The following is a 57142-nucleotide window of genomic DNA, read 5'->3' as shown; positions in this document are numbered from 1 at the left end:
CGATTGTTGCCCAGGCACAACGCACCGGTCAAGGAATCGCGGTAGAAGACCTGTCGGGAATCCGGGACCGGGTACGGCTCGCACGCAGACAACGGCAACAATTGCACTCCTGGGCCTACGCGCAACTGCGCGACCAGATCACCTATAAGGCGCACGCCGCAGGAGTGCCGGTGCAGGTGATCAACCCTCGCAATACCAGTAAGACGTGCCACCTCTGCGGGCACTGCGACACCGCGAACAGGCACAGTCAAGCACTGTTCCGGTGCCGCGGCTGCGGTTGGACCGGCCACGCCGACCATAACGCCGCCGCCAACATTGCCGCACTCGGGCACAACAACTACCGGGCCGCCCAATCAACCGTGCCTAAAGCAGCCACCCCTCTCACAGCCAGTGAGAACGTGAGCAGCAAACCCGCGTCCTTCAGGACAGGGTAGTTGATGATGCACCCGAAGTGGCTCTGCCGGTGCCGAATGCGATGGGTGAATGCCGCAACTTCAGTGTCGCGAATATGATGCCTGCCACATCTGGCCCGGGTTTCCCGACGTGACGGCGCTGAGTCGCCCCGGACAGGCGAACAGTGCCCAGCGTCGCGAAGACTGCTGGGCACTGCTCTCGCGATCGGTGTCGACCGAGGTGAGTGTCGGTACGGCTACCGTGTTCGGTACGTCGACGAAAAGGGTGGCCGCGCCAGCCGGAGCAATTCCAGCGCCAGCAGCGAACCTCGGGGGCCCAATTCGTCCTGATAGCGGCGGATCACGTCGGTCTCCCCGCCGAGCGCGACCATCGGTGCACCGGACTCGACCCGGGTACGAGCCGCGAGCTGTGCGAGAACGAGGCGGCGATGGACCGCGTCCAGGATCTCCGCGTCGAGGCGGGCGATCTCGGCGTGAACGCGATTCAGATCCGTGCCGTCGGAGACTGCGCCTGTGGCGTCTTCGCTGACTGCCCCGAAATCACTGTCCGTCATCGTTGCTCCTCGACTGGGTGACCGTGTACGACCATCGTCGGACGGGAGCGGCCGCAGCGACAGACACCCTGGGGTGAGGAATGGCGACCCCTGTCCGGCCCGGCCGACCGGGCGGGTGCCGCGAACCGACTGCGCGCTACCGCAGTGCGATGAACCGCTGCAGTTTCCCGCTCGCCTGATGGCGCTGCAGGTGGTCGACGACCTCGATCCGGACCTGCGGATCGGACAATCCTTGCCGGCGCAACGCCCCGGCGACAGCCGACGTCAGCCGGGCGACGTCGGGGTCGCCGACCGCGAAGATGTCCGCACCGTCGACGGTCTGCCTGACCTGGTACTCGGAGACACGCGGATCTGCGCCGAGGACGTAACGAAACGTGCTCGCGGGCACCGTCTTCGTCCCGTATCGGAAATCGTCGTCGCGCCGCCCGCCGATGTCGGCGACGCGCACGAAGGCACTTCCGCACGGGCAGGTGCCGGGGAGCAACGTGACCTGATCGCCGAGGTCGTAGCGGATGAAGGGAAACGTCCGGTTGGCCAGGCCCGTGGCGAGTGTTCGCGCGGCCGGCGCATCGGCGGCGACCGGGGTGCCACTGTCGTCGACGCGTTCGAGCACGACCTCGTCCTCGCACACGTGCAGTCCCTCGCCGTGTCCGCAACCCACTGCCTGCACGCCGATCTCGGTCGACCCCCACAGGTTGTGGATCGGCACCGACCAGGCTTCGCCGATGGCCTGCCGATCCTCATCCAGCAGTGGCTCGGAGTTGGTGCTCACCCGGACGGGGTGAACCTGCAGACCGCCGGCCAAGGATGCTCGGGCGAGCCGTCCGATCACCGACGCATATCCGACCAGGTGCGTGGGGCGAGCCGCGGCCACGGCGGCGACGATTTCGTCGAACGGTGCGCCTGCCGGGATCACAACGGTCTCCATCCCCGGTGCGGTCGGCACATCGAACAAGGGGGTGCTCGCGTGCGGAGGGACACCGGCCGCGAGCACGGCGAGGCGCGAAGGAGACTGCACGGGCGCCCGCCGTTCCTCCCGCGCCTGCATCCGCCAGGCCAGGCACGCGGCCGACACGGAGAACTGCCAATCCCAGACATACACGCCGCGGACACCACTCGACCCACCCGAGCTGAAGATCTGTGCGTCGCCCGGGGTGTACGAAAACCATTGCTGCTCGGCCAGAATTCGTTCGGCACGCTCGCGATCGAGGTCACGAGTGGTGACGATCGCATCCCACTTGTCCTGCGCGTCCTGCTTGGTCATCATCGGCAGCGACGCCAGGTCGGCGACCGTGGCCGTCGACGGATCGAGACCACGAAGCCGCCGGGCGTGAAACGGCGACCGCTCACGGGCGTGCGAGAGCAGGGCCCGCAGCCGTGAGGTCCGGTAGCGCTCGATCTGTTCTCGCGGCCAGTCCAGGCGTCCCGTGTGGTCCTCGAGGGCCGCCTGAACCGCATTCAGCTGGCCGGCGCGCACACGCGCGTACGCCGTGTGCCCCATGTCGTCCGGAGCATCTCCGGGTACCGATCGGGACATGACGCCCTCCGCATCAGGGTGGTCCGGCGCATCACTGTCGTCCGTGCAAATTCGAGTCTTGCACAGCGGGGTGTCGACCGTCAGTGTGTGCGAATCTTCCGCAGAAGACGCTTCAGCGTTCGGGCGTCCCGCCACCCGAACGACGTGCGGTCCGTGGCACGCCGTTGGAGCATGTCCACGATCCGCGCGGGAACGGCGACTCGGTGCCGCACCGCACTGTCCACGACCTCGAGGACCGCGCGGTGTGGCCGGTCGTCCTCGAGCGCAAACCCCGCATCGTGCACAGCCTCGGGGGGCAGTGCCGGCCGCAACGCGGCGACCACCTCGTATGCGAACGCGTGGAAATCCTCCCGGCCGGAGGCGTTGGTGAACGTGACGGTGGCGATCGACCCGAGAAGTTCGCTCTCGCGGGCCAGGCGGGGGAGTTGTCGCTGCCAGTCGGGCGCGGCCGTGATTCCGGCTCCGGCGATCACGCCGACCGCACCGAGTGCGCGAACGTGTTCGAGCCACCCGTGCGGAGGCACGACGACACCATCGAAGAGAACGTCCGTGTCGTCCTCGATCAACAGGGTGCGTCCGTCGGCCGAGCGCAACGACAGCACGGCCGACGTCAGGTCGTCGACGCCGTCGAAGACAGGGCTGGGGTCCCGCCACCCGCGCCCAGCCAGGTTCTGCAACAACGTATGCCGCGATCCGCGCTGGACGTCGTAGTCCAGCGCCACCATCGGTGTACCCCGTCGGTCCGCTGCGGGCGCGTGGTAGATGGCGACTGCGGCGACTGCTGATTCCCCCATGGATCGTTACGATGCCACAGAAAAAGTCCGACTGGAAGGTTTTGTTCGCGCTTTCGGCGCGCCGTTGCCCTATCCCGCGTCCACTCGTGCGACCGCCCCGGTCGTGATTGCGGTGCGTCGGCGGCTTTGGAAACCTCGGAGTATGGGAGGTTTCATCGCGCAGCACGCGGCCGCTGTCACCAGCCTGGCCTTCGTGGTTGCCGGCCTCGCAGTCCTCGTGGGTCGCCGGCGCGACGCGCCGTCCATCACCTACGGCCTGCTCATCGTCGCGGTCGGTGTCGGGTCGCTCGTTCAGCACGGACCCGACCCTCCGTGGCAGGGATACGCGCACGACATCCCGATCGCGACGTTGCTCGCGTACATCGCCGTCGACGCCGCGTCCGATCGGTTCGGCCGTCGGCTGTCGCCGGTGTGGTGGCTCGTTGTTTCGCTCCTGATGATCCCCACCGTGGCTGCCGGCCCGACGGCGTCGACGATCGTGCAGGCACTCCTCGCCGCGGCCGCGGTGGGACTCTGCCTCGAACGCGCCCGCGTTCGACCGGAATTACGGCGCACGACGATCGTCGCGGCAGTGCTTGTCGCGTCCGGTGCGCTGCTCGGCGCCGTCGGCGACCGGACGTCGATCTGCAGGCCGGGTACCCTCCTGCCGGGCCACGCGCTGTGGCACGTGCTCGCCGCCGCCGGATTGTGGCGGCTCGCACCCACGATCGGTTCGTCGGCCGATACGACGGTGAGACGGCGCAGGTCATGACGCTCGGCGCCCGGAGCGAACGACTACGCAGGGTCCGCGACACCGTGGGAGACGGTGCGGTTGACCGACACGACCCGCCACCCTCCCGCCCATTCGATCTCGCAGACCGCGCCGTTGACGATGCGCGGCACCACTGTGTCGGACAGGTCACCGAGTACCGCGCGGATGAGCGCCCCGTGCGTGATCACTACGACTCGGCCGTCCGGGGAAGGCGCCGTCCGGCCACCGATGCTCGGCGTCCTCGCGGGTCAGCCCTTCGACGGCGCAGTAACTTCCTTCGGCGAGGGGTTAGACCGGATCAGCAGGTCGGGGTGTGCAGGGGAATCGGCAGTGCGCTGACTTCGTGCCCGGAGCAGCGGACTATCGAGTACCTCGGGGCGTCGAACCCGGTGACGGTGGCGGCTGGCGTCCCAGTGTCCTGCACGTCGAGCAGTCGTGTGCACAGAGCGGCGAGGTCGGTGTCCGTGAATCCCTGGGCACGAAGGTAGTTCGTCACGGTTCCATGCCGGGAACGGACGTGGGTGAGGGCACCGGCGAGTACCGACGGCGGCGAATCCAGGTGCAAGTCGAGGGCGGGGGCGTGCTCGGCCGAGTCGAGTGCCAGCTCCGTCGACAGGCGCCGCACCGCTTCCTCGCGGTGGGGCCGCACCAGCGTTCCGGATCGAGCGTAGTCGTCGACGATCACGGCGTCCGGCACACCCACCGCCGCGAGCGCCAGAGCGACGAGCAACCCGGTGCGGTCCTTACCGGCGGTGCAGTGCACCAGGACCGGGGCCGGGGAGCAGGCGAGCGCGCGCAGCGCTTCCACGAGTGCGCCGCCACGCACGCCCGCAAGGTGTGGGTGTTCGGACCGGAGTAGCTGACGGCGAGACACACGTCCCGGTCGGTGAGCAGTCGCGCCGAGAACTGCTGCCCCAGGATGTCGAGCGGCGCCTCCACGCTGCGACCCGCGGTGGTGAACCGCAAGGCGGCATCCTGGATCGGTGGGGACGAGAAGCCGTTGCCCACCAGCAGGATCCGCCGGGTCCGCACGATCAGGTCCACGACGGCGGCGAACCCGGCGGGATCGATGGTCGCGCGAGTCGCGGTGAGCGCCTCCGCGGCGGCCCCGAACGTCGTGTCTACCGGGGTGGCCGCCGCCCCCTCGGGATCCGTTGTCACACGGGCCAGTTCGAGCCGAAGGTGCTGGAGTCCGCGGAATCCCAGTCGCTGGCACGCCCGCACCACCGTCGCCGGGGACGTACCCGACGCCGCCGCCAGTTCCGCCGGCGACAACTCCACCACCGCCGCGGGCTCGGCGAGCACGGCCCGCGCGACTCGCTGCTCCCGGGGCCCAGAGTGGCCAGGCCGGCGCGTAACCGCGCCAGGGTGGTGCTCGAGCGCCACGGATCGGCTGAGGAATGCGACATGTCGGCACTGAACTGTTCGTCCCCGCGCCGGTGGGCTCCGGCGGTGTCGGGATCGTCAGGGTAGCCAGTCCACCGCCACCGTCGAGGACGGGAGCGTCCGTTCACTGCACCGTCATCCAGCATTCGCATACCTGTTCAACAGATGTCGGAATTGTCACGACATGGACTCGAACCGGTATCGAAACCTCAGAACTGCACAATTTTCACTCGCGTTTCTCAATAGTCGAACATCCGTACCTTGTTCATGCCGTGTGAATTTCGGGAGGAGGCCACGTTCGGGGGCCCGCCGCTGCAAATCTGCCGACGCGGGTTCGTGATCCCGACACCTTCGAGGCGCGGGACGAGGCACCGAAAGGATGGCCGGCAATCGACGTGTCGTCGCCGGCATGCCGCGTCCGCAAGCGCGGAGAGGATTGAGCCAGCATGACCACTCGCAACATGGAGAAACGCACGTTCGGCTGGATCGCCCTGATCGGCGCGGCCGCCACCATTCTACTGGGGCTGGGCGCGGGAACCGCGTTCGGCGCGCCGCACGACTGGGAAGAAGTCGCGGAGTGCGAAAGCGGCGGCGACTGGACCACCGACACCGGAAACGGGTTCTACGGCGGATTGCAGTTCACACCGGAAACCTGGAAATCACACGGCGGAACAGGAGTGCCCTCGGAAGCCAGTCAGGCCGAGCAGATCCGGGTCGCCGAGAACGTTTTGAAAACCCAAGGCCCCGGCGCGTGGCCGGTGTGCGGCCAGTATCTGAAGAAGGGTGGCACAGCGCCCGTCGAGGTACCTCCCGTCACCAAGGCGCCCGCACCGGCAATCGAGACTCCCGACCCCGTGGAGACGCCGGATGTCGTGGAGACGCCGGGCGCAATGGAGACGCCGGACGCAGTGGACACCCCTGATGCCGTCGAAACCCCTGATGCCGTCGAAACCCCCGATCTCGCGGAGACTCCCGACGCTGTCGAGACGCCCGCACCGGTCGAAGCGCCTGCGACAGCCGAGGATCCCGCGACGGTGAAGGCGGCCGCCCAGGAGGCCCTGGACAGAGCCCGCGCACTCGCCGCGCAGAACGGGTCGAGCGAGGTGTTCGAGGAGAGGGCCGCAGCACCGCGGTAACGTCCGACGCTTCTTGTGCGAACTAACCACACAGAACTGCCGCGTCGTCGCCTACGAAGGAGCTCTCGTGCAGAAGAAGTCCGCCCGGCGTGCCGCAGCACTGGCCGGGATACTGGCCGCACCTCTCGTCCTCGGAGCCACCGTCGGCGCCGGTACCGCGAGTGCCGAACCGTGGCACGTCGGACCCGTCTACCGTGCCGAGACGTCCGGCGAAGGCGCGGAGTACTTCTGCGGGAAGGCTGCGGCGCTCGAACAGACGTCCGGGGTCGTAATCGTGCCGTGCACGTTCGACTCGGCCACCGCCGTCTGGTACCGCGTCGTCTTCAACCCGGCCAATTGGGGCTTCGACTTCTGAGCCGGACCGGACGGGTCGGGCGCCGCACCTGACGAAGCGGTGCCCGAACCCCTTCGCTGCACTCCGCTTCGTCGAGTGTGCCGCCTCCCGGTGAAGCGCAGACTCCTCGGTATGGCCGAGGAAAGAACAGCATGACTGTCGAGACAGCCCAGCACAGCGAGATCGACCTCGCGATGTCGCGAAGTTGGCTCCTGGTTCCTGCGGTCGGGAGCGAGGTCTTCGCCGCGGCGGCGGACTCCGGCGCCGATGCGCTGATCCTCGACCTCGAGGACGGCTTGCCGTTCGCCGCGAAGGATGAGGGTCGTGCCTTCGCCGCCGCATGGCTCGAGCGTAATCCGGGTTGGGTGCGGATCAACGACGCAACCACCCCGCACTGGCGGCGCGACCTCGACGCGATCCGGGGCCTGCCCGGGCTGCGCGGGCTGATGCTGTCGAAAACCGAAGCACCCGCACAGGTCCGGGACAGCGCCGCGGAGATCCCCGGTGTCCCGCTGGTCGCCCTCATCGAATCGGCGGAGGCCGTCCTCGCCGTGGACGACATCGCTCGCACCGCTCCCGTCACCCGACTCGCGTTCGGAATCGGCGACTACTGCCGCGACACCGGCGCCGGACGAACCCCGATGGCGTTGGCATACGCCCGGTCCCGGCTCGTCAACGCCAGCCGGGCAGCCCGGATCGCCGCTCCGATCGACGGTCCGACGCTGGCGCAGAGCGCCGAGATCGTCCGCGACGACACTCGACTTGCCCGCGAGATGGGGATGACCGGAAAACTGACGCTCGCGAACGAGCAGGTACCCGTGATCAACACCGCGATGGCGCCGGACTCGGACGACATCTCCTGGGCCGAGTCGACGATCGAGCGACTGGGCCCGGACGGTAGCCGTGTCACGCACGGCGGGCATCCGCCGCAACTCGCCCGTGCCCACGACATCCTCCGTCGCGCGCACCACTTCGCAGCGCGGGCCTAGCTAGGACGGGTCGGCGCTCCCTCGGTCGGCCTGCCGGGTCGCGCGGTACGCGGTGAACACGCCGGCCGTCGCGATGACGCCGAGACCGAGGAACAGCAGTTGCGCCGAGGTGAGGGTCGAGGGCGCGCCGAGATTGACCAGCACACCGGCGACCGCGGACCCGACGGCCATGGCGATCAACTCGACCGTGTTGAGCCCGGCCGCCGCCTTGGCGCCCTCGTGCGCGTCGTCGGTGCTCTGCATGGCGGCGACCATCAGGTGCGGGAAGGCGAGTCCGATGCCGGCGCCCGCGGCGGCCAGCGTGACCGCCCACAGAATCACCACGGCGAGCCCGGCGTCGTCGCGCCAGAGGGCCGCCGTGAGGAGCAGGCCCGCGGCGAGGACCAGCGGTCCGGTGATCATGGCCACCGTCTTCGTGCGCCGCCGGGAGATGTCGGAACTGAAGATCATGGTCACCGACCATCCGACCGACATCATGGCGCCGAGGAATCCCGCGGCGAACGGCGCCAGTCCGGCGAGCCGTTGACCGAACAGCGGTGTGAAGGCCTCGGACACGGTTCCGGACGCGAGGACCGCGATGGTGAGGTAGATCCACTTCAGGGACGACGCCCCGCTGTACGTCGACTTCGGCAGCACGCGGCGCGGTGATCGCCGCTCCCAGGCCAGGAACGCAGCGACGAACACGACTCCGACTGCGATCAGGATCAGCATGTGGGTGCGGTTGCCGAGGATGCCGGCCACACTGATCGCGATCGTCGCCAGGGTGAGCAGCGCGAGCGACGTGGCGGGGACGGGTTCGCCGCCCCGCACACGCTCGGTGCGCGGCAACGCGCGGGGCGCGATCACTGCGATGACCGCGGCGACCACCGCCAGCGCGACGAACGCGAGTCGCCAATGGCCGAGTTGGGCGAACAGGCCGCCGATCGCCGGTCCGGCGAGAGTTCCCACGCCCCACATCGCCGACACCAATGCGGTCGCGCGGGCCCACAGACGTTCGGGCAGCGCCTCGCGCAGTACGGCGTAACTCAGGCCGGCGAGCAGGCCCCCGCCGATCCCCTGCACTGCACGTCCGACGAGGAGCACCTCCATCGACGGACCGATCGCGCAGATCATCGTGCCCGCGAAGAACGGCGCCAGCGCGAACAGATACGCACCGAGCGCCCCGCGGTGTGCGAGGAGGCGGCTCACGGTCATCGACGAGATCACCGACGCCACCATGAAGACGGTCGCGCTCCACGCGTACAGCGATTCGCGCCCGAGCTCGCCGATGGCGGTGGGCAGCAGACTCGTGGTCAGGAAGATGTTGACGGCGTGCAGTCCGACGCCGCCGGCGAGGACAGCGGAGGTCGAGCGATACCGGGGTCCGAGCAATTCGGACCAGCCGGCCTGTGACGGGGCGGTCGTTGTCATGCACTCCACGCTAAAAGCTCGAGTGGACTCGAGGTCAAGGGGACGATGCATTGTCTTTGGACCGAAGGACTGAACGATCACGTGTTTCAGAGGTATTCGTGGCGGTGTCCGCATTCGAGGCCGTCGGGGGCCGATCGTGAGCACCGATTCATGCAGTGGAAGACCCGGTACCGCTTGCCCGGAGGCAGCGACGCGAATCCGGCGTGGGCGTCCTTGATCTCGTATCCGATCGGACCGTGGCAGGACGAACAGGTCTTGGTCGCGTCGGTTCCGCTCTCCATTCACCCATCGTAGGGCGATTCACGGGCGGGCACGGAGAAATTCACGTCCCACCGCGAGGTCCGGCATCATCGTCCCGACCATACCCGGGAAAATGGGAAAGTCCACCGGAGTCGCAGTCGTGAGATCCCAAGAAGCGCAGTAAAGCTCACGAACTTGCTTGTTCCCTGCGGGTGGCTATGGTGCACGCGGGCATCAACGCCAATTACCGGAGGACTGAAATGTGAATGCAGCTACCGATCGTCAATGGGCGGTTCGTGACGCTGTTCTGCGTTGGCTTCTCGCGAAGGCTACCGAAGGCTATCGAAGTCCGATTCTGGACGCGGACGCCATCGGTGAGACCGTCGGCTGGGCGCCGTCGCCCTTGACCCGGGACGAAGTGGCCGACGCGTCGAATCATCTCTACAAGGAAGGGTATGTAACGGGCGTGCCGGTGATGGGTATCGGGATTCCGCGCCCGATGCTGACGGTCGCCGGGCGGCGGGTCGCCGAGGGCGGAAGGTCGCTGCGCCCAGTCGATTGCCGTCACGATGTCGAGGGCGGGCACTCGGTCCTCGAAAGCGGCCTCGTGCATTAGTCACAGGTGAGTGGCACGGTGTGCGTCAGTACACCGTGCCACTCACGTGCGGGATGGCACACTGCGGGTGTGGAGCTTTCGCAGACCCTCGAATGGCGCGGCAGGTCGGTGGCATGGGACAAGTTCGGGAACGGCCCCGCCGTAGTGATGTGCCACGGGACGCCGTGGTCTTCGCAGCTGTGGTGGCCGTTCGCACGCGCATTCGCCGCCGAGTTCTCGGTCTACCTGTGGGACATGCCCGGGTACGGGCAGTCGTCGAAGGACGCTGCCCACGACGTCGATCTCGGCATCCAGGGTGAACTGCTCACCGACCTCCTGCGGCATTGGAACCTCGAGGCACCCCACGTCGTCGCGCACGACTACGGGGGTGCCGTCGCACTCCGCGCCCATCTCCTGCACGGCGCGCGGTACACCTCGCTGGCCCTGATCGACGTGGTGGCACTGCGGCCGTGGGGATCCGACTACTTCCGGCTCGTCGCGGACAACGCCGACGTCTTCGCCGCGCAACCGGCCTCCGTGCACCGTGGTGCTCTCGAGGCGTACATCGCGGGTGCGTCCCACCGCGGCCTGACCCCCGCTCAGATGGCCGTGCTGACCACGCCGTGGCTGTCGGAGGAGGGTCAGGTCGCGTTCTACCGGCAGATCGCCCAGGCCGACGAGCGGTACACCGACGAGATCCAGGACCGGTACGCGTCGATCGAGGTTCCCGTCGCGGTCGTGTCGGGGAGGGACGACGCCTGGATCCCCGTAGACCGGGCCGAGGAACTGGCGCGCCTCATCCCCGGTGCGACACTCGAGGTGATCGACGGCGCCGGGCACCTGATCCAGTTCGACGCTCCCGTCGAACTGGCGGTGTCGCTGCAGAGATGGCTCACGGCGCGGTCACACCCTCGATGACAGCCGCAGTCGTGTCGGCGATCGCCTGGTTGTTTCCCTGCGCGTCTTCCTGATTCGTGAGGCTGTCGGTGAGGACGGCGAGAACGATGGGGGAGCCGTCCGGACCCCAGGCGACGCCGGCGTCGTTGGCGGTCCCGAACCCGCCGCCACCGGTCTTGTCGGCGGCGGTCCATCCGGGCGGAAGACCGGCGCGCATCCGCTTGTCCGAAGTCTTGCTCGCCCGCATCCACTCGAGAAGCTGATCGCGGCTTGCCGCGTCGAGGGCGTCGTCGAGGAGCAGCGCCCGGAAACCCCGGGCGAGGCCGGTCGGTGTCGTCGTGTCCCGGGGATCGCCGCGGAAAGCGGTGTTGAGTTCGGTCTCCCACCGGTCCAGTCGCGTGCTCTCGTCGCCGAGGTCGCGGGCGAGGGCGGTGACCGCCTGCGGACCGCCGATCTCGCGGAGCAGATAGTTTCCGGCGGTGTTGTCGCTCTGCGTCAGCGCCGCTTCGGCGATCTGCCCCAACGTCATCGGGGTGCCCACTGCAGCGGCGGTGACCGGCGAGTTCTCGACGAGATCGCCGGGTTCGATCACCACCGTCTTGTCGAGGGCGGTCGACCCGTCCTCGATCTTGCGCAGGACCGCGGCGGACGCGTAGGCCTTGAACGTCGAGCACATCGCGAATCGTTCGTCGCCCCGGTGGCTGTAGACCGCGCCGGTCGCGGGATCGACGGCCGTCACCCCGATCCGCGTGGCGTACTGCGCTTCCAGTGCCTCGATTTTCGCGTCGAGGGACTGCTGATCCGGTAACGCAGCCACCTCCGACGTCGTGGGCAGGGTTTGCTCCGCGGTGGCCGTGCACGCCCCGACCAGCAACGGCAGAGCCAGTGCGAGTGCAACGGCGCCGCGACGACCGGTGCACCTGGGCTTCGGGTGATGTCGATGTATCAGCATGGACCCAATGTGGGGGTGCCCCCGCCCATAGCGCAAAGACGAATCCGCCGTCGCGGCGAGTCGGGTGCGCTATTGCCCCAGGTCGGCAGGACGTTTTGTGTGTGCGAAGTGACGGGCTCGCCCGAAGCGGGTGATCGGAACTGGTTCAATGGGCGCCATGGATCTGCTGCGCCATCTGAGTTTCTTTGTCGCCGTTGCGGAAGAGGGGCACTTCGGCAATGCCGCGTCGCGACTCGGCATGACGCAGCCGCCGCTGTCACAGGGGGTGCGTCGGCTCGAGCAGAGACTCGGCACGGAGTTGATTCAGCGCAGTGCCCGCGGCGTCGGACTCACCGACGCCGGACGCCAATTGCTCCCGCGTGCGAGGCTTCTCGTGGACGACGCGACCCGATTCGAGGACGAGGCGCACCGCATCGCGGGTGGTCGCGACGCGGTGGTGCGGTGGGGTGTCCCGCACTCGGTGGCCGACGCCGTGGTGGTGCGCTGTGTTCGTGCGTTGCGAGACGTCGACGCCACGCATCCCACCCGGGTGGTGACGACCACGGCGTCCACCACCGAACTCGTGGACGCAGTCCGCGCAGGCAGTCTCGACGTCGCCGTGGTCGAGCATCCGGCCCTACTGACTGGTCTCGACATCGGCCCGGTCGTCAAGCTCCGGCGGTGGGTGGTGGTGCCTGACGACCACCCGGTGGCAGCCGCGAAGAAGGCGCAGGTCCGGATGCTGCGCGGGCTGATGCTGGCCACCGGTCCGCGCTCGGACAATCCGCCTGCCCACGACCTGTTCATCGACCTGTGGCGGGTGCGGGGTCTGGACCCGGACATCGTGATCGCGTCGGGGCAGCGGGAACTCCTCACGCGCGTGTCCGCCGGCGGGCATTTCGGAGTGACGGCGTCGCCGCCCACGGTGATGCCCGGTGTGGCGTGGATCGATCTGCTGCGCGACGACCTCTCGCTGCGCGTGCGCATCGTCTGGCGCTCCGGGGCAGATGTCGCATCGTCTGCCGCCGCCCTCGACCGAGTGCTGATCAGGGCCGATCGATGACATCGGCGGAGAAGCGGATCCGTGACGTCTTCGCCGACGCCGGGTGCACCGGATGGTTGCACGCCCGCCGCGTCGGTACCCCGGTCGGCGATGCCGGCGACATCGCAGTCGGCGCGGACGACGTCGTCGTGCTCGCGTCCGTCTACAAACTTCCGCTGCTCGTGGCCCTGTGCCGCGCTTTCGAATCCGGGGAGTTGTCGCCGACCGCGACCGTCCGGGTCAATCCGGCCGACTGCACTCCTGGACCGACGGGAGTGTCGACGTTCCGCGACCCGGTGGTGCTGAGCTGGCGGGATCTGGCGTTGTCGATGATGACCGTGTCCGACAACGCGGCCGCCGACCTGGTTCTCGGGCGGGTGGGACTCGAGAGCGTCGAGCGGTCACTGTCGGACCTGGGCCTGACGAGCACGCGCATCATCGGCGGCACCGCGGATGCGCACCGCAGTTTGGTGATCGACGCCCATGCGCACACCACCGCCGAAGCATTCGCGGCGCTTGCGGACAACGACGAGGCGTGGACGGTGTCCGCCTACGACCCGTCGTACGCGAGCGCGACGACGCCGCGGGAGATGACGTCGCTTCTCGACGCGATCTGGACCGGACGGGCGGTGCCCGGCGCGCAGGGCGAGTTCGTCCGGCAGGTGATGTCCGCGCAGATCTGGCAGCACCGTATCCGTTCCGGGTTTCCGCACTCCGGGGTGGACGTCGCCGGGAAGACCGGGACCATCGGCGCCATCCGCAACGAGGTGGCCGTCGTGACGTTTCCCGGTGAGATTCCGGTCGCGGTCGCCGTCTTCACCCGCGCCGCGCGGACGGACCCGGTGCTGCCGGTGGTCGATGCCGCGATCGGGCACGTCGCCCGGATCGCGGTGACCGAACTCCGCTCCGGCCGCGTCGCCTGATCGGTGTGAAAACACTTTCGATCGGGAACAGCAAGGACATGGCACTGAGAATCGTCGTTCCCGAGGACCTGATCATGGATGGCCAGTGCGCGTTTCCCGTGGTCGGAGATGTCGCGGAGTACGCGCTGAGGTTCTACCCGCGCGGAGATACCGATACCGGTCCGGGCGACTTGCCGGACTTCGGATCGGACGTGACGGGAGAGATCGAGAATCTCGACGACAGGCCGGTGCGTTCGATGTTGTTTCGTGGCGCCGGGTTCACCGCATTCGTGAAATCGGCCGACGAGCTGCGCGGTCCGGTCCACCTCCGTGGTTACTTCGAGGCGGATTTCGCCGCGCTGCTCCCCGAGTCCGCACGAGTGACGGGATCAATCCGGCGCCGGCAGTTGATCACGCACACGCGTCACGCCGATCCCGACGGGCGGTACCGCTCCGCAGGCACCTACACGCTGAGCGAGGTTCCCGACGGAAAGGCCGGCCTCCGCACGGGTCTGGTTCCCGCGCCGCCACCTGTGTCGGGGCCGTTCGCGGGAACGGGCTGGGTCGAGATGGTGGCGCCGCGGGACGGTCCCTGGATCCGGGAGAGCGGAATCCTGGTGGAGCTCGATCCACTCAACCCGGATAGCGCCGGGGCGTGAAGACCCTCGTCCCGTGTTCGTTCTCGACGACGGTCGTCATGGAGGAGCCCACAATGAGCAGGCACCGCATGTCGATCTCGGCCGGGTCGAGGTCGGCGAGCCGCACGACCCGCACCGACTCCTGCGCGCCGGCCACGTCGCGGCCGATGATCACCGGGGTGTCGGGGGAGCGGTGCTCGAGAACGAGGTCACGCATCGCGGCGACTTGCCAGGTCCGTGACTTCGACGCCGGGTTGTAGACGGCGAAGGCCATGTCGGCGCTCGCGACCGCCGAGATACGCTGCGCCACAACGTCCCACGGCTTGAGTCGATCGGACAGGGACAGCACGGCGTAGTCGTGGCCGAGGGGTGCGCCGACCCGGCTCGCCACGGCGTTCGCGGCAGTCATGCCGGGCAGCACGCGGACGGGGACGCCCCGCCACTGTTCCTCGGCGGCCACTTCCAGCACCGCGGCGGCCATCGCGAACACACCCGGGTCGCCCGAGGACACGACGGCGACGCGGGCCCCGTTCTTGGCGAGGTCGAGCGCCATCGCGGCCCGTTCGGCCTCGACCCGGTTGTCGCTGGAGTGACGGCGCTGTCCCGGACGTTCGGGGACCCGGTCGATGTACGGCCCGTATCCGACGAGGTCGGTGGCCAGCGACAGTTCGTGCTGCACTTCCGGGGTGGTCCAGGCCTGATCGCCGGGGCCGAGCCCGACGACGACGAGTTCGCCCTGCGGAGGCGCATCGTCGCGGCGGGCGTTCGACGGGCTGGGCACGATGGCGATCGAGAAGTAGGGGACGTCGCTGTCCGACACGTCGTCCGCGTGGTCGATCTTCTGCCGTGTCGTGCTGGCCCGCTCGACGTACCACGTCTCGTCGATGCGACCGGAGTCCTTCAACGCCTGCCGCACCGCCGGGTAGGTGCGTCCGAGTTTCAGGATGGCGGCGGCGTCGGTCTCCCGCAGGCGCCGCGTCAGCTCGCCGCGCGGCAGGGTGCCGGGCAGGACGGTGAGGATTTCCTCGCCCTCGACGAGCGGCATCGCCAGCGCGGCCGAGGCGGCGCTGATCGACGTCACCCCGGGAATCACCTCCGCCTCGAAGCGCTGCGCCAGCCGCTTGTGCATGTGCATGTACGAGCTGTAGAAGAGCGGGTCGCCCGCCGCGAGGAGCGCCACCGTACGGCCGGCGTCGAGGTGCGCGGCGAGCCGCTGCGACGCTTCCTCGTAGAACTCGTCCATCGCCCCCTGGTATCCGCCCGGGTGGTCGACGGTCTCGGTGGTGACCGGGTAGACGAGGTGCTCCTCGATCTGGCCCTCACGCAGGTACGGCGCCGCGACCGCGCGGGAGATGCTCTTGCCGTGCCTGGCGCTGTGGAACGCCACTACGTCGGCCTCGGCGATGACCCGCGCAGCCTTGACCGTCACCAGTTCCGGGTCGCCCGGTCCGATGCCGACGCCCCACAGCTTGCCGGTCGACTGCTCGTTGGAACTCATTCGACTTCGCTCGCAATCGCATTCAGCGCCGCAGCCGTGATGGCACTGCCACCGCGGCGGCCGCGGACCACCAGATAGTCGAGTCCGCTCGGGTGCTCGATCAACGCTTCCTTCGACTCCGCCGCGCCGATGAACCCGACCGGGCCGCCCACGATCGCGGCGGGCCGGGGTGCACCGGATTCGATCATGTCCAACAGGTAGAACAGGGCGGTCGGGGCGTTGCCGATCGCGACGACGGCCCCCTCCAGTTTGCTGCCCCACAATTCGAGCGCGGCCGCCGAGCGGGTGTTCCCGATCTGCTCCGCCAGCACCGGAACCCGGGGGTCGCGCAGGGTGCAGATCACCTCGTTGTCCGCCGGGAGACGCTTGCGGGTCACGCCGGCGGCGACCATCTGCGCGTCGCACAGGATCGGGGCGCCGTCCGCCAGCGCCGCGCGGGCGGCCTTCACGACGCCGGGGGTGAACGCGACGTCGTCCACGAGATCGACCTGACCGCTCGCGTGGATCATGCGGACCACGGCCTGTGAGACGTCCTCGGGAAAGGCACTGAGATCCGCCTCGGCGCGGATCGTGGCGAAGGACTGGCGGTAGATCTCCGCGCCGTCTCGGATGTACTCGATCATCCGCTCACGATAGAGGCTCCGGGTTCACCGCTCCTCCACCCGGTAACCCGTCTTGGTGGCGACGACGTCGGCGACCTCGCCCTTGGGGCGGCCGCAGCACCGCTCGCAGCCCGACCAGTGCTGTCGGCCCTCCACCGGGAGTTCGCCGCTCGCGACGGCGTCCCGCGCATCGGTCCGCACATCGGCTAGCGCCTTCTCGCACCCGGGTTGCCCGGTGCAGGCGCTGACCTTCAGCCACGGCGAGTTCTCGTCGAAGATCAGGCCTATCGGGGCGAGGACCCGGACCACCTGCTCGGCGGACCACTCGTCCAGATCGCACAGCAGCACCGTTTTCCACGGCGTGACGACTACCGGCTTCTCGACCGCGGCGAGGAATTCCGCCAGCCGGGCGTCGAGGACCCCGAATGCGAGACCGCCGCCGAGGGTCACGTTGCCGTCCGGCTGGTCGAGCCACCCGATCGGCGGCCGGTGCTCGTCGAACCCGCCAAGCGGGTCGGCGGTCGGTGCCAGCGTCAGTGCCGACAGCGTCCGTTCGACCCCGTCGGCGATCTCGGACAGCCGCCAGTGCCGTTCGCGCAGCTCCAGGAAGACGCGGGCGGCATCGACGAGCATCGACACCGCGTCCGCTGTCGGGATCCGGACGCCGCTGTCGCGACCGGCGAGGATCAGCGCGACCTCCGACCCACCGACAGCGTGGACCCCGAAATCGCCGCCGAGCGCCGAGACGTCGCCCCGGCCGTCGTCGAGGGTGAACAGGGTGCGGCCGGGCAGGTCCGCCAACGTGGGGTCGGCGCACAACGTCCGGTCCAGTACACCGATCAGATCGCGCAGGTCCGTCAGACCCCCGATCCGGCCGGTCAGCGGCGAGACGAGAATGTTCCGGACCCGCTCGTGCGTTTCCGAGGGCAGCAGGCCCGCGTCGGCGAGGCGCCCGGCGAACTCCAGCGGATCGCGGACCGCCCGCAGTTGTGCATTGCCGCGGGACGTCAATTCGATCTCGCCGTTGCCGAGGTCGCGCGCCGATTCCGCGAGTGTCTGCAGCTGGGCGGAGGTCAGCACACCGCCGGGGAGGCGCACCCGGGCGAGCGCACCGTCGGCCGCCTGATGGACCTGCAGCGCGCCGGGGCATGCATCGGGGCGGGAGCGGTAGTCGACCATGGTCCCAGGTTACGTCCGGCCCCGGGTAGCATCACCAGCACTTGCGACAGCAGGAGAGGAAGCCGGTGCGAATCCGGTGCGGTCGCGCCACTGTGAGCTCGCCGAAACCGGTGGGCGAGCCAGACCCTCGCCTGCCGTCCTCCGACCTCCGGTTCCGCACAGAACCACCGCCACGGGGCGCGACACCCCCAGGAAGGCTCCACACGTGATCCTGCTGCTCTCCACCTCCGACACCGACCTGCTCAGCGCACGCGCCAGCGGGGCGGACTACCGCTGGGCCAACCCGGCACGGCTGCTGGTCGAGGAGGATCTGCCGGGACTGCTCGACGGCGCCGACCTGGTCGTGGTGCGCATCCTCGGCGGCAAGCGGGCATGGGAAGAGGGACTCGACGCGGTCCTGGCCAGCGGACTGCCCGTGGTGGTCCTCGGCGGCGAGCACGCCCCGGACGCCGAGTTGATGGAGTGCTCGACGGTCGCGGCCGGTGTCTCGGCGGAGGCGCACAACTATCTCGCCGAGGGCGGCGCCGACAACCTCGCCCAACTGCACCACTTCCTGTCGGACACCGTGCTGCTGACCGGTCACGGTTTCGAGGCGCCGGTCCACCTGCCGAGCTGGGGTGTCGCGCCGTTCGCCCCCGACGCCGACGCGGACCGCCCCACGATCGCCGTTCTCTACTACCGCGCCCAGCACCTGGCCGGGAACACCCGCTACATCGAGGCCCTGTGCGAGGCCGTCGACGCGGCGGGCGGCACTCCGCTGCCGATCTTCTGCGCGTCGCTGCGCACCGCCGAACCGGAGTTGCTGACGACGCTGCGCCGAGCGGACGCGATGGTGGTCACCGTGCTCGCCGCCGGCGGCACCAAGCCGGCGGGCGCGTCGGCCGGCGGCGACGACGAGGCATGGGACGTCGCCGCGCTGGCCGCGCTGGACGTGCCGATCCTGCAGGGGCTCTGCCTGACCAGCAGCCGGGAGTCGTGGGAGTCCAACGACGACGGACTGTCCCCCCTCGACGTGGCCACCCAGGTCGCGGTCCCCGAGTTCGACGGCCGACTGATCACGGTGCCGTTCTCGTTCAAGGAGATCGACGCCGACGGCCTGTCCACCTACGTTCCCGACGCCGAGCGCGCCTCCCGGGTGGCGGGCATCGCCGTCCGGCACGCCCGGCTCCGGCACATCCCCGCACCCGAACGCCGGATCGCCCTGATGCTGTCGGCGTACCCGACGAAGCACGCCCGCATCGGCAACGCCGTCGGTCTCGACACCCCGGCCAGCGCGATCAGGTTGCTCACCGAGATGCGGGCCGCCGGCTACGACCTGGGCCCCGCGGACGGGCCGGACTCCGTGCCCGGCCTCGCGGCCCAGGACGGCGATGCGCTGATCCATGCCCTCATCGCCGCAGGCGGCCAGGACCCGGACTGGCTGACCGCGGAGCAGCTGGAGGGGAACCCGATCCGGATCTCCGCCGCCCGCTACCGCGAGTGGTTCTCGGCGCTGCCCGCGGAACTGCGCGAGGGCGTCGAGGAACACTGGGGACCCGCGCCCGGCGAACTGTACGTCGACCGATCGCAGGATCCCGCCGGCGAAATCGTCATCGCCGCAATGCAGTTCGGAAACCTCGTCCTGATGGTGCAGCCGCCCCGCGGATTCGGGGAGAAGCCGGTCGCGATCTACCACGACCCGGACCTGCCGCCGAGCCACCACTACCTCGCCGCGTACCGGTGGATCGCGGCGGACGCCGCGGCCGGCGGTTTCGGCGCCGACGCCGTCGTCCATCTCGGCAAGCACGGAAACCTCGAGTGGCTGCCCGGCAAGACACTCGGCATGTCCGCCTCGTGCGGCACCGACGCCGCGCTCGGCGACCTGCCCCTGATCTACCCGTTCCTCGTCAACGACCCGGGGGAGGGCACGCAGGCCAAGCGCCGCGCCCACGCGACCCTCGTCGATCACCTGATCCCGCCGATGGCCCGCGCCGAGAGTTACGGCGACATCTCGCGGCTCGAGCAACTCCTCGACGAGCACTCGAACATCTCCGCACTCGACCCGTCGAAGCTGCCCGCCATTCGCCAGCAGATCTGGACGCTGATGCGTGCCGCCAAGATGGACCACGACCTCGGACTCGAGGAACGTCCCGACGAGGACGTGTTCGACGACATGCTGCTGCACGTCGACGGCTGGCTGTGCGAGATCAAGGACGTCCAGATCCGGGACGGGCTCCACGTGCTCGGTGCGGCGCCCCGAGACGACGCCGAGGTCGAACTGGTGCTCGCCATGCTGCGCGCCCGGCAGATGTGGGGCGGCGAGCAGAACGTCCCCGGACTCCGTGAGGCTCTCGGCCTCAGCGAGGACGGCGACGAATCCCGCACCCGTGTGGACGAGATCGAGCAGCAGGCGCACGGGCTGGTGCAGGGCATGCACAACGCCGACTGGAACCCGGACGCCGCCGACACCCTCACCGACGACGCCACGGTCGCGAAGATCCTGCGGTTCGCGGCCACCGAGGTGGTGCCCCGGCTGCGGGAGACGGACAACGAGATCGCCCAGGTGTTGCACGCGCTCGACGGCGGTTTCATCGCCGCCGGGCCGAGCGGGTCGCCGCTGCGTGGGCTGATCAACGTGCTCCCGACGGGCCGGAACTTCTACTCCGTCGACCCGAAGGCCGTGCCGTCGCGGCTCGCCTGGGAGACCGGTCAGGCGATGGCCGAATCGTTGCTGGACCGCTACAAGTCCGATCACGGCGAATGGCCGCGGTCGGTGGGGCTGTCCGTGTGGGGCACGTCCGCGATGCGCACGTCCGGCGACGACATCGCCGAGGTGTTCGCGCTCCTCGGCGTGCGCCCGGTGTGGGACGAGGCGAGCCGGCGCGTGGTGAACCTCGAGGTGATCGACCTCGAGGAACTGGGCCGTCCGCGCATCGACGTCACCGTCCGGATCAGCGGCTTCTTCCGAGACGCGTTCCCGCACGTCCTGGCGTTGCTCGACGACGCCGTCCGGCTCGTCGCCGCACTGGACGAACCGGCCGAGAGCAACTTCGTGCGCGCCCATGCGCAGGCGGATCTCGCCGAGCACGGCGACGAACGTCGCGCGACCACCCGCATCTTCGGGTCCAAGCCGGGCACCTACGGGGCCGGACTGCTCCAGCTGATCGACTCCAAGAGTTGGCGCGGCGACGCCGACCTCGCCGACGTGTACACCACGTGGGGTGGGTTCGCGTACGGCCGCGGACTCGACGGCGCACCCGCCGCCGACGACATGCGGACGGCGTACCGGCGAATCACTGTGGCGGCCAAGAACACCGACACCCGCGAACACGACATCGCGGACGCCGACGACTACTTCCAGTACCACGGCGGGATGGTCGCGACCGTGCGGGCGCTCACCGGGAAGTCCCCCGAGGCGTACATCGGCGACAGCACCCGGCCCGAGTCGGTGCGCACCCGGACCCTGTCGGAGGAGACGTCCCGCGTCTTCCGGGCCCGGGTCGTGAACCCGCGGTGGCTCGAGGCGATGCGCCGCCACGGCTACAAAGGCGCGTTCGAGATGGCGGCGACCGTCGACTACCTGTTCGGATACGACGCCACCACCAACGTCGTCGCCGACTGGATGTACGAGAAACTCGCCGAGTCGTACGTGCTGGACGAGCAGAACCGCAAGTTCATGGAACAGTCCAACCCGTGGGCCCTGCACGGCATCGCCGAACGACTCCTGGAGGCGGCCGAGCGGGACATGTGGGAGCACCCCGAGCAGCAGACCCTCGACGGCCTGCGGCAGGTGTACCTCGAAACCGAAGGCGAACTCGAAGGGGACTGACCGGCATCGGGGCTAGCATGGGCCGGGTGACCACAGAATTCGATCGGGTGTCGTCCGCGAAGTATGTCCTGCTCACCACGTTTCGGAAAGACGGCACCCCGGTGGCGACGCCACTATGGGCCGCCGCCGACGGTGACCGTCTGCTGATGTGGACGGTCACCGACTCCTACAAGGTCAAACGCATCCGCCGCAATCCGGAGGTGACGGTGGCCGCGTGCGATGCGCGCGGCAAGCCGAAGGGCCCCGAGGTACCGGCCCGCGCCGTCATCCTCGACGCCGCGGACACCGATCACACCCGGGACGTGATCGCCCGCAAGTACGGCATCCTCGGCTGGCTCACGATGAAAGGCAGCCTCCTGCGCCGAGGAAAGACCGGCACCATAGGACTCGCCGTCACGGCCGACGACCGGTAGCCCTTGTGTGGTCCGATGCGTCTCCCGGTGGGGCTCGGGCGCATACGATCTGGTGATGTCGCAGACGCTTCCCGCAGATGTTCGCCGCGGACAGCTCATCGAGGCGGGGCTGGCGATCGCCGCTCACCAGGGTGTCGCCGCGCTGACCATCCGCCGCCTGGCCGACGCGGCCGGTGTGTCGCTCGGGGTGGCGCACTACCACTTCGAGGACAAGGAAGAACTCCTGACCGAGATGGGGGAGAACCTGATCCTGCAGGTCAGCGAGTCGATGCGGGCGGCATTCGGCCGGCTGACGGGGGCCGTTGAACTGCCGGGCATTCCCGGTCTTCGGGAACTCCTCTCTGCCGGGATCGGCGGCCTGTGGCCGGTCATCGAGGCCACCCCCGACCACCAGTTGCTGACCTACGAGATCACCGCGAGGGCCCTGCGGCGCCGCGGCGCCGGCCACGACTCCGCCGGGGCGGTCGCGAGCCACCAGTACCGCACCATGGATGCCGAAGCTATCGCGTTCCTCGATCTGTGCGCTCACCGGGCCGGTGTCGCCTGGGGCACGCCCGTCGAGCAGGTCGCGCGCTTCGCGTTGGCGGCGCTCGACGGGCTGGTGCTGCGGTGGCTCGTCGACCGCGACGGCGACGCCGCGCTCGCCGCTCTCGACGACCTGGTCCAGGTCGTCACCTCGAAGGCACTGGACGATGGCTGACCGACGGCATGTACTCCTGTGTCGGGCACCCGCAGACGGGGGCAGACGCGATCAATGCCCGGCCTGCCCCGGTATCTCGGTCACCAGTGTCCGAGATTGCCCTGCCAGATCGCCGAAATGATGTAGAGCGCCACGGTCAGTAGGTAGTACAAGTTGATCATTGTGCGCACCTCCTCGTCAGGGGCACAGCGGTTGCGGGCGGATGTCCCCGTGCCGGCTGGGTACCCCGTACGCCACGACTCAAGCGGGGTGCGCTGACATGCTGCGATCGGTGTTCATCACAGCATCGGCTCGGCCTGTCACCGACGGGGTCATCGTCAAGTTAATTGTGTGTCTTGATGATTCGGGCTGCGATGTCGTTGCCCGGATCGGTGGGTGTGAATAGACTTCCCGCGTTCGTCCTTCAGGTGGCAGCGGCGTTCGTGGTCGTTCCAGATCGTTCGTTCCAGATTGTGAAAGCGGTCGGTCATGTCGTGTCGCGATGCGGTCGTCGACAGGCCCTCGAGGAGTTTGCGGACGAGCTCCTTGGGCAGCTTGCCGCGGAGGCACCGGCGACGCGCCACGCCACCCCACCCGGCAGCACTCGTTCCACTCGCGGGTTCACTGCGCCCGATCCGGCACCGCCTAGAATGGGGTGATACGGACGCCTTCGCTGCATCGGGCGGGGTGGTCCGGCGGGGCTGCTCGTGAGCCGACCCGTGGGAGGTGGCCATGCAACCGTCCGACCGGATGTGGGCGCTGCCGCGTCGGGCCCGGGTCACGATCATGGTGACGGTGGCGCTCGTTGCTTTGCTGGTGATCGGGCCGCGTCTGGTCGTGGGGTATACCGATTGGCTGTGGTTCGGTGAGGTCGGCTACCGCCGCGTCTGGGGGACGGTCCTGGTCACGCGGCTGATCCTGTTCACGGCAGTGACGCTGCTGGTGGGTGCGGTGATCTTCGCGTCCACGGTGTGGGCGTACCGATCCCGCCCACTGTTCGCGGCCACTGCCGCGGACGCGGCGAAGGATCCGCTCGAGCGGTACCGGACGGTGGTACTGCGCCGCCCGCGGTCGTTCACGGTGGGGATCGCGGTGCTGCTGGCGCTGCCGTTCGGGCTGCACGCGCAGGCGAGTTGGGGGACGGTGCAACTGTTCTTGCACGGCGGCGGCTTCGGCACTGTGGACGCGGAGTTCGGGTACGACATCGGCTTCTACATCTTCGACCTGCCGTTCTATCGGCTGATCCTGACGTGGCTGTTCGTCGCGGTGTTCCTGGCGTTGCTGATCGGACTGGGAACCCACTACCTGTTCGGCGGCATCCGGCTGGCACCGAGCAAGGACCACCTCATCGAGGTGTCCCGGCCGGCGCGCATCCAGCTCGCGGTGCTCGCGGGCACGTTCATCGCGTTGAAGGCGGCCTCCTACTGGCTCGACCGGTACTCCTTGTTGTGGAGCGGCCGGAAGGAGCCCACCTTCACCGGGGCCGGATACACCGACATCAACGCGGTGCTGCCGGCCCGGCTGATCATGGTCGCGATCGCAGTACTGTGCGCGGCGGCGTTCTTCGCCGCGATCGCGGTGCGGGACCTGCGGATCCCGGCGATGGCCACGGTACTGCTGGTGCTCTCGGCGATCGTGGTCGGTGGAATCTATCCGGCGCTGATCGAGCAGTTCTCGGTCCGACCGAACGCCGCCGACCGGGAGAGCCCCTACATCGAACGCAACATCGCCGCGACCCGGCAGGCCTATGGAATCGGCCCGGACCGAGTCGACTACCTCGACTATCCCGGGGTCGGCACCCGGCCGCCCCGGGACATTCCGGCCGACGTCACCACCATCGCCAACGCCCGCCTGCTCGACCCGACCGTGCTCTCGCGCACCTTCACCCAGCAGCAACAGCTGAAGAACTTCTACGGCTTCCCCGAGCACCTCGACATCGACCGCTACATCATCGACGGGCGACTCGCCGACTACATCGTCGCCGCCCGCGAGCTCTCCCCGAACAGTCTCAGCGGCAACCAGACCCAGTGGATCAACCGGCACACCGTCTACACCCACGGCAACGGGTTCGTCGCCGCCCCCGCCAACAGGGTCAACGCCGCCGTCCGCGACGCTGCCGGGCAGAGCGCGAGCAGTGACAGCGGGTACCCGATCTACGCGGTCAGCGACATCGCCTCGCAGGCCGGCGGCGGGCAGGTGATCCCGGTCGAGCAACCGCGCATCTACTTCGGTGAGGTGATCGCGCAGGCGGACCCGGACTACGCCATCGTCGGCGGACCCGAGGGCGCGCCGCCGCGCGAGTACGACACCGACACCGCCCAGTACACCTACACCGGCACCGGTGGGGTGCCGGTGGGAAGCTGGGTCAACCGGTTGGCGTTCGCCGCCCGGTACGCCGAACGCAACATCCTGTTCTCCGGCGCCATCGGGCCCGAGTCGAAGATCATCTTCAACCGGGACCCGGCCACCCGAGTCGAGCACGTCGCCCCGTGGCTGACCACCGATACCAACCCGTATCCAGCGGTGGTCGGCGGCCGGATCGTGTGGATCGTCGACGGCTACACCACTGCCGCACACTACCCGTATTCGCAGGTTGGCTCACTCGCCGAGCCGGTGGTCACCGACACCGGCCGCACCCTGTCCCCCGAGCAGGTGTCCTATGTGCGGAACTCGGTGAAGGCCACCGTCGACGCCTACGACGGCACCGTCACCCTCTACCAGGTCGACGAGAACGACCCGGTCCTGCGGGCGTGGATGAGCGTGTTCCCCGGCACCGTGCAGCCGCCGAAGGCGATCCCGACCGAGCTGCGCGCGCACTTCCGCTACCCCGAGGATCTGTTCCGCCTGCAGCGGGACCTGCTGGCGAAGTACCACGTCGATGATCCGCGGGAGTTCTTCACCACCAATGCATTCTGGTCGGTGCCCAGCGATCCGACCGCCGACACCGGTGGCGAGCAGCCGCCGTACTACGTCCTGGTCGGCGACGCCGGCACCGCGGCCCCGTCCTTCCGGCTCACCAGCGCCATGGTCGGCTTCAACCGGGAATTTCTCTCCGCCTACCTCTCGGTGCACTCCGACCCCGAAAACTACGGCAAGATCGACATTCTGCGGTTGCCGACGGACACCCAGACCCAGGGCCCGCGGCAGACCCAGAACTCGATGATCTCCGACACCCGCGTCGCCTCCGAGCGCACCCTGCTCGAGCGGTCAAACCGGATCTACTATGCCAATCTGCTGACCCTGCCGATCGCCGACGGCGGCATCCTCTACGTCGAACCGGTGTTCACCGAACGCTTGACCAGCACGCCCAACGGTTCCACGTTCCCGCAGCTGGCCCGGGTCCTGGTCAGCTACCGCGAACCCGGCACCGGCGGGGTGCGTATCGGATACGCCCCCACTCTCGCCGAGGCCCTCGACCAGGTCTTCGGCACCGGCACCGGCGCCGTCGCCACCGCACCCGGCGGCGACGCCACCACACCTCCACCTATCGATGGGCAACCGCCGGCGCCGCCTCCACCGGGCGCCCCGCCCGCCCCGCCGCCGGCGTCATCGGACCAGCTGACCGCGGCGGTCCTCGAACTCAACGCCGCCCTGGCCAACCTGCGCGAGGCGCAACGCACCGGCGACTTCACCGCCTACGGCGCGGCCCTGGACCGCCTGCAACAGGCCATCGACACCTACCTGGCCGCGGGCGGAACCCCACACTGACCCGTCTCCTCGGCGCGTTCCACGCAATGACGTTGTGCCGTAGATGCGAACTGCAGGCAATGACGATCGATCAGGGCCGGCACCGCAGTAGTCTCGGTGGATGACGACTCTCGAGGACGCTGTTGCTCTGGCACGGGATGACAACGGCCTGGCGGTGGTCGCCACTCTTCGCGCGAACGGAACCATTCAGGCCTCGATGGTCAACGTCGGCCTGCTCGAGCACCCGGCCACAGGCGAACCGGTTCTGGGATTCGTGACCTATGGAAGGGTGAAGCTGAACAACCTGAGGTCTCGCCCTCAGGTCGCCACCACCTTCCGGGATGGGTGGCAGTGGGCGACCGTCGAGGGAACCGCCGAGATAGCCGGTCCCGACGACCCCCAGCCGTGGCTCGACGACGAGAGATTGCGGCTTCTGCGTCGGGAGGTATTCGTCGCTGCCGGAGGCACGCACGAGGACTGGGACGAATACGACCGTGTGATGGCCGAGCAGGGCCGGGCGATCGTATTCGTCCGGGTCGATCGGGTCTACAGCAACTGACAACCCGCGAGGCACGAACCGCTCAGGCGAGGGTGCGGAGGTGCTCGTCGATCATGCGGTGCGCCGAGTCGGGGGTGTCGGTGTCGCCGAGCAGGACGTGCATCGCGGCGCCGTCGACGAGTGCGTGCAGGCGCATCGCCTCGGCGTCGACGTCGATGTCCGGCGCGACGAGACCGTGCCGTGCGAGACCGGTCAGGATCGCGGCGCACGCATCCCGTAGTTGTCGCTGGGCGCCGAGGGCGATGTCCTTCAGCAGGGGATGGGCGGGGCTCTCGGCGACGAGTGCCAGATTCACTTCCATCTCGCAGCGCCGGCGATCGTCGAGGGGGAGCACCTCGTCCAACACGGCGAGGGCACGCTGCCACGGGTCGGCGATCGAGGTGTGGGCCTGTGCCCGTTCGCGGACCCGCGTGGCTACCAGACGCATCGAATAGGCGAGAAGTTCGGCCTTGCTGGCGAACACGTGCCGCAGCGATCCGCTGGATATGCCGGCCTCGGCGGCCACGTCGCGGACGGACACGGCGCCGATGCCGTCGCGTTGGATCACCCGCCACAGAGCCTCGGCGATGTCCTGCTGCCGTCGGTCGTGGTCGATGAGCTTCGGCACCCGGTCATGTTAGCACGGTCGTGTTAGCATCAGAATTTGTTGGCACGACCGTACTAACAAGTACTGGAGGGGCTGAACGGATGACATCGCAACCATCGAGTTCCCACCGCTACGCTGCGCTCGACGTCATGCGCGGCGCGGCGATCCTGGGCACGCTCGCCACCAACATCTGGATCTTCACCAACGTCGAGGGACTCGTCGGATACATCAACGGCACCGGAAAGGCCACCGGCGGATGGGCTCCGGTGCAGGCGGTGCTGCAGCAATTCGCGCAGGGCAAGTTCCTCGGCCTGCTCACCGGTCATGTTCGGCATCGGACTGGTCATCCAGCAGCGGTCCGCCCAGCGGCGCGGTCAACGGTGGCCGGGCGAATACCCTTGGCGCGCAGCGCTGCTGATGCTCGACGGAGCACTGCACTTCCTGCTGTTCACCGAATTCGACGTCCTGACCGGGTATGCCCTCACCGGACTGATCGTCGCCTTCATCCTGACCACGGGCATCCGCGCGCAGCGAACGTGGATAGTGTGCGCGGTGGCCGTCCACGCGGCAATGCTCGCCCTCGCCGTCTCGGCCCTGTCCTCGGCGCCCGCGCGGGATCCGCAGTCGCTGTCGCCGAATCCCTATGCGGACGGCAGTTTCTGGGACTTCGTTGTCTTCCGCGCCGACAATCTGTTGCTGTTCCGGCTCGAGGTGCTGTTCATCCTGCCGCTGTCGATCGCGTTGTTCCTCGTCGGCGCGCACCTCTACGGTGCGCGCGTCCTCGACCCGGACCGTGGCGCGCTGCGGCGCGGCCTCATGATCGCCGGCCTGGCGATCGCCCTTCCGCTCGACCTCGCGCTCGGACTGTTCGGTGGCGACGCGGGTCTGATCCTCGGCAGGTACGGGACCGCGCCGATCGTGGCGTTGGGGTTACTCGCGGCGATCGCGCACCGCTACGCCGACGGTCGCGCACCCGGCGCGCCCGGCCAGGCACTCTCGGGCGTCGGCCGCACCGCGCTCAGTTGCTATGTGCTGCAGAATATTCTGTGCTCGATCGTCTGCTACGGCTGGGGATTCGGCCTCGCGGCCAGATTGGACGGCACCACCGTGGTTCCAGCGACGCTCGCACTGTTCGGCGCCGTCTCGGCGACCCTGATCGTCGTGTCGCGCCTGTGGTTGCGGCGATTCGATCGTGGGCCGCTCGAATGGCTCACACATCGGGGCTACCAGCGTCTCACCCGGGCGGACCGGGGCGACGTCATCGCGCCAGCAGCGTCGTCCATTCCGTGAACTCGAGTGCGTACAGCGGTGCCGGCGTCGTCACGGACGGGCACGGCTGTCGCCGAGTCGCCAATTCCACCAGCGACTTCGCTGCCCGCAACACGCTGACGTGGTGATGGCGGGAGACGTCGAGCAATTCCTCGAACGCCTCGGCGTCGCCGTATCCGCGGGTGGCGATGAGGATGCCCTTCGCGGTGGCGAGGACCTCGCGCCCGTCGGGGTGGCGGTGCGGAATCGAATGTGCAGGCGGTGCAGCCTCGAGGACGTCGTTCGACACGGGGATCTCCTGGATTGTGGTACGTCGCTGAATGCTCGGCGCGGTCATACCGCCGCCACCATCAGCGCCGTGGCGAGGACGACGATCAGTCCCCCCGTCGCGGCGGCGAGAACTGAACCGGTGATGATGCCTATGCCGGTGGCGCAGGCGAGGCAGACGAACGTCGTCAGTGCCACGTCGGCGAGCGCGAACCGTCTCGTGACCTTGGTGTGGCCGTGGAGTGCTTCGCGGATGCGGGTATCGGAGTGCATGAAACCTCCTTTTCGGGCGTGCAAGGGGCAGACTCGGCGCATGCGTCGGCCACGCGGCGATGCGGGGAGTTTCGGTCCCGTTCTCTGGAGACCTGAATATGACATCCGCGGCGAAACGTCTCTGGAGTGAGAAATCTCATATGCGTGATGTCTGCAGCATTTATAACGGAAAGCTCACGGCCTGTCACCTAGACGAGCGTCCGCATAGAAATCGCGCCCTCAGAGCGCCTTGCTGACCGAAGACATGTGGAAGTCCGGCACCCGCACCGACGGCATCGCGGTCCGGGTGAACCAGTCCTTCCACTCACGGGGCAGGGTCCGCTCGGTGGCGCCGGCCTGCGTGACCCTCCGCAGCAGGTCGAGAGGGCTCTCGTTGAACCGGAAGTTGTTCACGGCGCCCGTGACCTTTCCGTTCTCGACGAGGTAGACGCCGTCCCGCGTCAATCCCGTGAGCAGCAGCGTGGCGGGGTCGACCTCCCGGATGTACCAGAGGGTGGTCAGCAGCAACCCGCGTTCGGTCTCGGCCACCATCTGGTCGAGCGACACCGAACCGCCGGCGTCGAGGATCAGGTTGTCGCCGGGCACGGTCGCCTCGGCGCCGAACTCCTCCGCCGTCGACCGCGGGTACGCGAGCGCACCGACGGTGCCGTCACGGATCCAGTCGACCCGGCCCGCGTCCATCCCGTTGTCGAAGACGGACACCGACTCGGACGACGACCCGGCGATCACGAACGGCGCGTACTCCAGGCCGAGCGCGACGGGATCGGAATAGAGGGTGAGGGGGAGTGCACTGAGTTTCTCCCCGATGCGGGTGCCCCCGGGCGCCGACAGGGCCGAATGCCCCTCTTCGGCGGCCCTGCCCTCCATGGTCCACATGAGGTAGATCATGAGGTCCGCGACCGCGGACGGCGGCAGGATCGTCTCGTACCGGCCCGCGGGCAACTCCACGCGGTTGCCGGCCCAGTCCAGGCGCGTCGACAGGTCCTCGAGCAACTTCACTCCGGCCACGTCGGTGAAGTCCTTGGTGCTGGTGCCCACCCAGGCGCTGGCGTCGCCGCGCTTGCCGTTGATCTCGACCGACCCGGTCGGCTGGACGAATCGGCGCCGGATTCCCGTCGACGTGCCCAGCCACGTGGTGTGCAGCTGATGATGCGCGAAACCGTAGAGCTGATCGTCGCCGTCGAAGCCCATGCTCAGGTCCTGGGCGAGTTGTTCGAACGCGCCGATCTCGGTGCGCTGCGCCGAATCCTCCCAGCGCTCGTCGGTGCCGGTTCCGGTGAGCAGCGGCATCGCGTCGGACGCGGGTGTGGCTGCGCGGGCAGAGATTTCGGCGGATCGGACCACTCCGTCGATGTCGGCGACGTCGACGGACGCGGAGGTGACGATCCCGACCCTGGCGTCCTGCCCGGAGCGGACGATGGAAATGACCGTCCATCTACGCGAGGTGGACACGCCGTTGGTGGTCATCGAGTTGCCCGCCCACCGCAGCGACGCCTCGCTGGCATCGGTGACGATCACGATGGTTTCGTCCACGGTGGCCCGGGCGAGGACCTGCTCGACGAGTTGCTGCGGTGCGATCATCGGCCGCCTTCCGTCCGGGTGTTCAGTACGTTGACGCCGCGGAAGCGTGCCGACGGGCAGCCGTGGCTGACGGCCGCGACCTGACCGGGCTGCGCCTTGCCGCAGTTGAATGCGCCGCCCAGCTGCCAGGTGGACCGGCCGCCGACGGCGTCCATCGAACCCCAGAAGTCGGTGGTGGTCGCCTGATAGGCGACGTCGCGGAGTTGCCCGTCGAGCTTCCCGCCGCGGATGCGGTAGAACCGCTGGCCGGTGAACTGAAAGTTGTAGCGCTGCATGTCGATCGACCAGGACTTGTCGCCGACGACGTAGATGCCGTCCTCCACCCCGGAGATCAGGTCCTCGGTGCTGCGGTCGGTGTCGGGGTCGGGCTGCAACGACACGTTCGCCATCCGCTGGATCGGGACGTGGTGCGGCGAGTCGGCGTACGAGCAGCCGTTCGACCGCTCCAGCCCGAGCCGGGGCGCGAACGCCCGGTCGAGTTGGTAGCCGACGAGAACCCCGTCGGCGACCAGGTCCCACGACTGCGTCTCGACGCCGTCGTCGTCGTACCCGACCGTGGCGAGGCCGTGCCGCTCGGTCCGGTCGGCGGTCACCCGCATGATCGGTGTCCCGTAGCGCAGCGTGCCGAGCTTGTCGGGCGTGGCGAACGACGTGCCCGCGTAGGCGGCCTCGTAGCCGATGGCCCGGTCGTACTCGGTGGCGTGCCCGATGGACTCGTGGATCGTCAACCACAGGTTGGTCGGGTCGATCACCAGATCGGTGGGGCCGGCGACCACGCTGGGGGCCTTCACCTTCTCGGCGAGCAGGTCCGGGATGCGGGCGAGTTCGTCGGTCCAGTTCCACACTCCGTCTCCGGCGACGTATTCCCATCCGCGGCCGACGGGGGGAGCGAGGGTGCGCATCGTCTCGAACACGCCGGCCGACTGGTCGACGGTGGTCGCTTCGAGTTGCGGATGCAACCGCACCCGCTGCTGCACGATGGAGGACCCGGCGAGATCGGCGTAGAACGTCTGCTCCTTCACCTGCAGGCATCCCGCGGTGGCGTGGTCGACCCCGTCGGAGGCGAGCAGCCGGCGGGAGTATTCACCCAGCAGCGAGATCTTCTCCGACGCGGGGATTTTGAACGGGTCGACGTCGTAGTCGGACACCCAATGCACGTCCGAGTACACCGGCTCGTCCGCGAGCTCGACGTGTTCCCGGTTCAGCCCGCGCAGCGCCCGGGCGACGGCGACGGCCTGTTGCGCGGTGGCGGCGGCGGTCGCGGGGGTCAGCTCGGCATGCGAGGCGAAACCCCACGTGCCGTCGACGACGACCCGTACCGCGAACCCGAGTTCGTCCGTGTCCACCGCCGACTGCACCTCGCCGTCGCGGAGCCGCAGGGACTGGCTGGTCAGTCGGTGTACCCGAAGGTCGGCGTGCGACGCACCCGCCGCACGGGCGGCAGCGAGCGCTGCGTCCGCCAGCGAACGCAGCGGAAGGGCAAGGAATTCCGGATCAACCTGTCGTGGAGCCGTCACCTGGACCACCGTAGTCGGTCGATCACCCGAATTGCTGCCAACCCAACCGGATCACCATTGCGATCACCACGATCAGCAGCGTGATCCGGACGAAACCGGCACCCTTGCTCAGCGCCATCCGCGAACCGATGATCGCGCCGATCACGTTGCAGACCGCCATGCTCAGGCCGAGCGCCCACAGCACGTGGCCGGTGGCGGCGAAGAACACCAGCGCTCCGAGATTCGATCCGAGATTGATCACCTTCGCCATCGCTGCGCTGCGCACGAATTCCGTGCCGAGGAACGTGGCGAAGCTGATGATGAGGAAGGTTCCGGTGCCCGGCCCGAACAGGCCGTCGTAGAAACCGAGGAGCCCGGCGGAGAGCAGGACGACGGCGACGACCTTCCGCCGGGTCGGCGGATCCTTCGCCAGCGTGGTCCCGAGTTGCGGACGGATGGTCACGAACACGGCGACCCCGACGAGCACCGCCATGATGAGCGGGATGAAGACGTCCTTGTCGATACGCGACACCGTCGCGGCGCCGAGCGCGGACGTCACCGCCGCGAGCAGACCGGCGGGAACCAGCAGCCGCCAGTTCATGGGGATGCGGCGCGCGAACGTGACGACGGCGGCGGACGTGCCGGTGAACGCGGTCAGCTTGTTGGTGGCCAATGCCGCCTGCGGCGTCAGCTGGGGTGCGACGAGAAACAGGGCGGGAATGAGGATCAGCCCGCCACCGCCGACGACGGCGTCCACCCACCCGGCGGCCGTCGCGGCGGTGAGAAGAAGCGCCCAGTCACCCACATTCATGGTGCCGACTCAACCACACGCGCCGAGAGGTACTTACGCTGAGCACATGAGGAGGTTCAGTCTGTGGCTGCGGGGCAAGCCGACGGTCGCGGACTCGATGTTGGCGGCGATCCTGTTCACCCTCGAGGTGTTCGTGTTCACCGCGTCGGGCGACCGGTCGCCATGGGTGCAGCTGGTCATGGGTTTCCTGCTGTGCCTGCCGATCGCATGGCGCCGCAGGTATCCGCGGGCGGCGGCAGGCGCCGTGCTGGTGATGTCGATCACGATCACCTTCATCAGCTATTCCATCGGCGACCTCGACGCCGAGCACCCCGGCCTGCTGGCGCTCGCCGTCGCCCTCTACACGCTCGTCGCCTACGTAGACCGCCGCACCGCAGCGGTCTACGCGGTGGGCCTGGTCGTCGACTCCGTACTGTCGATCTGGTTGCTGGAGCAGGAACTGCTGGCAGCCGGACTGTACTCGGTGCTTGTGTTCGCGCTGTCCTGGATCACCGCGGAATTCCTCGGCGCCCGTCGCGCCTACGACGAAGAGGTCGCGGCTCGCCTCGTCGTCGCCGACTACGACCGGGATCGACGCGCCGAGGACGCGGTGGCCGCCGAGCGCACCCGGATCGCCCGGGAACTGCACGACGTGGTCGCACACGCGGTGAGCGTGATGATCGTGCAGGCCGACGGTGCGTCCTACGCCCTGAAGAGCAACCCCGACATCGCGAAGCAGGCACTGACCAACATCGCGAGCACCGGGCGGGAGGCGCTGGCGGAACTGCGGCGCACCGTGTCGCTGCTCCGCACCGAACCGGCGACCGACGACATGCCCCAGCACGGCACGGCCGGTCTCGCCCGGGTGGTCGACATGATGCGCAGCGCCGGCCTGCCCGTGGAACTCGAACTGACGGGGGAGTTGGACGACATCAGCCCGGCGGTCAGCCTCGGCGTCCACCGGCTGGTTCAGGAATCGCTGACCAACGTCCTCCGGCACGCCGGAGAACGCCCCCGCGCCAAGGTTCGGGTGCGGCGCCGCGAGACGGACGTCCTCGTCGAGATCACCGACAACGGCAACTCGTCCGGGCAGTTCTCGCTCGGATCGGGCAACGGACTGCTCGGGATGCGGGAGCGCGTCGCCGTCTTGCACGGCACGCTCGAGGCGGGACGGCAGACCGACGGGAGTTGGCGGGTCACCGCGGAGCTGCCGCTCGAGTTGGAGGACTGAGCGGCCCGATCACTCAGGCGACTTGCTGTTCTCCCGGTTCGGAGCGAGCGTCTTTCCGGCGACTCGCCGCCGCCATGAGCAGGCCCGCCGCGACCACGATCAGTCCGACCATCAACGACGCCGGCAGCATCAGCAGCTCCCACCCCGTCGAGCCGTACACCTGCGATCACACGACGATCGCAATGGTCACGACGGTTCCTCTCAACGTATGACGTTGTCGCTTGGGATGGAGGTCGAAGGATCCGTGGCTGGGCCATGTCGGCGGCACGCGCGGCCGACATCAGCGTAACCGAACCGTCCGCTGCGCCTGCGGCCAAAGTTACGCATGGTGCGCCTGCAGTCATGGATACTGCACCGGTGATGCTGACCAAACGGACCTGTTTTTCGGCCATATCGATGGTGATGCTCGCTGTCGCGGGCCTGCTGGTCGCGACCCCGGGGAACAGCGGCGCCGCCCCGCCGGCCTGGCGATACACGATGGTGGCGTTCAGCAACGTAAGCGACCGCGACATGGATGTATACGAGTCGGGGGACGGCACGGGGTTCCAACCCGTCGGACTGTCGGCGTTTCGGCCCCAGTCAGGGCTTGTGCGTGACCCGAGCATCTTCCGGAACACAGACGGGTTGTATTACGTCACCTATACAACGGGCGGCGGGGCGAGTATCGGCTTCGCACGCAGTAGTGACCGCATCAACTGGACACCTATGGGGAACTATCCGGTCCCGTTTTGCTGCGCATTCATGCCAGGCACGGGGGATGGCACCGGTTCTACGAGCCCGCCGGGCTTCTCGGGGTCGGCCGGGTTCAAGGACGGACCGTCGCTGTCGCCATTCGTCACCAAAGCCTGGGCGCCCGAATGGTTCGTGGACGGCGACCGCGTCAACGTCATCCTGTCGCTGTCGACCGGTGGAGGATTCGTGCCGTATCTGATGACGGCGCTGGAACCATCGCTCAGGTTGTGGAGCCCACCTGTTCCGCTCGCCGGGATCGGCGCGGACCACATCGACACCACCGTGGTGAAGGTGGGATCGACCTATCACGCGTTTACCAAGAACGAGACGAAGAAGTTCGTCGAGCATGCGGTCGCGTCGTCGGTGACGGGACCCTACTCATTCGTCCCGCCTGGAAATTGGGGCTCGCTGGTGGAGGGCCCGGCTGTGGTTCAGTTGCCGAACGGCGCCTGGCGGATATATCTCGACGCCTATACCGAAGGAAAGTATCTCTATTCCGACAGCACGGACGGGCTGCGCACCTGGTCGCCCGTGCAGGAGCTTCCGGGGCTTTCTGGGACGGCGCGCCATTTCGGCGTGATGGCAGAGCCGGCATAACGACGACTCGATGACGGTCACGTCGTCAGCAAACGGACTGCTGCGACGGTTCCGGCTCACTTCGGAGTGACCATCGACAAGTTGATCTGCGAGATTCCGCGACGGTGCGATCTCCGTGTCATCTACCAACCGCCCCAGAGAGCGATCCGCCAGCGGACAACCACAGAGAGTCCGTGAGGTGTCGGAACAAGCGGCCGGACGGTGAACGCGATTACGCTCAGTCAGATCACGGCGTGAGCTCGGGGAGGCGAACAGATGGCCAGACAGGCGGGTTGGTCATGGCGCGCGGTGATGGTCGCGGCGATCGCAGCTTCTGCGGTTACGTGGCTGGCGGCCGTCGTTATCGCGGACGTTCGCCGAGCACCTGACGCGGATTGCCTTGGCGTCGGCTCCACCGTGACGGACCTGATCGCAAGCAGGCCGCTTACCGACCCGATCGAGCCCATTGACGCGGTTGCTGTCCACGACCCCTGGGCCCGCAGCAAGGGATCCGTGCCGTTCGACAATTACTACGCGATCGCCATGGAGTTCAGGAGAAGCGACGGCTCGATCTCCCACGGAGTGTGGGGATTAGGCGCCGGCCCGGCGCCAGCGGAGGGCCAAGCGCTGACGGCAAACGCAAACAGTGTGCTCGGGGCACCGCTCGTCAGTGTGGATCAATCAGCCCGGCAGAGCACTATCTGGCCGGACATACAGATGTTCTTCCCCGAGGACGCCAACGCCGTCGAAGAAGCCGGCCGATGTCTGACCACTTCCTCATCATGACGACAACCCACCACGGCGCGGATGACCAATCATCGATCCGCTTGCGGCACAAGGGGCATGAATAATTCACAAGCCTGCTCTGAAAAAACCCAGCAGTCCTCAGTGGTGCGCTTCTTCGACCCAGCAAGGACGCCTCCCAACGGTGTCGCACACCCAGGTCTGGGAATCGTCGCTGTCGAGTTTGACGGTGTCGGTGAGCCAGTAGGTGTCGTCGGGCGCCCATCCCGCGATGACACTCGCGGTGTCGGCATCGACGGCGATCGCGGTGCCCGCCGCGGCGAGGTATCCCGCCACGGTGAGGTGCACGCCCTCGTACCGTTCGGGGAGCCGCGACCAGTCAGGAATGACCCATCGCCCTGACCGTCCGGTGGTGCGGTACCAATCGTGGCGTTTCTGCGCGGTGACCTCGACGGGGAACTGTCTGCAGAGTTCTGCCCACGCCTGTGCACCGTCGACCTCGTACACGCGAGCGCCGGCGGGGATGGTCACTCGTCGCGCGATGGCGCGCTCCCATCCCATGCTGTCCTCGACGAACCACAAGCCGGCCGGGGTCCCGTCGAACAGCCGCCGGGACGAACACCGTGTAGGTGGAGTCGACCACCACCAGCCGGACCAGTTCGCCGACGGATCCGCCGGACGATCGCGTCCGGCTCGCACTTCCTCCGCGGCAGTCCGATCACCATAGTCACGCAACAGCTCTGCGGTCGTCGACCCAACGGAATCCGTACCGTCCTCACTCCAGCCCACCAACCACTGATCGGTCGCATCAGGCGTTGTCCACCACTGCGCATGCGGGGATCGTGCGATGTGCTCGGCGACCCGTCGAAGCTCACGGCGCACAGGCTCGGCGGCGACGAGGATGTCTTCACCGTCCGGGTCCTGCCAGTAGCGCGCCGCGTCCACCGCATCGGCGAGCGCCGAACGGAGTGCAACCGCCGTCACCTCGGGAAGCGGAACCTGGGACAGGCGGTGCGCCACATCGTCTGCAGTGAGGACGTTCTGCCGAGCCTCGTCAGCGCCGGGCCCGTGCAACACGCGTGCGCCTTCCCGACCGGACTCGAGGTGATACGCCGCCAGGGAAACCGCGTGATCGAACAAGTCACTGCGGAACTCGGGTTGCAGAGTTCGTTCGGCGTCCCTCGCGTACGCGAGTAGCATCCGATGCCCACGGGGGCCGGCCAACAAGGTTTCAGCGGTAGTCATGTGCTGACCACCATAGAGTCCCCGAGCCGAGATCTCGGGCAACGCCATGTCACTGCGCGGCGCAACACAAATGGTTAGGTACCGCTCCGCAAGGGGTCGATCAAATGGCCCCCACCGTCTTGCCCGACGCCTACCCGATAACGCCTCGCCCGGCAGGGGCTCGTCAGCTCGGGCGCGCGGGCCGCAGGCTTGGATGATGGACGGAGACTGTCTCGCCGCTGGCAAGGTTACGGCGACGTGCAGTTTCTCTCTCCACCTTCTCTCTCCACCTTCTCTCTCCACCGCGCGCGGAGCACCGCAAGGACGACTCCGTCGGCTCCGACACCTCCGGTGTCTGTATCGAGCGACGACCTCACTTCGAACCGAGACACGCCTTCGGCAGCGATTCCGGCCAGTGCCATCCATCCGAACTCTGGTGGTTCCCTCGCGACGACGGGTCGCCGGATTGATGGACGGTCAACCGCTCCAAGTACGAAGCTCGAAACGAGCGACCGAATCCAACGCGGGGATTGGGTACCCCGAGGATGAGGGATGCCTTCGGTGAATCGCCGCCTGGCTGAACAAGAACCGCCCAACGGGTGGTATCTGCGGCGAATACGACGGCGACATCGGAGTCGCGTTCGATGAGCCGGACCGGTCCGAATCGCTCTCCGGCCGTGGTGCGGTGCATCACGGGGACTGCTTCGCTCGCAAGCCTCACCGCTGGGTGGGTTCGTAGGTCTTCGTCGATTCTGTCGCGAACCGGCAACAACGTGCTCCCCGGTTCGTCATCCGGTGTGTTCGACGATATTCGGATGCTCATGAACCCTCCAGACCGTGCCCTGAGACCCGACGGATAGTCAGCAGGCCATACATCGTAGAAGATGCTGGGGCGTTCAGTTCGGTGTCCGCCATCAAACCCAGATCCATCCGAAAGGACCCGGTTCCTCCTTCCGTACACGGCGCACCCCCCGACTCGTCGATGTCGAGGAGTATCGATTCCATCAGGGTCGGCGCACTCGGCCACAGCCGTGGCCGGCCTGATCATCGCGCTGCTCGCGCTCCTGATACCGAGGGAACGACCGACGACGGCGATGCGATCCGCGTGTCTGACCCGGGGCATTGCGCGGCGACCACCACACCTGGTTGACCCCCCGACTGATTCGGCCGGCACCCAGCTGACTGTGTCGAGTCCGAAGAAGGCCCTCGCGGGTGTGTTACTGAAGCCGTCGTCCGCGACCGAACTCGAGCAGGCGGGAGTGGTGACTCTGGACGGCGACGCCGGCGCTCTGTCTGCGCTCGCTGCGGTGCTCGACGACTTCGATCCGAGCTTTCCCATCGTCACACCCTGACCGACCCACTCCACGGCTCGTCCCTGCCTCCCGAGGCAGCGTTGGGCCGGACCGAGATCCAACGAAGCCGAGGTCCGTGCAGTCACTCCGTTTCCCGCGGCGTCGGCTCCTCCTGCTGGTCGAGGACGCTGACGGTGACGCCGTAGGGGAGGAATCGCACCGAACGGTGGGGATCGGTGTTGTGCTTGTGCGCGCGGAGGGCATCGAGTTCGGTGGCATACACCTGCTCGACGCGGGCGACGCCCTCGCCGTCGACGGTGTAGATCGCCCACACGCCGTCGCCGGTCTCCCCGGTCGTCTCCGGCTTCGACGCGGCGCGCGGCGGCCGGGCGAAGTCCGCGAAGACGCCCGTCCACGGGATCTGGGAATCCGCCTGCTCCAGGAACCTGACGATCCGGTCCTTGACGCCCTGCAATTCCTCGCCGGCCTCACGGATCACGCGGTCGAGATCGTCGGGGTCGAAGCCGAACGGCTTGTTGTCGCCCATCACTGTCTCCTGACTTCGGCGGGACAACTCCAGTGTGGTCGCGGATGCCGATCGGCGCCACGAGGGCCGCCGATCGGCATCCGGACCACAGGGTATCGCCGCCTGCCGCGGGACGTCAGGCGTCCGGTGCCGTGTAGACGCGGTCGCCACCCACATAGGTCAGGACGGCCCGGGTCTCCGCGATCATGTCGGCGGGTCCGGTGAACGGATCCCGGTCGAGGACCACGAGATCGGCGAGCTTGCCCACCTCGATGCTTCCCGTGTCGTCGAGGTGGTTCACGTGCGCGGACCCGGCGGTGTAGGCGGTGAGTGCGGACGTGAGGTCGATCCGTTGCTTCGGCAGGAACACGGGGTGTCCCTGCCCGTTCAGGCCCGGCAGTGTGCGATTGACCGCGACGTGGATCCCGTGGAGCGGGTCGGCACTGCTGACCGGCCAGTCGCTGCCGGCCGCCAGCGTCGCACCCGAGCGCAACAAGGAACCGAACGGATACTGCCGCCGGGTGCGTTCGTCCCCGAGGAAGGGGATGGTGAGCTCGTCCATCTGCGGTTCGTGGGCTGCCCACAGTGGTTGCATGTTGGCGGTGACACCGAGCGCGCGGAACCGGGGGATGTCCTCGGGGTCCACGACCTGCAGGTGGGCGAGGTGCGGGCGGGTGTCGCGGAATCCGTTCGCAGTCCGGGCGGCCTCGACCGCGTCGAGCGCGTCCCGTACGGCTCGGTCGCCGAGCGCGTGGAAATGCACCTGAAATCCGAGGGCGTCGAGCTCGGTGACGTAGTCTCGCAGTTTCTCCGGGTCGACGAAGCTGGTGCCGGAATGTGTGGTCGCGCAGCCGCATCCATCCAGATACGGGGAGATCATCGCCGCGGTGCGGGATTCGGCGACACCATCGAGCATGATCTTCACGGTGTCGGCGCGCATCCTCCCGACGCGGAGACGTGACCGTCGCTGGAGCAGGTCGGGGATTTGCTCGGAGCCCCGATCGCGATCCCACCACAAGGCACCCGCTACCCGAGCGGTGAGCGACCCGTCGCCGGCCGCGGTCAGGTAGGCGTCCGAGACATCGGAGATACCGGACGTGTCACCGAGCAGCGCGTCCTGCCAGGCGGTGATGCCGAGCGAATGCAGATGCTGCTGGGCGTGGAGCAATGCCTCGAGCCGATCGTCGGGGGTGTGCTGCGGGGTGTGGCAGCCGACCAGCTCCATCGCGGACTCCTGGAGCATGCCGGTCGGCTCGCCGTCGGCGTCGCGTTCGATGCGCCCGCCGACGGGATCGGGAGTCTCCCGGGTGATGCCGGCGATGGTCAGGGCCTTCGTGTTCACCCACGCCCCGTGGTGGTCGCGATTGGGCAGGAACGCCGGCCGGTCCCGCACGACGGTGTCGAGGTATTGCGCAGTGGGTGTGCCTCCGTCGAACGCCTCCATCGACCACCCGCCGCCCACGATCCACGGCAGTTCCGGGTGTGCGTCGGCATAGCTGCGGACGGCAGCGAGGGTGGAACCGGCATCGCTGGTGCCGGTGAGGTTGCAGCGGGCGTACTCGAGGCCCGCCACCACCGGATGGATGTGCGCGTCCTGGAATCCGGGCAGCAGGAGCCTGCCGGTGAGGTCGACGACCTCGGTGCGGGCGCCGATCAGCTCCCGGACCTCGTCGTGGCCGACGGCCGATATCCGGCCCCCGGTAACGGCGACCGTCGTGGCTCGGCGGCGCGCCGGGTCCAGGGTGGCAATCGATCCGCCCGTGAAGACCAGATCTGCGGGTAGTGCTGACATCGAGAATCTCCTGTCGAGAATTGCTTTCGTCGGTATTCGGATCACGCGGTGGTGCGTTGATCAGGACTGGGTGGTGACGGCGACCTCGGAGGGTGTACCTCCGGCGAGCAGGTTCGCGTCGTCGGCGTCGGTTCCGCGGCCGGTGACGAAATAGGGCGAGCGGCGGACCCATTTCGCGTGCGCGGCCACCATCAGTCCGGAGATCACGACGAGAACCGGGAACAGCAGCTGAAACCATCCGTTGGTCGCGCTGACTTCGAGATGATCGGCCGAGGTGTAGAAAATCCAGCCCAGATATCCGCCGAGCGTCAGTAACACCAGAGCGCTGAGCGCGGGAAACACGACCGCGCGCAATCCTTCCCACGGATGTACCCGCAGGAGTCCGCGGAACCGCACAGCGGCCGCGAGTGCCGTCAAGCCGTACCAGAGTGCGACCACCAGTCCGATCGAACTGATGCCTGCACCGAGAAGATCGCTCAGCTTGGGGATGACCGTGGCCAGTAGCGCGACCACGGCGGAGATGCCGCCGAGCAGCACGGTACCGGCTGCGGGGGTTCCGTAACGGGAATGGATCCGGGTCCACACCGGGCCGAGTGTGCGGTCCCTGCCCATCGCGAACAATCCACGTGCACTGGGGATCACGGTGGCCTGGAGTGAAGCGACGACGGAGAACATCAGCGCCACCACGGGGAGCGCTGCCAGCGGCTGATCGGCGAGCGTCTCGCCGAGATACGCGAGCCCGACTGTCCCGTTGTCCGCGAGTTCCGCGGGGGTGAGGACGCGCTGGAACGCCACCGCGCCGAGCAGGAACAAGCCGAGGACCAGGAAGACGGTGATCACGCCGGCCCGGGACGCGTCGCGCGAATCGCGCACCTCCTCGCTCACGCTGAACGCCGCTTCGAAACCCCAGTAGAAGAAGACCGCGATCACCATGCCCTGAGCCAGCACGGCGAACGACGGAATCGCGAAGGGGTTGAACCAGGAGAGTGAGAACGGCTGGCTCCCGGCGAACAGCCCGTACGCGCAGAAACCGATCAACACGACGTACTCGAAGACGAGGAGGTACTTCTGCAGTCGTGCCGCCACCGCGACGCCGCGGACGGCGGTGAACGTCACCGCTCCCAGAATGGTGAGTCCCAGCAGCGTCGACTGCAGTGTGGAATCGGGATCGATCGGGAGTCCGGCGACACTGCGCACGCCGGCCATGCCGCCGAGCTGCAGGATCGCCGACCCGGCGATGGCGGTGGTGTAGGCCATGAACACGACGACGGCGACGATGGCCATCCAGCCGGTGAGGAAGCCCAGCCACGGACTGAGGCTGCGGCCCACCCAGACGTAGCTGTTGCCGCAATTGGGTTCGACCCGGTTGAGCCGGGCATATCCGCTGGCAATTCCCAGAATGGGGACGAAGGCCAGCAACAGCACCACCGGCATCTGGAGCCCGACCACGGCGGCGACGACTCCCAATCCGACACCGATGCTGGTCGTCGCCGCGGTACTCGAGGCGGCGATCGCAATGCCGTCCATGACACCGAGGGATTTGCGGAAGGCCGTCGCCCTGGCCGCGCCGGCCGCGCCGTCGTTCACTGTTGCCATCTGCGTCGCTTTCGCTCGAAGGGTGGGATGGGTGCGATGCCACGCGCCGATCCGGACTTGTCATGCCCGGTGCCTGGGCTTTCGCTCCCTGCCTGTGACATGCAACACTGTCGGTGTCGACACGGTCAACGGTGTTGGCATACGGCAGGTGTGAGGGAAGGAGCCCCGGAATTGGCGAAGCAGATGGTCTCGGACTCGCCCACGAGGAGGCGCAGGCCGACGAAACAGGGTGTGGTTCTCTCGGAGCAGGCGATCATCGAGACGGCGCTGCGATTGCTGCGGCATCACGGCAGCGCAGGGTTGTCCGCCCGCCGTCTCGGGGCTGCGCTGGGGGCCGACCCGAGCACCCTGTACCGCTACTTTCGCGGCATCGACGACCTGACGTTGGCGATCGCCGACGAGCTGATCGGCCGGTCGTTTCACGGGTGGGAACCCACGGGGGACTGGTGGCGGGACCTGTACGCACTCGGAATACGTTCGCATGCGGCGTATCTGGACCACCCGCAGGCGGCAGTCCTGTCGGCCAGCAGAGTCAGCGGCCGCGCCTCCGAGCAAGCCGCAGTCGACACGATTCTCGGAATACTGCGTGAGGCGGGCTTTCCCGACGGTACAGCCGTCCGCCTCTATCGCGCGTTCGTGGATCAGATGCTGGCGTTCGCCGCACTCGACGGCGCCGAACTCGCGCTACCCGACGACGTCCGCGAGTCCGACCGGGAACTGTGGCGATCGTCCTACACCCAACTGCCTGCTGAGACCCACCCGAACATCGCGGCGACCGCGGGACTTCTGGTGGAACTCTCCGACCGCAGCGCGTATCCCGACGCGCTCGAACTGTTCCTCGACGGCGCACGCGCCCTGCTTCAGCGACTCGACGAGGCGCGGCGCCCGGAGGGCGCATGATCCCGACCTTCATCGGTGACTCCCGGGTCGCGGACGTCGTCGGCGACGTTCCACAGGGCCTCAGCCGGCGGCGAGCGGCACCAGGGTGAAGTGGCCGACTCCGCGGGCCGCCGAGAACACCTCCCACGACATCGGCCCGCCGGGACCGCGACCCTCCCCGTACCGGAGATCGAAGGCGGGATCTACCGGCTCCAGCCGGTAATCGAAGAAGGCGTAATTCGCGCGCAGCAGCGTTCGCGCCGGCTCGGAGGCCTCGGCGAGGCGCGGCACCAACCGGTCCTCGACCACCAACCCGCGGTCGGAGAACTCGTCGACGATCACGCATTCACAGAAGTACGCAAGCGTGCCGATCTCACCCGGAGACCGGACCGGTGCGTCCCCGACGAGCGTCCCGACCGCACGGCCGACCCGCTCGTAGTCCTGCGCGCTCGCCCAGTTACCGAAAATGGGTGGTGCCTCCCACGGAAGACCGCCCTCGACGTCGAAATACACCGCGCCGACGCCCAGCACGGCGAGCGCACCGGCCAGCGCACCGGCGGCGGCGCGGTCCGTCGTGTCGCGAGCAGCCGTCCAGTGGATGCCGGCGGCGAGGACGGCGAACATCGCCAGTGTCGTCGCGGGCGCCACGTAGTACCAGTGGTACGGCACGGTGTCGAGGACGACGTAGGCGACGTAGTAGAGGGCGCCGGACAGCCCGAGCGCGAGCACCGCTCCCGGTACCGGCAGCGGTCGCGTCCGGTAGCGGGCGTACGAGAAGAGTGCGAGGAGAAGCAGGACGAGTCCGAGTGCTGCGGGCCCGAATGCGGCGACGGTCCGCCACGGGTTGGACTCGAAGTACATGACCGGTCCCGTGAGGTAGTTGTAGCCGCCCACGTCGGAGGCCTGGCCCTGTTTGATCAGGAAGGTGTCGGGCAGGGCCGAACCGAGGACGAGCCAGCTGAACAGGTACCACGGCGCGGCGATCGCGGCGAAGCCCCCGAGGGCCTGCCGCACCTGGCCGCGAATCGCCGGCGACAGGGCCGCGATGACGAGAACGAACACGAGCAGGTCCAGTCGTACCAGCGCCGCCGTGCCCGCGGCCGCACCGAACCACGCGGCCCGGCCATCGAGCGCGAACCACACCATCACCGCGACCGCGGCAGGGATCAAAAGCACCTCGAGCCCGACCGCCGACAACACGAACGGGTTGAACACCACCAGTGCACCGGCGAGCACAGCCCAGAACGGTCCGAGTCCGAGTCGCCGGCCGATCCGGGCCAGCACCCACCCCAGCAGTGCGGTGACCGCGACGTTGAGCATTCCGAGTGCGAGCAGCGGATCGCCCGGGCCCCACAACCGGGTCAGGAACGTCAGCGCGCCGAGCACCAGCACGTTCAGCGGGGACGTCGACGTGTTCGCGGTCAGGCCGTGCACGATCGCCCACTCGCCGTGGACGGCCAGGTTCCGGGCAGCCGACAGGCTGATGTACGCATCGTCGGTGAGGCTGCCGGACACGACCCAGAACAGCACGGCCGCCACCACAGCGCCGGATGCGGCGAGGATCGCCGGCGCCCGGTACGAGTTCGCGACCGGCGGCGGGGTGGACCGATCGAGCGGCGGGTTCAGCAATCCTGTAGACACCGCGACATCGTAGAGGGCAGGCGAGAGCGCCGCGCAGCCACCGAACCCGAACGTGACGAGGTCGTGCGCGCGGTGAGTGTTTAGCGGCGCGGATTGACGGGAAATCGACGGCGCAGGGTCGGAGGCGCAACCGGTGGCACACCCGGTCCAGGTTCCGCGGGTTGAGTCCCCAGGCCGCGGGACCGCCCGCCGCCGATGGTTCCCGGCGTGCTAGTCGCTGAATTCGCCCATCGCGGGCGACCATTCGCGGATCTGCACGTTCGCCACCAGATTCTCCTCGGCGAACGGATCGTGCGCGAACACGCGCGCGACCGCGCCCTCGTCCTCGGCGTCGACTATGAACAGCGCACCGTGGCCGCTCGCGAGAGGCCCGCTCGAGCGCATGATCTTGCGACGGAGAAGTTCGGAGAGCCACGCACGGTGCTGTGTTCGGTGATCGTCGCGAAGGGCCGACGTCTCGGGGCTGTACGTGTACTCCACGACGAACAGGGGCATGGGTCCTCGCTCAGCCGTGGTCGATGTAGGACTCGAGCTGGTCGCGTTCGGTCTGCAATTCGCCGATCCGGCTCTTCACCACGTCGCCGATGCTGACGATGCCGACCAACTGGCCGTCGACGATCACCGGCAGGTGCCGGATCCGGCGTTCGGTCATGGTCTCGGCGAGACTGTCCACGGTGTCGGTCGGCAGGCAGGCGAACACCGACGTGGTCATGATGTCCACGACCCGCGCATTCAGGATGTCGGGGCCGCGTTCGTGGATGCGGCGCACGATGTCGCGTTCGGTGACGATCCCGACGACGGAGTCGTTCTCCGTGACCACCAGTGCCCCGACGTTGTGCCGGGCGAGCTCGCCGATCAGGGTGCTGACCGACATATCCGGATCCACCGTCACCACGGCCGGACCCTTGTTCCGCAACACATCCGCGATTCGCATCTGGACACCCCGATCCCTGGGCTCTCCCACTGTCCGCCGACTCGATCATAGGCAGACTTCGAGCGTATGCCAGGGCTAATGGAGGTCTTGGTTTGGTTATCCACTCGTGACCGCCCCGTCCCGCGGGCTGCGCGCGCACCCGGAGCGCGGTGTTAGGTTGGCGCTGTGCCGATCACCGTGCTACTCGTCGACGACCAGGAACTGATGCGGATGGGCCTCAACATGGTGCTCGACGCCCAGGACGACATCACCGTCGTCGGTGAGGCGAGCGACGGCGCGGCCGCCGTCGCCGCGGTCCGCAAACTCGAACCCGATGTGGTGTTGATGGACGTGCGCATGCCGGTGGTGGACGGGGTGAGCGCGACCGCCCAGATCCTGGAGTCCGGGGTCGCGAGCCGCGTGCTGGTGATGACTACGTTCGACCTCGACGAGCACGCCATGGGTGCGTTGCGGGCGGGGGCCAGCGGGTTCCTGCTCAAGGACACCCCGTCGGAAGACCTGGTGTCGGCCATTCGCAGCGTGGCCGCGGGGGATGCCGTGGTGTCGCCGAAGGTGACCCGGCGGTTGCTGGCGAGGTTCCTCGACGACGGTCCGGCGCCGCTGCGCGACCCGGAAGTCCTCGACGTGCTGACCGAACGTGAGCGGGAGGTCCTGCAGTTGGTCGCCACCGGGCTGTCGAACACGGAGATCGCCGCTCAGCTGTTCCTGTCGGAGTCGACCATCAAATCGCACGTGGGCCGGATCCTCACCAAGTTGAACGTCCGCGACCGGGTGCAGGCAGTGGTGCTGGCCTACGAGACGGGCCTGGTGCGACCCGGCTCGTAGGCCGGCGGGTGGGGAAGCGTATTGCCGTCAGACGGTGAAGGTGCCGACGGTCGGGACCACCGTGCACGTGACGGCGTCGGCGTAGCCGACCGTGCCGAACATCGTCGCGAGAACCGTGCCCTTGCCGGTGTCGACGATCTTCGACAGCAGCGGGGTGCCCAAGATCGGCAGTTTGTCGTCGAGTTTCACGATGCCGCCCTGGAACGTGGTCAGGTTGATCCACGCGACGCTGAGTTCGGACGACTGCGGGATCGCGACGTAGGCGGGGATCGCCTGGAAGCGGAGTTGGTTCGCGCTGATCTGGGGGAACAGGTTCGGTCCGCCCTGGGCGCTGGCCAGCGTGACGGTCGCGGGTTTGTCGGCGACGCCGCACCCGAGGGTGGGGGACGGGTACATGAAGTCCTGCGGCGTGGTGAGTCCGACTTCGAGCACGTCCTTCGGGATGAACACGCTGGCGCCGAGAAGTGCGTCGACGGCGGCGGTCGCGGCGGGGGAGACCTCGGTGGCCAGCGCCTGCAGTTCGGCGGCGCCCTTTGCGAAGTCGGCGACCGGTGCTGCCGACGCCGGTCCCGAAGACAGCATGCCGAAGGCGGCTGCGGACGCGAGAACGATTGCGGCTCGGCGGAAGACTGTGGGACGAGTCATTTCGGCTCCTCGTTGTGCGCGGGATCGGAAGACCCCCATCGCAGTGAACTGCATCATGCCCAGAGTCTCAATGTCAACTTGAGGGTTAGCATCGTGCCCGCTTCGATATCTGCGGCCGGGAGAAAATCGGCGCCGTCGAACGTTGAACGAGCAGACGGTTGACCCCAGACCCTCGATGAACCGGCCGTCCGAAAGGGGGCGTCATGTACGCCGCACTGTTCCTGTTGTACGTAGTGGTGGAGATCGCCGCGCTCGTCCTGGTCGGTCACGCGATCGGCGTGCTGTGGACGGTGCTCCTCCTGCTCGGGGGAACGCTGATCGGACTGCTGCTGATGCGGTCGCAGTGGCGTCGTGTGATGGACGGCCTGCGCCGGGCGGCGGGCGGCGACGGATCCCCGGGGGCCGCGGTCGCGGACGGTGCACTCGTCGCGCTGGGCTCCGCCCTGATGTTCGTTCCCGGCCTGGTCACCTCGGTGCTCGGCCTGCTCTTCCTCATTCCCCCCACCCGGTGGGCCCTCCGGCCCGTCGTGGTCCTGCTGGCGGGCCGCCGCGCCGCGACCGTCGCGGCCGGGGCCGAGGCCTTCGCGCGGGCACCCCGGCGCGGTCGCGGCGAGGTGATCGAGGGAGAGGTGGTCGACGAGGTCTTCGAGGGCGAAGTGATCGACGAGGACCCCCGAACCCCGACCCGTGATCCCCGCGTTCTGCCCTAAGAGGCAGACTGGTTGCCTGTGACTACACAACTGCTGGTCGGCGGCCGAATCTACAGTTCCTTTGCTCCAGACGCCACGTCGATGGCAGTGACCGACGGCGTCGTGTCGTGGGTCGGCGACGACCGCGCGGCCCGCGCGCTGCACCCCGGCGCCGACGTGGTCGACCTCGGCGGGGCGTTCGTCACACCGGCGTTCGTCGACACCCACGTGCACGTCACGGCGCTCGGCCTGAACATCGTCGGACTCGACCTGGTGGGGGTCGGTTCGCTCCGCGAGTGCCTCGACCGGCTCGCGTCCTTCGCCCGCACCCATTCCGACGCGGTCATCTGGGGACACGGCTGGGACGAATCGGCGTGGCCGGAAGGCACTGGCCCGACCACGACGCAACTCGACGAGGCCGCCCCCGGACGCACTGTGTACCTGTCCCGGATCGACGTCCACTCGGCCGTGTGCTCGACGGCCCTGCGCCGGTCGGTCCCGGATCTGAGCGAGACCTCGGGGTTCTCGTCCGAGGGGCCGCTGACCTTCGAAGCGCACCACGCCGCCCGCACCGTCGCCCGCTCGCTGTTGACGGCCGGGCAGCGGTCCGCCGCCCGCGTCGCCGCCCTCGACGCCATCGCCTCGCGCGGCATCGTCGCGGTCCACGAGTGCGGCGGACCCGACATCGCCGGACTCGACGATTTCCGTGAACTCCTCGCCACCCCGCACGGCGTCGAGGTCCGCGGCTACTGGGGTGAGGCGGTCACCGACGCCGACGAGGCCAGGAAGTTGCTCGACGCCACCGGCGCGCACGCGCTGGGCGGCGACCTGTTCATCGACGGATCCCTCGGCTCGCACACGGCGTGGCTCAGCGAACCCTATGCGGACCTGGACGGCGGCACCGGCAAGAGCTACCTCGGAGTCGACGAGATCGCCGCGCACGTGCGCGCCTGCACGATCGCCGGCATCCAGGCCGGGTTCCACGTCATCGGCGACGCCGCCGTCCGGGCCGCGGTCGACGCGTTCGCCGTCGTCGCCGACGAGTTGGGCGGTCCCGCGGTCGCGGCCGCCGGGCACCGACTCGAGCACGCCGAAATGATGACCGGTGACGACGCGGCGCGGCTGGCGCAGTGGGGTGTGATCGCCAGCGTCCAGCCCGCATTCGACGCCCTGTGGGGCGGAACCGACGGCCTGTACGCGCAGCGCCTCGGAACCGAGCGTGCCGTCACCCTCAACCCGTTCGCCGCCGCCGCTTCCGCCGGGGTGTCGCTCGCACTGAGTTCCGACGCACCCGTCACCCCGGTCGAACCCTGGGCGATGCTGCGCGCGGCCGTCCACCACCGCACACCCGGCAGCGGGATCTCCCCGCGCGCCGCGTTCTCGGCCGCCACCCGCGGTGCGTGGCGTGCCGGCGGGGTCCGCGACGGGCTCGCCGGGACGCTCGCTCCGGGTGCGCCGGCGTCGTACGCCGTGTGGGATGCGGGCGAACTGGTGGTCAGTGCCCCCAAGGATTCTGTGCAGCGGTGGTCGACCGATCCCCGGTCCCGGGTGCCCGCCCTGCCGCGTCTCGAGGACGACGCACCCACGCCGGTCCTGCTGCGTTCGGTTCACCGGGGGAGCGTCGTCCATGAGCGGTAGCACGACGGCACGCTGGACCACCGGAAAGCGGGGCGTGCTCGTGCGCTCCGTCCTGTCGGTGGCCGCAGGATTCCTCGTCTTCGGCGGATTTCCGCCCCGCCCCCTGTGGTTTCTCGCTCCCGTCGGCATCGCCCTGCTGACGCTCGTCCTCACCGGTGCCGGCGGCGCGGCGCCGCGGCTGCGCGCGGGCTTCGGCTACGGCTACCTCGCGGGACTCGGTTTTCTCGTGCCGCTGCTCCCGTGGATCGGGGTATTCGTCGGTGCCCTCCCGTGGCTCGCGCTCGCAGCGGTCGAGTCGCTGTTCATCGGACTGTTCGGCGTACTCGCCGTGCTGGTCTCCCGGCTGCGCTGGGCGCCGCTGTGGATCGCGGCGTGCTGGTCGCTGACGGAATGGCTGCGGGCGAGCGTGCCGTTCGGCGGCTTCCCGTGGGGGCGGTTGGCGTTCGGCCAGTCGGAGGGCTGGTTCCTGCCGCTCGCGAGCATCGGGGGTTCCCCGCTGCTCAGCTTCGCCGTCGCGCTGACCGGCGCCGGACTGGCGTCCGTCGCGGTGACGGTGCGGGCCCGGTCGGGCGGCGCCACGAACTGGGTGCGGCCGCTCGCAGGCGGTCTGGTCGCCGCGCTCGCCGCGACGGTCGTCTCCCTCGCGCTGTGGCCGGCACTGCCGGGAATGGACTCGGGCGACCGGACGATCACCGTCGCCGCGATCCAGGGCAGCGTCCCCAAACTCGGTCTCGACTTCAACGACCAACGCAAACGCGTCCTCGACAATCACGTGAACCGCACCCTCGAACTCGCCGACGACGTGGCGTCGGGCGCGGCGCCGCAACCCGACCTCGTCGTCTGGCCCGAGAACGCATCCGACATCGACCCGCTGCGCAACGCCGACGCCGCCGCGGACATCTCCCGCGCGTCCGAGGCGATCGGCGCACCCATCCTGGTGGGCGCGGTGCTCGTGAACTCCGACCGCACCACCACCAACTCGGTGATCGTGTGGGACGGCGACGCCGGACCGCAGGAGCGGCACGACAAGAAGATCATCCAGCCGTTCGGCGAATACCTGCCGTATCGCGGATTCTTCCGGCACTTCTCCTCGTACGCCGACCGCGCCGGCAACTTCGTTCCCGGCGACGGTGACGGCGTCGTCCACGCGAACGGGATCGCGGTCGGCGTCGCGACCTGCTACGAGGTCGCCTTCGACCGGGCGTTCGAGCAGTCGGTGCGCAGCGGCGCCGAACTCCTCGCGGTCCCCACCAACAACGCCACGTTCGGCGACACCGAAATGACCTACCAGCAACTGGCCATGTCGAAGGTGCGGGCCGTGGAGCACGGGCGCGCCGTCGTCGTGGCCGCCACCAGCGGTGTGAGCGCGATCATCGGACCCGACGGGGCCACGGTGGCGGAAACTCCGCTCTTCGTCCCCGCGGCCCTGGTGTCGCAGGTGCCGCTGAGCACCGGTACTACGCTGGCTAGTCGGCTCGGCCCGATTCCGGAGATTCTTCTCTGTGTCGGCGCCGTCGCTGCCGTCGCGTTCGCCGTGGTGCAACGACGACGCACCGTTCGCACACTGAGTCACAGCAGTACCGAGAAGGCGCCGGCAGATGCCGGCAGGGAGGATCCTCATGACATCGGAGACCGGTTCCGGGCAGAGCGGGGCACCGAGCGCACGGACTCTGGTGATCATTCCGACGTATGACGAGCGGGAGAATCTCGGCCCGATCGTGCGGCGCCTGCATGCGGCGCTGCCGCGGACGCATGTTCTCGTCGTCGACGACGGCAGCCCCGACGGCACCGGAGACGTCGCGGATGCCCTCGCGTCGAACGACGACGCCGGTCGCATCCACGTGATGCACCGGACGGAGAAGAACGGTCTCGGCGCCGCCTACATCGCCGGCTTCCGGTGGGGCCTGGACCGCGACTACACCGTGCTCGTCGAAATGGACGCCGACGGCAGCCACGCCCCGGAACAGTTGCATCGCCTGCTCGAGCAGGTCGATGCCGGTGCCGACCTCGTCCTCGGGTCGCGGTACGTGCCGGGCGGCACGGTGGTCAACTGGCCGAAACACCGCGAGTGGCTGTCACGCGGCGGGAACATCTACTCACGGCTGGCCCTCGGCGTGAAGATCAAGGACATCACCGGCGGGTACCGCGCATACCGCCGTGAGGTGCTCGAGAAGCTCGACCTCGCCGCGGTGGAGTCACACGGCTACTGCTTCCAGGTGGACCTGGCTTGGCGGGCCATTCAGGAGGGCTTCACGGTCCGTGAGGTTCCGATCACGTTCACGGAGCGGGAGATCGGTGAATCCAAGATGAGCGGCGGGATCGTCCGCGAGGCCCTCCTCAAGGTCACCCAGTGGGGGCTGCGGAACCGGATCGCCCGGATCAAGGGTGTGGCCGCCGGATAGCTCCCGGCCGACCGCTGCCCCATTCCTTCTCCGGAAGGCGTGGGGCAGTTCTACGTAGACCGCCGACAAACATGATGTACATGGGAATATGCCCGAGATGTCCACATCGTGAGACACGTTGAAACGGTCCGAACCGCTCGTCCGATAGGAACCTGAAGCGTACTCCCGGGTAATGTTCGGTAAATTCCCAGGTTCGCGGGTCACTATGAGTTTCTTGGGTGGCCGGTGGGTTCTTCCCACCGCCGGAGTGGGAAGAGGACGAACAAGGTGGTCGAAGCTGTACCGGGTGGTGACGTGACCGCGGAAGGTCGCATTCCGGACGGTGCATTTCCGCTCTCCGCCGCTCAGCGGGGCATGTGGTTCGCCCAGCAGCTCGATCCCGCAGTGCCCGTCAACATCGCGCAGTGCGTCGAACTGGTGGGTGCCCTCGACGTCCCGCTGCTGTCGGAGTCGCTGATCGCCGCGGGCCGCGAACTCGGCTCCGCCTTCCTCCGCCTCGTCGAGGTCGACGGAGTTCCCTACCAGCTGATCGATCCGACGCTGGAGGCATCGGTCAGGTTGGTCGACCTGCAGCACGAGCCCGATCCGAGGGCGGCGGCCACGGAGTGGATGCGGCGGGAGTACACCACCCCGCTCGACGTGTGCCGCGACCGGCTGGTGACCTCGGCGGTCCTGCGGATCGGGCCGAACCACCACTACTGGTACTGCCGCGTGCACCACGTCGCACTCGACGGCATGGGCTCGGTGACGCTCGTCGACCGGACCGCGGAGCTGTACACCGCGGCCGTCGAGGGGCGCACTGTGGCGCCGTCCAAGGCCGCCGAACTCACCGACGTCGCCCGCGTCGACGACGACTACCGGACGTCGTCGCGCTACCTCGCCGACCGGGAGTACTGGTCCGACCGGGCATCTACCCTCGGCGAACCGCACAGCCTCGTCGACCGGACCGCCCCCGCGCGGGCACGCAGCCGCACGACGGGCGGCCAGATCCCCGGCCCCCTCGTCGACCACCTCGACGCCGCGACGAACCGCCACGACTCGTCGGCCGCCTTCGAAGTCATCGCCGCCTTCGCCGCTTACCTCGCCCGAATGACCGGACGCGAAGAGGTCGCGGTCAGTCTGCCCGTCACCGCCCGCACCACCGCGCTGCTCCGCCGCTCCGGCGGCATGGTGTCCAACGTCGTCCCGCTTCGCCTGCACGTGCGCCCGGACATGACGAACGCCGATCTGGTGGCAGCGGTCCGATTGGAGGTCACCGCGGCGCTCCGGCACCAGCGGTACCCGCACATCGACATCCGGCGCGACGCCGCCACCGATCATCAGGGCTTCTACGGCCCACTGATCAACGTCATGCTGTTCCACACCGAGATCACCCTCGGCAGCATCGTCGGCCGCCTCGAACTGCTGTCCACCGGCCCCATCAGCGACCTCGCCGTCAACGTCTACCACGGCGTCGCCGGCACCAGCCTCAACCTCGACCTCGAGGCCAACCCGGACCTGTACTCCGAAGACGCCCTCCACGCCCGCTTCACCCGATTCCTCGGCGCTTTCCTCACCTCCGACACCGGCGCCCCGCGCCTGATCGGCGACCTCGAGATCCTCGACGACGACGAACGCCGCAACCTGGTTCCGGCCACCGGACGCGCCGGATTCGCACCGGTCACGCTGCCGGACCTGCTTGCCGGCGCCGTCCGCGGCAACCCGGACGGTGACGCCCTCGTCGCGCCCGGGCCCGGGCCATCCGCCGACACTCTCAGCTACCGCGCCCTGGACGACACCTCGAACCGGCTCGCCCGTCTCCTGATCGACCTCCAGGTCGGCCCGGAGATCGTGGTGGCGTTGGCATTGCCGCGGTCGCGGGAGTCGGTGTCGAGTGTGTGGGCGGTGGCGAAGGCGGGAGCGGCGTTCGTTCCGGTCGATCCGAACTATCCGGCTGACCGCATCGCGTTCATGCTGGAGGATTGTGGTGCGCCGATCGGTGTCACGACGGCGGCATTGCGGGCGGGTTTGCCGGATTCGACACTGTGGTTGGTTCTCGACGACGACGAATTTTTGTCGGCCGTTGCCGCATATCCGGCGGATGCGGTGACCGATGCCGATCGGACGCGGGCGTTGTCGGTGGATCATCCGGCATATGTGATTTACACCTCGGGGTCGACGGGACGGCCGAAGGGTGTGGCGGTCACGCATCGGGGTCTGGTGAATCTGGCGGCGGACGAGCGGGTTCGGCTCGGGGTGTCGGCGGGTTCGCGGGTGTTGCATTTCGCGTCGCCGAGTTTCGATGCGTCGGTGTTCGAGTTGGTGATGGCGGTGTGTGCGGGGGCGACGCTGGTGGTGGCGCCGACCACGATTTTTGGTGGGTCGGAGTTGGCGGAGTTTGTGGCCGACCACGAGGTGTCGCATGCGTTCTGCACGCCGGCGGCGTTGGCGTCGCTGGATCACCGTGGTCTGGACCATCTGCGGACTGTGGTGGTGGCGGGTGATGTGTGTCCGCCGGAGTTGGTGGCGCGGTGGGCGCCGGGCCGGGTGATGGTCAATGCGTACGGTCCGAGTGAGACGACGATCATGTCGTCGGCGACGGGTCCGCTGGTGCCCGGACAGGCGGTGAGTGTCGGGTCACCGACCGTGGGTGTCGATCTCGTCGTCCTCGATGAGCGGTTGCGTCCGGTCCCGGTCGGGGTGCGCGGTGAGCTGTATGTCCTCGGCTCCAGCTTGGCTCGGGGGTATGTGCGCCGGGCGGGGTTGACGGCGGGACGGTTTGTGGCGTCGCCGTTCGGTGTGGGTGGCCGGATGTATCGCACGGGTGATGTGGTCCGTTGGGTGGCCTCGCAGGGCGGGTCTTGGGTTCTGGAGTTTTTGGGCCGTAGTGATTTTCAGGTGAAGGTCCGGGGGTTCCGGATCGAGTTGGGTGAGATCGATGCGGTGTTGGCGTCGCATCCGGTGGTGGAGTTCGCGCACACGGTCGGCTATGACGACGGGAGCGGAAATACTCGCTTGGTGTCGTATGTGCTGCCGGCGCCGGCAGCGGACATCGAAACCCGGGTGTTGTCGGAGTTCGTCGGGGAGCGTCTTCCCGGGTACATGGTGCCGTCGTCGATCGTGGTGTTGGATTCGCTGCCGTTGACCCCGGCGGGCAAACTGGACCGCAACGCCCTGCCTGCACCGGTATTCGCCGCACGCTCGGCCGACATCGTGCGCCCGAGAACGGTCACCGAGGAGATCCTTCTCGGAATCTTCCGCGGCGTCCTCGGTCTGCCCGAACTGAGCGTCGACACCAGCTTCTTCGACCTCGGCGGCAACTCGCTGACGGCCACCCAGGTCGTGTCCCGGGTGAACGCCGCCCTTGGTGTGCGGATCGGGGTCCGGGACCTCTTCCAGTCGCCGTCGGTGGCGCAACTGGCGGCCTCGGTGGTGGGCGCCGCGCCGCAATCCGACCCGCGGCCGGTGCTGGAGGCGCGGGAACGACCCGACCGCGTGCCCCTGTCCGTTGCGCAGCAACGAATGTGGTTCCTCAACCAGTTCGACACCTCCTCGGCCGCCTACAACCTGCCGATTTCCCTGAGGCTTACCGGCGCACTCGACCGCGACGCCCTGCGCAGGGCGCTCGACGACGTCCAGGAACGGCACGAGGCGCTCCGCACCGTCTACCCCGACAGCGCGGACGGACCCCATCAGCTGATCACCCCCGCCGTGAGCGTGCTACCCGCAGACGGCCCGGCCGACGTCGCCACCGAGTCGCTCACCGCCGCGGTGACGGCCCTCGGCGGCGCAGGATTCGACCTCACCACCGATACGCCGATGCGCGCCGGGCTGTTCCGCGAGGCGCCGGACCGGCACGTCCTCGTCCTCGTCGTCCACCACATCGCCGCCGACGGCTGGTCGATGACACCACTGGCCGCCGACGTGATGCTCGCGTACGCTGCGCGCGTCGCCGGTCACGCGCCCACCTGGGCGCCCCTGCCGGTGCAGTACGCCGACTACAGCCTGTGGCAGCGTGAGCTGCTGGGGTCGGAGGACGACCCGAACAGCCTGTCCGCCAAGCAGATCTCCTACTGGCGGTCGGCGCTCGCCGGAGTGCCGCAGGTGATCGAACTGCCCACCGACCGGACCCGGCCCGCCGACATGTCGCACCGCGGTGGCCGCGTCGAGTTCACGATCCCCGCTGACGTCCACCGGCGTCTCCTCGATCTGGCGCAGAGCACCGGCACCACCTCGTTCATGGTGACGCACGCCGCGCTGGCCGTGCTGCTGCGCCGCCTGGGTGCCGGGTCCGACATCGTGATCGGCACCCCCGTCGCCGGTCGCGGCGAGGAAGCGCTCGACCATCTCGTCGGCATGTTCGTCAACACCCTCGTACTCCGGACCGCCGTCGAACCCGCCGACACGTTCGGGGACGTGCTGGCCCGGGTGCGCGACGCCGACCTCGCCGCGTTCCAGCACGGCGACGTCCCCTTCGAGCGCCTCGTGGAGGTGCTCAGTCCCGCCCGGTCGTCCGCGCATCATCCGCTGTTCCAGGTGATGCTCACGTTCCAGAACACCG

The 57142-nt window shown here is 68.4% G+C and carries 53 protein-coding genes, 1 pseudogene and 1 riboswitch (2 of these 55 only partly in view); of the genes and pseudogenes, 27 read left to right on the top strand and 27 right to left on the bottom strand.

Annotation, left to right across the window (positions count from 1 at the left end):
• Window positions 1-434, top strand: partial view of an RNA-guided endonuclease InsQ/TnpB family protein gene (locus JWS14_RS01630; RefSeq protein ID WP_206012337.1) — the end only. The gene continues 805 nt to the left of window position 1, outside the view; the window shows 434 of its 1239 coding nt (coding positions 806-1239); the start codon falls outside the window, past its left edge; the stop codon is at window positions 432-434.
• Between the two features lie 215 nt (window positions 435-649).
• Here JWS14_RS01630 and JWS14_RS01625 read toward each other — a convergent pair whose 3' ends face one another.
• From JWS14_RS01625 to JWS14_RS01615, 3 genes are all read right to left on the bottom strand, one after another.
• Window positions 650-967 carry a chorismate mutase gene (locus JWS14_RS01625; protein WP_072951282.1) on the bottom strand — a complete coding sequence of 106 codons (318 nt, stop codon included), beginning with the start codon at window positions 965-967 and terminating at the stop codon, window positions 650-652.
• Between the two features lie 136 nt (window positions 968-1103).
• Entirely contained in the window at window positions 1104-2504 is a 1401-nt protein-coding gene (locus JWS14_RS01620; RefSeq protein ID WP_206012336.1) for a phenylacetate--CoA ligase family protein, read from the bottom strand.
• An 80-nt stretch (window positions 2505-2584) separates the two neighbouring features.
• Window positions 2585-3298 (bottom strand): hypothetical protein, encoded by a 714-nt coding sequence (locus tag JWS14_RS01615; protein WP_206012335.1) that lies wholly within the window; start codon window positions 3296-3298, stop codon window positions 2585-2587.
• Between the two features lie 142 nt (window positions 3299-3440).
• Here JWS14_RS01615 and JWS14_RS01610 point away from each other — a divergent pair, with 142 nt between their 5' ends.
• Complete coding sequence (locus JWS14_RS01610) at window positions 3441-4049, top strand: hypothetical protein (RefSeq protein WP_206012334.1); 609 nt, start codon at window positions 3441-3443, stop codon at window positions 4047-4049.
• Window positions 4050-4072: 23 nt separating this feature from the next.
• Here JWS14_RS01610 and JWS14_RS01605 read toward each other — a convergent pair whose 3' ends face one another.
• From JWS14_RS01605 to JWS14_RS01595, 3 genes are all read right to left on the bottom strand, one after another.
• On the bottom strand, window positions 4073-4237 hold the full coding sequence (locus JWS14_RS01605) for a histidine phosphatase family protein (RefSeq protein ID WP_206012333.1): 165 nt from the start codon (window positions 4235-4237) through the stop codon (window positions 4073-4075).
• A gap of 110 nt (window positions 4238-4347) precedes the next feature.
• Window positions 4348-4815: a tyrosine-protein phosphatase gene (locus JWS14_RS01600; protein ID WP_476748563.1), complete on the bottom strand. Its 468-nt coding sequence runs from the start codon at window positions 4813-4815 to the stop codon at window positions 4348-4350.
• Window positions 4731-5435 carry a MurR/RpiR family transcriptional regulator gene (locus JWS14_RS01595; protein WP_259375732.1) on the bottom strand — a complete coding sequence of 235 codons (705 nt, stop codon included), beginning with the start codon at window positions 5433-5435 and terminating at the stop codon, window positions 4731-4733. Before JWS14_RS01595 ends, JWS14_RS01600 begins: the two co-directional genes overlap by 85 nt.
• Before the next feature lie 446 nt (window positions 5436-5881).
• Between JWS14_RS01595 and JWS14_RS01590 the strand changes: the two genes are divergently transcribed.
• The 3 genes from JWS14_RS01590 (at window position 5882) to JWS14_RS01580 (ending at window position 7894) form a co-directional block, all read left to right on the top strand.
• Entirely contained in the window at window positions 5882-6571 is a 690-nt protein-coding gene (locus tag JWS14_RS01590) for a transglycosylase family protein (RefSeq protein WP_206012331.1), read from the top strand.
• A 67-nt stretch (window positions 6572-6638) separates the two neighbouring features.
• Window positions 6639-6926 (top strand): hypothetical protein, encoded by a 288-nt coding sequence (locus JWS14_RS01585; RefSeq protein ID WP_095864125.1) that lies wholly within the window; start codon window positions 6639-6641, stop codon window positions 6924-6926.
• A gap of 131 nt (window positions 6927-7057) precedes the next feature.
• Window positions 7058-7894, top strand: coding sequence for an HpcH/HpaI aldolase/citrate lyase family protein (locus tag JWS14_RS01580; protein ID WP_206012330.1), 837 nt, complete (start codon window positions 7058-7060; stop codon window positions 7892-7894).
• Here the strand turns inward: JWS14_RS01580 and JWS14_RS01575 are convergent, their stop codons facing one another.
• Together JWS14_RS01575 and JWS14_RS01570 are read right to left on the bottom strand one after the other, a co-directional pair.
• Entirely contained in the window at window positions 7895-9304 is a 1410-nt protein-coding gene (locus JWS14_RS01575; protein WP_206012329.1) for an MFS transporter, read from the bottom strand.
• Window positions 9305-9390: 86 nt separating this feature from the next.
• Window positions 9391-9585 (bottom strand): hypothetical protein, encoded by a 195-nt coding sequence (locus tag JWS14_RS01570; RefSeq protein ID WP_072950573.1) that lies wholly within the window; start codon window positions 9583-9585, stop codon window positions 9391-9393.
• Between the two features lie 221 nt (window positions 9586-9806).
• Here JWS14_RS01570 and JWS14_RS01565 point away from each other — a divergent pair, with 221 nt between their 5' ends.
• Both JWS14_RS01565 and JWS14_RS01560 read left to right on the top strand, forming a co-directional pair.
• Window positions 9807-10160: a serine recombinase gene (locus JWS14_RS01565; RefSeq protein WP_206012328.1), complete on the top strand. Its 354-nt coding sequence runs from the start codon at window positions 9807-9809 to the stop codon at window positions 10158-10160.
• Window positions 10161-10229: 69 nt separating this feature from the next.
• Window positions 10230-11057: an alpha/beta fold hydrolase gene (locus tag JWS14_RS01560; protein WP_206012327.1), complete on the top strand. Its 828-nt coding sequence runs from the start codon at window positions 10230-10232 to the stop codon at window positions 11055-11057.
• Here JWS14_RS01560 and bla read toward each other — a convergent pair.
• The gene (gene bla, locus JWS14_RS01555; protein WP_206012326.1) at window positions 11032-11988 is read right to left on the bottom strand and encodes a class A beta-lactamase; all 957 of its coding nucleotides are present in this window, start codon (window positions 11986-11988) and stop codon (window positions 11032-11034) included. The genes JWS14_RS01560 and bla overlap by 26 nt on opposite strands.
• A gap of 148 nt (window positions 11989-12136) precedes the next feature.
• On the opposite strand from bla, the gene JWS14_RS01550 reads away from it, so the two are divergent.
• From JWS14_RS01550 to JWS14_RS01540, 3 genes are read left to right on the top strand one after another with little or no spacing between them, the layout of a single operon-like run.
• Complete coding sequence (locus JWS14_RS01550) at window positions 12137-13030, top strand: LysR family transcriptional regulator (RefSeq protein WP_072950569.1); 894 nt, start codon at window positions 12137-12139, stop codon at window positions 13028-13030.
• Window positions 13027-13932: a serine hydrolase gene (locus tag JWS14_RS01545; RefSeq protein WP_095864130.1), complete on the top strand. Its 906-nt coding sequence runs from the start codon at window positions 13027-13029 to the stop codon at window positions 13930-13932. The genes JWS14_RS01550 and JWS14_RS01545 overlap by 4 nt, the downstream gene beginning before the upstream one ends.
• Window positions 13933-13970: 38 nt before the next feature.
• Window positions 13971-14570, top strand: a complete 600-nt coding sequence (locus JWS14_RS01540) for a hypothetical protein (protein ID WP_143051477.1) — start codon at window positions 13971-13973, stop codon at window positions 14568-14570.
• Here the strand turns inward: JWS14_RS01540 and JWS14_RS01535 are convergent.
• From JWS14_RS01535 to cobG, 3 genes are read right to left on the bottom strand one after another with little or no spacing between them, the layout of a single operon-like run.
• Window positions 14545-16047, bottom strand: coding sequence for a precorrin-2 C(20)-methyltransferase (locus JWS14_RS01535; RefSeq protein WP_072950564.1), 1503 nt, complete (start codon window positions 16045-16047; stop codon window positions 14545-14547). The genes JWS14_RS01540 and JWS14_RS01535 overlap by 26 nt on opposite strands.
• Window positions 16044-16670, bottom strand: coding sequence for a precorrin-8X methylmutase (locus tag JWS14_RS01530; RefSeq protein ID WP_095864132.1), 627 nt, complete (start codon window positions 16668-16670; stop codon window positions 16044-16046). Before JWS14_RS01530 ends, JWS14_RS01535 begins: the two co-directional genes overlap by 4 nt.
• A 24-nt stretch (window positions 16671-16694) precedes the next feature.
• The gene (gene cobG / locus JWS14_RS01525; RefSeq protein ID WP_206012325.1) at window positions 16695-17828 is read right to left on the bottom strand and encodes a precorrin-3B synthase; all 1134 of its coding nucleotides are present in this window, start codon (window positions 17826-17828) and stop codon (window positions 16695-16697) included.
• Window positions 17829-17834: 6 nt separating this feature from the next.
• A riboswitch (cobalamin riboswitch) is annotated at window positions 17835-17977 on the top strand.
• A gap of 56 nt (window positions 17978-18033) precedes the next feature.
• On the opposite strand from cobG, the gene JWS14_RS01520 reads away from it, so the two are divergent.
• The 5 genes from JWS14_RS01520 to JWS14_RS01500 all read left to right on the top strand — a co-directional run bounded on the left by JWS14_RS01520 (window position 18034) and on the right by JWS14_RS01500 (window position 26974).
• Entirely contained in the window at window positions 18034-21636 is a 3603-nt protein-coding gene (locus JWS14_RS01520) for a cobaltochelatase subunit CobN (RefSeq protein WP_206012324.1), read from the top strand.
• A 17-nt stretch (window positions 21637-21653) separates the two neighbouring features.
• On the top strand, window positions 21654-22049 hold the full coding sequence (locus tag JWS14_RS01515; protein ID WP_087557467.1) for a PPOX class F420-dependent oxidoreductase: 396 nt from the start codon (window positions 21654-21656) through the stop codon (window positions 22047-22049).
• A gap of 55 nt (window positions 22050-22104) precedes the next feature.
• Complete coding sequence (locus JWS14_RS01510; RefSeq protein WP_206012323.1) at window positions 22105-22749, top strand: TetR/AcrR family transcriptional regulator; 645 nt, start codon at window positions 22105-22107, stop codon at window positions 22747-22749.
• Between the two features lie 711 nt (window positions 22750-23460).
• Window positions 23461-26436 carry a UPF0182 family protein gene (locus tag JWS14_RS01505; RefSeq protein ID WP_206012322.1) on the top strand — a complete coding sequence of 992 codons (2976 nt, stop codon included), beginning with the start codon at window positions 23461-23463 and terminating at the stop codon, window positions 26434-26436.
• Between the two features lie 100 nt (window positions 26437-26536).
• Window positions 26537-26974 (top strand): TIGR03618 family F420-dependent PPOX class oxidoreductase, encoded by a 438-nt coding sequence (locus tag JWS14_RS01500; RefSeq protein ID WP_206012321.1) that lies wholly within the window; start codon window positions 26537-26539, stop codon window positions 26972-26974.
• 22 nt (window positions 26975-26996) lie between these two features.
• Here JWS14_RS01500 and JWS14_RS01495 read toward each other — a convergent pair whose 3' ends face one another.
• Window positions 26997-27581, bottom strand: coding sequence for a TetR/AcrR family transcriptional regulator (locus JWS14_RS01495; RefSeq protein ID WP_072950547.1), 585 nt, complete (start codon window positions 27579-27581; stop codon window positions 26997-26999).
• Between the two features lie 80 nt (window positions 27582-27661).
• On the opposite strand from JWS14_RS01495, the pseudogene JWS14_RS01490 reads away from it, so the two are divergent.
• Window positions 27662-28850 (top strand): annotated as a pseudogene (locus tag JWS14_RS01490) (DUF418 domain-containing protein).
• Here the strand turns inward: JWS14_RS01490 and JWS14_RS01485 are convergent.
• The 5 genes from JWS14_RS01485 to JWS14_RS01465 all read right to left on the bottom strand — a co-directional run bounded on the left by JWS14_RS01485 (window position 28819) and on the right by JWS14_RS01465 (window position 33257).
• Window positions 28819-29166, bottom strand: coding sequence for an ANTAR domain-containing protein (locus tag JWS14_RS01485; RefSeq protein ID WP_072950541.1), 348 nt, complete (start codon window positions 29164-29166; stop codon window positions 28819-28821). The pseudogene JWS14_RS01490 and the gene JWS14_RS01485 sit on opposite strands and share 32 nt — an antisense overlap.
• Window positions 29163-29369, bottom strand: a complete 207-nt coding sequence (locus JWS14_RS01480; protein WP_206012320.1) for a hypothetical protein — start codon at window positions 29367-29369, stop codon at window positions 29163-29165. The genes JWS14_RS01485 and JWS14_RS01480 overlap by 4 nt, the downstream gene beginning before the upstream one ends.
• 219 nt (window positions 29370-29588) lie before the next feature.
• Window positions 29589-30950, bottom strand: a complete 1362-nt coding sequence (locus tag JWS14_RS01475) for a metallopeptidase TldD-related protein (protein ID WP_206012319.1) — start codon at window positions 30948-30950, stop codon at window positions 29589-29591.
• On the bottom strand, window positions 30947-32467 hold the full coding sequence (locus JWS14_RS01470) for a TldD/PmbA family protein (RefSeq protein ID WP_206012318.1): 1521 nt from the start codon (window positions 32465-32467) through the stop codon (window positions 30947-30949). The genes JWS14_RS01475 and JWS14_RS01470 overlap by 4 nt, the downstream gene beginning before the upstream one ends.
• A 22-nt stretch (window positions 32468-32489) precedes the next feature.
• The gene (locus JWS14_RS01465) at window positions 32490-33257 is read right to left on the bottom strand and encodes a TSUP family transporter (protein WP_072950533.1); all 768 of its coding nucleotides are present in this window, start codon (window positions 33255-33257) and stop codon (window positions 32490-32492) included.
• Between the two features lie 46 nt (window positions 33258-33303).
• On the opposite strand from JWS14_RS01465, the gene JWS14_RS01460 reads away from it, so the two are divergent.
• Window positions 33304-34467, top strand: a complete 1164-nt coding sequence (locus JWS14_RS01460) for a sensor histidine kinase (RefSeq protein WP_072950530.1) — start codon at window positions 33304-33306, stop codon at window positions 34465-34467.
• A gap of 13 nt (window positions 34468-34480) precedes the next feature.
• On the opposite strand, the gene JWS14_RS01455 is transcribed toward JWS14_RS01460, so the two are convergent.
• The gene (locus JWS14_RS01455) at window positions 34481-34627 is read right to left on the bottom strand and encodes a hypothetical protein (protein ID WP_167372229.1); all 147 of its coding nucleotides are present in this window, start codon (window positions 34625-34627) and stop codon (window positions 34481-34483) included.
• Between the two features lie 182 nt (window positions 34628-34809).
• Between JWS14_RS01455 and JWS14_RS01450 the strand changes: the two genes are divergently transcribed.
• Together JWS14_RS01450 and JWS14_RS01445 are read left to right on the top strand one after the other, a co-directional pair.
• The gene (locus JWS14_RS01450) at window positions 34810-35796 is read left to right on the top strand and encodes a glycoside hydrolase family 43 protein (protein WP_095864339.1); all 987 of its coding nucleotides are present in this window, start codon (window positions 34810-34812) and stop codon (window positions 35794-35796) included.
• Between the two features lie 255 nt (window positions 35797-36051).
• Window positions 36052-36561: a hypothetical protein gene (locus JWS14_RS01445; RefSeq protein ID WP_072950524.1), complete on the top strand. Its 510-nt coding sequence runs from the start codon at window positions 36052-36054 to the stop codon at window positions 36559-36561.
• A gap of 99 nt (window positions 36562-36660) precedes the next feature.
• Here JWS14_RS01445 and JWS14_RS01440 read toward each other — a convergent pair whose 3' ends face one another.
• A complete protein-coding gene (locus JWS14_RS01440; protein ID WP_241031214.1) occupies window positions 36661-37764 on the bottom strand; it encodes a hypothetical protein in 1104 nt (367 codons plus the stop codon).
• An 863-nt stretch (window positions 37765-38627) separates the two neighbouring features.
• Between JWS14_RS01440 and JWS14_RS51435 the strand changes: the two genes are divergently transcribed.
• A complete protein-coding gene (locus tag JWS14_RS51435; protein WP_206012317.1) occupies window positions 38628-39095 on the top strand; it encodes an alkyl sulfatase C-terminal domain-containing protein in 468 nt (155 codons plus the stop codon).
• Window positions 39096-39177: 82 nt separating this feature from the next.
• Here the strand turns inward: JWS14_RS51435 and JWS14_RS01430 are convergent, their stop codons facing one another.
• The 3 genes from JWS14_RS01430 to JWS14_RS01420 all read right to left on the bottom strand — a co-directional run bounded on the left by JWS14_RS01430 (window position 39178) and on the right by JWS14_RS01420 (window position 42949).
• A complete protein-coding gene (locus JWS14_RS01430) occupies window positions 39178-39582 on the bottom strand; it encodes a hypothetical protein (RefSeq protein WP_072946185.1) in 405 nt (134 codons plus the stop codon).
• 115 nt (window positions 39583-39697) lie between these two features.
• Window positions 39698-41353, bottom strand: coding sequence for an amidohydrolase (locus JWS14_RS01425; protein ID WP_206012316.1), 1656 nt, complete (start codon window positions 41351-41353; stop codon window positions 39698-39700).
• 60 nt (window positions 41354-41413) lie between these two features.
• A complete protein-coding gene (locus tag JWS14_RS01420) occupies window positions 41414-42949 on the bottom strand; it encodes an APC family permease (RefSeq protein WP_206012315.1) in 1536 nt (511 codons plus the stop codon).
• 171 nt (window positions 42950-43120) lie between these two features.
• Here JWS14_RS01420 and JWS14_RS01415 point away from each other — a divergent pair, with 171 nt between their 5' ends.
• Entirely contained in the window at window positions 43121-43849 is a 729-nt protein-coding gene (locus JWS14_RS01415) for a TetR/AcrR family transcriptional regulator (protein WP_206012314.1), read from the top strand.
• Window positions 43850-43909: 60 nt separating this feature from the next.
• On the opposite strand, the gene JWS14_RS01410 is transcribed toward JWS14_RS01415, so the two are convergent.
• The 3 genes from JWS14_RS01410 to JWS14_RS01400 form a co-directional block, all read right to left on the bottom strand.
• Window positions 43910-45469: a glycosyltransferase family protein gene (locus JWS14_RS01410; protein ID WP_206012313.1), complete on the bottom strand. Its 1560-nt coding sequence runs from the start codon at window positions 45467-45469 to the stop codon at window positions 43910-43912.
• A 210-nt stretch (window positions 45470-45679) separates the two neighbouring features.
• The gene (locus tag JWS14_RS01405) at window positions 45680-45964 is read right to left on the bottom strand and encodes a YciI family protein (protein ID WP_206012312.1); all 285 of its coding nucleotides are present in this window, start codon (window positions 45962-45964) and stop codon (window positions 45680-45682) included.
• 10 nt (window positions 45965-45974) lie between these two features.
• The gene (locus JWS14_RS01400; protein ID WP_206012311.1) at window positions 45975-46403 is read right to left on the bottom strand and encodes a CBS domain-containing protein; all 429 of its coding nucleotides are present in this window, start codon (window positions 46401-46403) and stop codon (window positions 45975-45977) included.
• A 165-nt stretch (window positions 46404-46568) separates the two neighbouring features.
• Between JWS14_RS01400 and JWS14_RS01395 the strand changes: the two genes are divergently transcribed.
• On the top strand, window positions 46569-47228 hold the full coding sequence (locus tag JWS14_RS01395) for a response regulator (protein WP_124393470.1): 660 nt from the start codon (window positions 46569-46571) through the stop codon (window positions 47226-47228).
• 27 nt (window positions 47229-47255) lie between these two features.
• Here the strand turns inward: JWS14_RS01395 and JWS14_RS01390 are convergent, their stop codons facing one another.
• The gene (locus tag JWS14_RS01390) at window positions 47256-47873 is read right to left on the bottom strand and encodes a hypothetical protein (RefSeq protein ID WP_095864341.1); all 618 of its coding nucleotides are present in this window, start codon (window positions 47871-47873) and stop codon (window positions 47256-47258) included.
• 203 nt (window positions 47874-48076) lie between these two features.
• On the opposite strand from JWS14_RS01390, the gene JWS14_RS01385 reads away from it, so the two are divergent.
• From JWS14_RS01385 to JWS14_RS01365, 5 genes are all read left to right on the top strand, one after another.
• Window positions 48077-48583, top strand: a complete 507-nt coding sequence (locus JWS14_RS01385) for an FxsA family protein (protein WP_095864144.1) — start codon at window positions 48077-48079, stop codon at window positions 48581-48583.
• A 12-nt stretch (window positions 48584-48595) separates the two neighbouring features.
• Entirely contained in the window at window positions 48596-50200 is a 1605-nt protein-coding gene (locus tag JWS14_RS01380; protein ID WP_206012310.1) for an amidohydrolase, read from the top strand.
• Entirely contained in the window at window positions 50190-51893 is a 1704-nt protein-coding gene (gene lnt / locus JWS14_RS01375; protein WP_095864146.1) for an apolipoprotein N-acyltransferase, read from the top strand. Before JWS14_RS01380 ends, lnt begins: the two co-directional genes overlap by 11 nt.
• Window positions 51820-52602, top strand: a complete 783-nt coding sequence (locus tag JWS14_RS01370) for a polyprenol monophosphomannose synthase (protein ID WP_095864147.1) — start codon at window positions 51820-51822, stop codon at window positions 52600-52602. Before lnt ends, JWS14_RS01370 begins: the two co-directional genes overlap by 74 nt.
• A 267-nt stretch (window positions 52603-52869) precedes the next feature.
• Window positions 52870-57142: the beginning of a non-ribosomal peptide synthase/polyketide synthase gene (locus JWS14_RS01365; protein ID WP_206012309.1), read on the top strand. The gene runs 25241 nt beyond the window's last position; the window shows 4273 of its 29514 coding nt (coding positions 1-4273); its start codon is at window positions 52870-52872; its stop codon lies off the right edge, out of view.

The sequence above is a fragment of the Rhodococcus koreensis genome, from assembly GCF_017068375.1.
GTDB lineage: Bacteria > Actinomycetota > Actinomycetes > Mycobacteriales > Mycobacteriaceae > Rhodococcus_F > Rhodococcus_F koreensis.
The sequence above is the reverse complement of the archived record's forward strand: the minus strand, read 5'-3'. Positions and strand labels throughout refer to the sequence as shown.

Excerpts from the sequence above, each read along its gene's own strand:
- JWS14_RS01510 (WP_206012323.1), top strand. The coding sequence starts at position 22,105 with ATGTCGCAGACGCTTCCCGCAGATGTTCGCCGCGGACAGCTCATCGAG.
- JWS14_RS01485 (WP_072950541.1), bottom strand. The coding sequence starts at position 29,166 with ATGACCGCGCCGAGCATTCAGCGACGTACCACAATCCAGGAGATCCCC.
- JWS14_RS01505 (WP_206012322.1), top strand. The coding sequence starts at position 23,461 with ATGCAACCGTCCGACCGGATGTGGGCGCTGCCGCGTCGGGCCCGGGTC.
- JWS14_RS01400 (WP_206012311.1), bottom strand. The coding sequence starts at position 46,403 with ATGCGAATCGCGGATGTGTTGCGGAACAAGGGTCCGGCCGTGGTGACG.
- JWS14_RS01540 (WP_143051477.1), top strand. The coding sequence starts at position 13,971 with ATGGCACTGAGAATCGTCGTTCCCGAGGACCTGATCATGGATGGCCAG.
- JWS14_RS01440 (WP_241031214.1), bottom strand. The coding sequence starts at position 37,764 with ATGACTACCGCTGAAACCTTGTTGGCCGGCCCCCGTGGGCATCGGATG.
- JWS14_RS01425 (WP_206012316.1), bottom strand. The coding sequence starts at position 41,353 with ATGTCAGCACTACCCGCAGATCTGGTCTTCACGGGCGGATCGATTGCC.
- JWS14_RS01530 (WP_095864132.1), bottom strand. The coding sequence starts at position 16,670 with ATGATCGAGTACATCCGAGACGGCGCGGAGATCTACCGCCAGTCCTTC.
- JWS14_RS51435 (WP_206012317.1), top strand. The coding sequence starts at position 38,628 with ATGCTGGGGCGTTCAGTTCGGTGTCCGCCATCAAACCCAGATCCATCC.
- JWS14_RS01500 (WP_206012321.1), top strand. The coding sequence starts at position 26,537 with ATGACGACTCTCGAGGACGCTGTTGCTCTGGCACGGGATGACAACGGC.
- bla (WP_206012326.1), bottom strand. The coding sequence starts at position 11,988 with ATGCTGATACATCGACATCACCCGAAGCCCAGGTGCACCGGTCGTCGC.
- JWS14_RS01535 (WP_072950564.1), bottom strand. The coding sequence starts at position 16,047 with ATGAGTTCCAACGAGCAGTCGACCGGCAAGCTGTGGGGCGTCGGCATC.
- cobG (WP_206012325.1), bottom strand. The coding sequence starts at position 17,828 with ATGGTCGACTACCGCTCCCGCCCCGATGCATGCCCCGGCGCGCTGCAG.
- JWS14_RS01575 (WP_206012329.1), bottom strand. The coding sequence starts at position 9,304 with ATGACAACGACCGCCCCGTCACAGGCCGGCTGGTCCGAATTGCTCGGA.
- JWS14_RS01450 (WP_095864339.1), top strand. The coding sequence starts at position 34,810 with ATGGATACTGCACCGGTGATGCTGACCAAACGGACCTGTTTTTCGGCC.
- JWS14_RS01515 (WP_087557467.1), top strand. The coding sequence starts at position 21,654 with ATGGGCCGGGTGACCACAGAATTCGATCGGGTGTCGTCCGCGAAGTAT.
- JWS14_RS01610 (WP_206012334.1), top strand. The coding sequence starts at position 3,441 with ATGGGAGGTTTCATCGCGCAGCACGCGGCCGCTGTCACCAGCCTGGCC.
- JWS14_RS01475 (WP_206012319.1), bottom strand. The coding sequence starts at position 30,950 with ATGATCGCACCGCAGCAACTCGTCGAGCAGGTCCTCGCCCGGGCCACC.
- JWS14_RS01390 (WP_095864341.1), bottom strand. The coding sequence starts at position 47,873 with ATGACTCGTCCCACAGTCTTCCGCCGAGCCGCAATCGTTCTCGCGTCC.
- JWS14_RS01590 (WP_206012331.1), top strand. The coding sequence starts at position 5,882 with ATGACCACTCGCAACATGGAGAAACGCACGTTCGGCTGGATCGCCCTG.
- JWS14_RS01465 (WP_072950533.1), bottom strand. The coding sequence starts at position 33,257 with ATGAATGTGGGTGACTGGGCGCTTCTTCTCACCGCCGCGACGGCCGCC.
- JWS14_RS01580 (WP_206012330.1), top strand. The coding sequence starts at position 7,058 with ATGACTGTCGAGACAGCCCAGCACAGCGAGATCGACCTCGCGATGTCG.
- lnt (WP_095864146.1), top strand. The coding sequence starts at position 50,190 with ATGAGCGGTAGCACGACGGCACGCTGGACCACCGGAAAGCGGGGCGTG.
- JWS14_RS01430 (WP_072946185.1), bottom strand. The coding sequence starts at position 39,582 with ATGGGCGACAACAAGCCGTTCGGCTTCGACCCCGACGATCTCGACCGC.
- JWS14_RS01615 (WP_206012335.1), bottom strand. The coding sequence starts at position 3,298 with ATGGGGGAATCAGCAGTCGCCGCAGTCGCCATCTACCACGCGCCCGCA.
- JWS14_RS01550 (WP_072950569.1), top strand. The coding sequence starts at position 12,137 with ATGGGCGCCATGGATCTGCTGCGCCATCTGAGTTTCTTTGTCGCCGTT.
- JWS14_RS01420 (WP_206012315.1), bottom strand. The coding sequence starts at position 42,949 with ATGGCAACAGTGAACGACGGCGCGGCCGGCGCGGCCAGGGCGACGGCC.
- JWS14_RS01385 (WP_095864144.1), top strand. The coding sequence starts at position 48,077 with ATGTACGCCGCACTGTTCCTGTTGTACGTAGTGGTGGAGATCGCCGCG.
- JWS14_RS01545 (WP_095864130.1), top strand. The coding sequence starts at position 13,027 with ATGACATCGGCGGAGAAGCGGATCCGTGACGTCTTCGCCGACGCCGGG.
- JWS14_RS01620 (WP_206012336.1), bottom strand. The coding sequence starts at position 2,504 with ATGTCCCGATCGGTACCCGGAGATGCTCCGGACGACATGGGGCACACG.
- JWS14_RS01405 (WP_206012312.1), bottom strand. The coding sequence starts at position 45,964 with ATGCCCCTGTTCGTCGTGGAGTACACGTACAGCCCCGAGACGTCGGCC.
- JWS14_RS01570 (WP_072950573.1), bottom strand. The coding sequence starts at position 9,585 with ATGGAGAGCGGAACCGACGCGACCAAGACCTGTTCGTCCTGCCACGGT.
- JWS14_RS01445 (WP_072950524.1), top strand. The coding sequence starts at position 36,052 with ATGGCCAGACAGGCGGGTTGGTCATGGCGCGCGGTGATGGTCGCGGCG.
- JWS14_RS01370 (WP_095864147.1), top strand. The coding sequence starts at position 51,820 with ATGACATCGGAGACCGGTTCCGGGCAGAGCGGGGCACCGAGCGCACGG.
- JWS14_RS01460 (WP_072950530.1), top strand. The coding sequence starts at position 33,304 with ATGAGGAGGTTCAGTCTGTGGCTGCGGGGCAAGCCGACGGTCGCGGAC.
- JWS14_RS01480 (WP_206012320.1), bottom strand. The coding sequence starts at position 29,369 with ATGCACTCCGATACCCGCATCCGCGAAGCACTCCACGGCCACACCAAG.
- JWS14_RS01625 (WP_072951282.1), bottom strand. The coding sequence starts at position 967 with ATGACGGACAGTGATTTCGGGGCAGTCAGCGAAGACGCCACAGGCGCA.